Source organism: Pseudomonas sp. VEM90 (assembly GCF_054611535.1).
This window is the reverse complement of the sequence record NZ_JBTRAR010000025.1, coordinates 57,111-99,870: the sequence shown is the minus strand read 5'-3', so window position 1 is coordinate 99,870 and position 42,760 is coordinate 57,111. Positions and strand designations below refer to the sequence as shown.

The following is a 42,760-nucleotide window of genomic DNA, read 5'->3' as shown; positions in this document are numbered from 1 at the left end:
AAAGCTTCCTCGAATAGGCCTGATACATAGATGCAACCGGGTTCCTATGTTCAAAAAGCAGCTAGACAGTGTGGGCGAGTCCATACATAGGAGCGGGTTTACCCGCGAATACGGTGGCGGCGGCAACATTGAATGACCAGGGATACGGGCTAGCAGGGCCGGCCCTTTCGCGGGTAAACCCGCTCCTACAGGCTACCGCGCACAAGGCTGTTGCTTTCACCTTGCGCGCGTAAAAGGTCATCTGGCAGACAGCTCTTCGACACTGATCTCGCGCATCCGGAATTTCTGCACCTTGCCCGTAACCGTCATTGGGAACTCGTCGACAAAACGGAAGTACCGGGGCACCTTGAAGTGCGCAATCCTTGCCCTCGCCCACTCACGCAACTCTGCCTCGCTGGCAGCATGCCCCGGGTGCAGCCGCACCCAGGCCACGATCTCTTCACCGTACTTGCTGCACGGCACGCCAATCACCTGCACATCGGCCACCGCCGGGTGGGTGAAGAAGAACTCCTCCAGCTCGCGCGGGTAAATGTTCTCGCCGCCGCGAATGATCATGTCCTTGCTGCGCCCGACAATACACACATAGCCCTGCTCGTCCATCACCGCCAGGTCGCCGGTGTGCATCCAGCCGTCTGCGTCAATGCTCTCGGCGGTGGCTTTGGGGTTGTTCCAGTAACCCAGCATCACGCTGTAGCCGCGGGTGCACAGTTCGCCGATCTCGCCGCGCGGGACAGTGTTGCCTTCGGCGTCCACCACCTTGCTCTCCAGCCAGGGCTGGGTGCGACCGACGCTGGTCACGCGACGCTCCAGGTCGTCAGCGGCACCGGTCTGCAAGGACACCGGGCTGGTCTCGGTCATGCCATAGGCAATCTGCATTTCGGCCATGTGCATCTCGCCAATCACCCGGCGCATCACCTCGATCGGGCAGGTCGCGCCGGCCATGATCCCGGTGCGCAGGCTCGACAGGTCGAATTCACCACGCTGCGGATGGTCCAGCTCGGCAATGAACATGGTCGGCACGCCATACAACGCAGTGGCTTTTTCCTGCGCCACTGCGCGCAGCGTGGCCAGCGGGTCGAAGGCATCGCTGGGGTAAATCATTGCGCTGCCGTGGGTCATGCAGCCAAGGTTGGCCATGACCATGCCGAAGCAGTGGTAAAGCGGAACCGGCACCACCAGCCGATCGTGCTCGGTAAGGCCCAGGCTTTCACCGACCATGTACCCGTTGTTGAGGATATTGCTGTGGCTAAGGGTGGCTCCCTTGGGGAAACCGGTGGTGCCTGAGGTGTACTGGATGTTGATCGGGTCGTCACAACGCAGTTGTGCCTGGCGTTCGGCCAGGGCCTCGCCGCTGACAACCTCGGCAAGGGCCTGCAATGCGTGCCAGGCCATAAACCCTGGCGGTGGCGACAGCGCCAGGCTGACCACGCCACGCAGCTCAGGGAAGCGCTCGCAGATCAGTGCGCCCGGTTGGCCGCTGGCCAGGCCCGGGAGCAGGCCCTGCAGCATGGCGTGGTAATCGGAGGTCTTGAAGGCGTCGGCACAGATCACCCAGCGGCAGCCGGACTGGCCAAGGGCATAGTCCAGTTCGCTGGAGCGGTAGGCCGGGTTGATGTTGACCAGGATCGCGCCAACCTTGGCGCTGGCGAACTGGGTAATGCACCACTCGGCGCAATTGGGTGCCCAGATGCCAAGACGGTCACCGGGCTGCACGCCCAGGGCCATCAGCGCGCGGGCGTGCTGGTCGACGGCGTCGGCCAGTTGCCGCCACGTGTAGCGCAGGGCCTGATGGTGCACCACCAGCGCCTCACGGTCGGGGAAGCGGGCCACGGTGGCATCGAACGCGTCGCCGATGCATTGGGTCAGCAGGGGCTTGTCCTGGTTGCCCTGGGTGTAGCTTGGCTGGGGCATGGGCGTTCTCTTGTTGTTCTTGTGTTTTCTGTGCTGGCTTATTCGCGGGTGAACCCGCTCCTACACCGGACGGCACCACATTTGGGGCCTGCGGTGGTTTTTGCAGGAGCGGGTTTACCCGCGAAGAAGCCCACACCGTTTCAGCGAACGAACACCTGCGGCGTCGTGGTAGACATGTCCCCCCCCGGCAACTTGATGTTCTTCACCTTTTCCAGCGTATCCGGGTTGAACACCGCCAGGTCGTTGAAGGTGCCGCCCAGGTAAAGCTTGTCGCCCTTCTTGTCGAACGTCACGCAGTAGTAGGTGTGCTCCAGATTAGCCGCCTTGATCAGCTTTCGCTGTTTGATGTCGTACTTGGCCAGACGGTTGAGCACGCCGTAGATCTGGTTCGGGTCCTTGGGCGAGCGCAGGCCGGTGAAGTACAGCTCGGTCAGGTCGGCGAACTCCTGGGTGTGGGTCTTGCCGGTCTTCAGATCGATGCTCAGGTAGCCATACAGCGGTTCGGCGGTGGCCGGGTCCTGCTTGTCATCCTTGAACTTGGCAATGGTGTAGAGCATGGTGAACTCGTGGCGCGGGCTCTGGTGCGGCCAGAAGTACAGCACGTCCGGGGCGCTGTAGCCTTTGCGGTTCCAGTTGCGCAACGGCAGGGCCACCGTGTATTTGCCGGTCTTCACATCCATCTTGTAGATGTCCGGCCCGGCAACGTACAGGCTGCCATCGTCGGAGGCGCGCATCAGGTACACCTGGCGCGGCATCGGAAAGGTGCGTACGGGCTTGGCCTGAAGGCCATCAGCGGTGCTGAACACCTCCAGCCGCGGTGGTTTGACCACGTAATGGTCGTTCAGCCTCTGGGTCGGGTTGACCGTGGCGTACACCTCTTTGCCATCGGGGCTGATGGCGAACGAGTATATCGACCGGCCAACTTCACCGGCTACGCTGGACAGGTTGGCGTGGAAGGTGTTCTTGCAGGTGTCCAGGTCAATGCCGTAGATGTCGCCGTAATGGTTGTTGAGCACGTAGGCGGTGCGGTTGTCCGGCGCCATCATTGCGGTGCCAGGGCCAAACTTGTCGGGCATCCGGCAGCTTTTGAAGACCGTGTCACTGGCCACATCGACCACATGCAGGTTGTTCGGGTAGTTGGTCACGATCATGTATTCGTGGCCAGCCTTGAGTGCCGGGCCAGTGTCGTCGGCCTGTGCCAGCCCGGCGCAAGCCATGGCGGCGATGGTGAGCGCCAATGGCGCGCAGCGTCCAGCTTTCATGCGGTTTCCCCTTGTCATTCTTGTTGGGCCGTCACTTGTCTTTCGGGAACACGGTGCCGAGGTTGCGCCAGTCCTCTGCCGAGTTGGTCGCCTGGGCGTTCCAGTCCTGGTAGGTGCTCATCATGTCCGGCACCTGGGCCGGCCACCAGCAAGGGTCCGAACAACCATAGAGGTCGGCTTCCATCGGCTGGCACAGCGAGCTCACGCCGCCAAAGGCGTCCACCTCCCAGCCCGGGTCGGTAGTGGCCGTACAGCCTGCCACCGCGCTCATTGCCATCACTTCTTCGACACGGTCTTCGGCGGCGGCCTGCTCCAGGATGCGCGCCTTGTTGTTCAGGGGCTTCAAGTGCTTCATGTCAGTGCGCCTTCCGCGGGGTGATGTAGCGATCGATGAAGGCCGGGTTGGCGGCCATGATGCGGCTGTAGACTTCAATGCCGAAATCCACCCAGTCGCGCATCAGTTCGCAGTAGTGATAAGTCGGGTGCTGCGGGTCGCCGTAGCGCGCATAGCTCTCGTGATAGCAGCCGCCGGAGCACAGGTTGCGAATGCGGCAGCTTTCACAGCCGGTGTTGCTGCGGTCCAGGCGCTGCGACAGAAAGTCGTTGAGCTGCGCCTGCTTCACGCCCTGGTGCACGTTACCGAAGGTGGGCAGGCTGGAGCCGGTGAAGCGGTGGCACAGGTTCAGCTCACCTTCATGGTCCACCGCCAGCATCTTCAACCCGGCGCCACACGGCAGGGCCTTCTTGTGGCCTTCGTGGATGTCGGTGATCAACTGGTGCAGGTTGGAGAAGCCGATGTTGCGGTGCTCCAGTGCCGCCTCCAGGTAGCGCCGGCCGAGTGCCTTCATGTTGGCGAAGACCTGCACCAGCTCTTCGCCAGTGAGGTTGAAGTCGGCCATGTCACCGGAGGTAACCGGGGCAAAGCCAACCTCGGCAAAACCCATTTCGTTGAACAGGTGGTTCCAGATGGTTTCAACGTCGGTAATGCCACGGGTCAGCGTGACCCGCGCGCCCACCGGCCGGCTGGTGTAGCGGGACAGCAGCAGGTCGGCCTTGCGCCGCACCACGTCATAGGTGCCCTGCCCGCCCACGGTGATACGGTTGCGGTCGTGCACGGTCTTGGGGCCATCGATGCTGATCGACAGGCCAAAGCGGTGGGCGTTGAGCCAATCGATGATTTCTTCGGTCAGCAAGGTAGCGTTGGTGGTCATGATGAACTCCACCTGCTTGCCCGCCTCGGCGAACCGCCGCTCGCAGTAAGCCACCATGTGCTCGATCAACGGCCGGTTGGACAGCGGTTCGCCACCGAAGAACACCACGCTGTAGCGCTGCTCGTTGGGTGACTCCTTGAGCAGCATCTCCACCGAGGCTTCGGCGGTGGCGGTACTCATCTTCTTGCCGGCGGAAGGCTTGTCCAGGTCTTCCTTGTAGCAATAGGTGCAGCTGAGGTTGCAGCCGGTGTTGACGTTGAGCACCACGGTGTTGAGCGCGGTGCGCTCGACCTGCCTGAGGGCGATTTCCGGGGTCAGCGGCGAGCCGTCGCTGACCAGCTCCAGCGCGATCAGCTCGCGCAGGGTGTCCTGGATATCCTCGCCGGCAAACTGCTGGCCAAGGCGCTGCATCAGCTCCTCGGCCGAGCAGCCTTGCTGGCGCAAGGTGTCGATGATGCCGCCGGTCACCGCATCAGCGGTGAACAGCGAACTGCTGGGGATATGGAACAGCATGCGGTCGGCATCAACCTGTACTTCGTGCAGGTTGCGTTCGACCAGGTTCAGTAGTACGCCCATGGCGACCTCCCGATAATCGATTCGTTGGAAAACCGTTGCAGCCTGCCGTTATGGCAGCGGCGGGTTGTTCCAGCGCTGTACGGTGACGATCATGTGCCCTTCGCCGGTCTGGCCACCGTCGGCCAGCGTGGCGATGACCTTGAGGTTACCGGCGTTGTTGGTCATCATCTTGCGCTCCGGGTTGGGCCCGGCACCGCCAGGCACGAACACGCCGTCGGCCTGCATCTGCCCGGCGAACTTGACGTCTTCATCCTCGACAGCACGCTCGTTGAACGGCTCGACCCTCCAGCTGGCCGGCAGGTAGCCGATACGCAGCGGCTGGCCATCGGCATCCTTGCCCCAGGCTTCGGCCTCGAAACGCCCCTGCACTTTCGGCACGGAGGCGCCGTTCTCGCCAATGCGTGCGATGGAGAACGCCGGCACGACCTTCACTTCGTCGACCTTGTCGTAAACCGCCAGGTTCACGCCCTTGAGCGCACCTACCGCCACCTCGCGCAGGCCTGGCCTGGCATCGGATGCGGCGCGGGCCTTGACCCTTACCAAGGTCTGGGTCTGCTCCAGCACTTCGGTCACTTCCACCCCGGCGCCCAGGTCCGGCTTGCCAGTCAGGCCGCTGCCAACCAGGGTGATTTCGCTTTCGCCGCCGGCCTTGATGAACGCCGGTTGTACCGCCAGCAACTGCGCCTTGCCTTCCTTCACGGCGCTGAAGTCCAAGCCGCGCTCATCGTGATCGGCTTCGAACATACGGCCTTTCATTTCGCCATCGAGCGCGGCGAACACCTGGCGCAGGTTGGTATCGCCAACCTTCACATTGCCGCGCCATTCATAACCGTTGTACAGGATGGCCGAGCCGCTGCCGTTGAAGGGTGTACCGTCGGCGTAAGCACCCTTGACCTCGACCTTGAAGGAATCGCCCTCTCCGGCCGTGACGCTCATCACCCCACGTACATCGCCCTTGGCCAGCATATGGCCGCTGAATGCCCACTGCCCCGGCAGTACGTCCGCCTTGGGCTTGGCCTTCTGCCATTCGGCCCAGGCCGCGCTTTCCATCGGGTAACGCTTGGCAAGGTCCGGCACCACTTGCTGCAAGGCGATCGGCAACCAGTCGCGGTCACGCGCCTGGGCCTGGTATTCAAGGGACGGCCACTGGCCAAGGTGGAAGTTGACCAGGTGTTCCCACTCCTTGGCCGGGCGCCGTTGCAAGGCGACACGGGCACCCGAGTGGCAACGGCCACAGGTCTCACTGAGCTGGGTGTCGAAGTGCTCGACGGTATTGAGCCGGCGCTCCATGGCGTAACGCACGCCATCGGTTTCGCTGGGCGCCAGGCCCTGTTTGTCGGCCAGGTATTTGACCAGCGTGCGACGGTCGTCGTCGCTGATCTGAAGGCCATGCATCACCTGCATGCGGGCGATGCTCATCAGCCAGCCTTCCGGCGTCTTGCGCTGGTGGCTGATGCGGCTATAGGTGTCGTTGCCTTCGGGGATATGGCACCCCATGCACTTGTTCTGCAACAGGCTCGGGCCCTGCTCGGCCGCCATGGCCTGGGTGCTCAGCAGCGCGGCGGCGACCAGCGCCAGTTTGCCCGCATGCCGCCGGAGTCGAGTCGTCTTCAAGGTCAGACCTCCACGGTTGTTGTTCTTATCGTTTTCGCACGCTTTGGTACAGCAGGTGTGCATGTGACGGTTGTGATACAGGAACTGTGCCAGTTAGGGTAAAAGCGTTTCCTTTCAACCTATTAAGCGGTTTTCGGGGCTTGGCCAGGAGCCGGGATGGCCATTTGCAGCGTGCCATTTCGCGACAGGGTGTTTCATGTTGAGACAGGGCCCGCGAAGAGGCCGAACAGCCACTGTTTCACCACCGTCTCACACCGTCTCAATGTGCAACAGCGCAACCCGGCAATCGCAACCTTGCGCTCAGGCAAAACCCAACGCCCACAACGCTTTGCGGCCATCAGCCCAGGTTGGCACGGCCATTGCGCCAGTGCCCGTCACATCCAATGACAAGAGGCACAGCCCCATGCTTTCCGAACTGCCCATCCTGCCCACCACCCGCGCCTTTCTCGAACGCAAGCTGAAGATGCGCATCGGTGCCGACTGGCAGGACGCCGCCAGCGGTCGCACCCTGTCGTTCCGCAACCCGGCCACCGGCGAAGTGCTGGGTGAAGTGCCGGCCGCCGAGGCCGAAGATGTCGACCGCGCCGTGCGCGCTGCACGCCAGGCCTTCGACGACTCGCCCTGGAGCCGCATGCGCCCACGCGAGCGGCAGAACCTGCTGTGGCGCCTGGCCGACCTGATGGAGCGCGATGCGCCTCAGCTGGCCGAACTGGAATGCCTGAACAATGGCAAGAGCGCCGCCGTGGCCCAGGTGATGGACGTGCAACTGGCCATCGACTTCCTGCGCTATATGGCTGGCTGGGCTACCAAGATCGAGGGTAGCACCGTCGAAGCGTCCATGCCGTTGATGCCCAACGACCAGTTCCACGGCTTCGTGCGCCGCGAGGCAGTGGGCGTGGTTGGCGCCATCGTTGCCTGGAACTTCCCACTGCTGCTGGCCTGCTGGAAGCTCGGCCCGGCACTGGCCACCGGCTGCACCGTGGTGCTCAAGCCTGCCGATGAAACCCCACTGAGCGTGCTCAAGCTGGCCGAACTGGTCGACGAGGCCGGCTACCCGGCCGGTGTGTTCAACGTGGTTACCGGTACCGGCCTGAACGCCGGCGCCGCGCTCAGCCGCCACCCCGGCGTAGACAAACTGACCTTCACCGGCTCCACCGAGGTCGGCAAGCTGATCGGCAAGGCGGCCATGGACAACATGACCCGCGTAACCCTGGAACTGGGCGGTAAGTCGCCGACCATCGTCATGCCCGACGCCAACCTGCAGGAAGCCGCAGCCGGTGCAGCCACGGCGATCTTCTTCAACCAGGGCCAGGTGTGCTGCGCAGGCTCGCGACTGTATGTGCACCGCAAGCACTTCGACAACGTGGTGGCCGATATCGCCGGGATCGCCAATGCCATGAAGCTGGGCAACGGGCTGGACCCGGCGGTGCAGATGGGCCCGTTGATTTCAGCCAAGCAGCAAGACCGCGTCACTGGCTACATTGAGCTTGGCCGCGAACTGGGCGCCACCATCGCCTGCGGGGGTGAAGGTTTCGGGCCTGGTTACTTCGTCAAGCCGACGGTGATTGTCGATGTGGACCAACGTCACCGCCTGGTACAGGAAGAGATCTTCGGGCCGGTGCTGGTGGCGATGCCATTCGATGACATCGACGAAGTGATCGGCATGGCCAACGACAACCCCTATGGCCTGGGTGCAAGCATCTGGTCCAACGACCTGGCCGCGGTGCACCGCATGATCCCGCGCATCAAGTCCGGCTCGGTGTGGGTCAACTGCCACAGCGCGCTCGACCCGGCACTGCCGTTTGGTGGCTACAAGATGTCTGGCGTTGGTCGTGAGATGGGTTCAGCGGCCATCGAGCATTACACGGAGCTGAAATCGGTGTTGATCAAGCTCTGATCTTTTTTCCTGTACCGGCCTCTTCGCGGGTAAACCCGCTCCTACACCAGGTATCACATGCCCTGTAGGAGCGGGTTCACCCGCGAAGAGGCCGGCACAGGCAACAAAAAAACAACAATAAAAACCATGGAGCAAACCCATGAGGCACACACTCGCCTGCACATTGGCCCTGCTGTTAACCGCCCCCGCCACCCAAGCCTACGAGCTGTACAACCACGATGGCACCAGCCTCAACGCCGACCTCGAAGCCCTGTTCGGCGTCTTCCATAGCGACGAAAGCTTCAACCAGGCCGGCAACCGCCAACCCGGCAGCACCGCCTGGCAGGAAGGCTACGTAAAATACGGCCTCAGCGGCAGCCAGACCCTGGCCGATAGCGGCACCCTCTACGGCGCCTTCAGCCTGCTCAGTTCCGCCACCTGGGGCGATGGCGACGCCGCCGGCCTGACCTTGGGCGACGAACGCCGCACCGCCGTCGAAGACCTGTATTTGGGCTGGCGTTCGGCCAACCTGTTTCCGGCGCTGGGTGAAGATGGCGTCGACATTTCCGGTGGCCGCCAGGTCGTCACCCTGGGTGATGGTTTCCTGATCCAGGGTGACCCGGTCAACCTGGGCAAGGTCGACCTGGGGGCCAACTTCGACCGCGGCGGTGCCTACTACCTGGCCGCACGCAAGGCCTTCGACCGCACCGCCGTGCTGCGCCTGGGCGGCAACCAGGGCTGGCGCGGTGACCTGATGTGGTTGAAGTCCGACAACCATTACCAGGCCGACACTTCCCTGGCGGTCGCCAACCTGGAGCACGTCGCCGACACCGGTACCGTCGGCCTGAGCTGGATCCGCGGCCTCGACGTGGACCAGCGCTACGCGCAGATCATGGGCCTGGAACACCGCGACGGCATGGACACCGCCAGCCTGCGCGGGCGCGGCAACCTGGGCGTCAAAGACCTGGAGCTGGCCGCCGAGTACGTGACCCAGGACAAGACCGGCGGGCGCGAGAATGCCTGGTACCTGGAGGGCAACTGGACCTTCTCCCAATTGCCCTGGTCACCTACCGCCACCTATCGCTACAGCCGCTTCTCAGAAGGCTTCGACCCGCTGTTCTATGGCCTGAGCCGGGGCTACGGCACCTGGTTCCAGGGTGAAGTGGCAGCCAACTATGCCGGGCCGTTCAACAAGAACAGCCAAGTGCACCATGTAGCGCTGAAGGGCAAGCCACGGGACAACCTGACCGTCGGCGCACTGTACTTCGACTTCGACACGCTGGACACCGACCAGGGCAACCTTGGCGGGCGCGAGCTGGACCTGTATGTGGAATGGATGGTCAACGACCACCTGCTGATCAGCCCGGTGGTGGGGTTCTACAAGCCGGAGCGCAGTGCTGCCAATGGCGGTACGCAGCTGGGTGGGCGGGATACCGGGACTTACCTGCAATTAATTGTCGGGACCTTCTTCTGACCTGCAATAGCGGGGCGCGGCGCGCCCCTTCTGCACCACCGCGCTTGATCAAATTTAATCATCAAGCCTGCCAAGCTGCATGAATTCTCACCACCTTAACCCGCTCTAACCTGCGTAAATCAGGCCTTTCAGGGCTTGGCACAGGCTGTGCAAAAGATCCTCGCGAGCCAACGCTCGACCATAAAAACAACACATCGAGGCCTGTTCATGAACACCACCCTGAAGCCAAGCATTGTCCAACTGCCGCCTGAGCCCCATGCCGCCATCGTCGACCGCTATGGCCTGCATGGCGGGCACATCGGCACCGGCGAGGATGAATCACCTTGGGTCCCGTTCGGCGATTGCGCCGCCATACGCCACCTCAGCTTCGATGTACGAACCGGCAGCGTGTGCAACATTCTCTGGGTCAAGGGCGGCGGCCGCATCGGCACCCACCGGCACCGCGCAGCGGTGTCAGCAGTAACGCTGGAGGGCACCTGGGGATATTACGAGTACGACTGGGTCGCAAAGCCCGGCAGCTTTGTCTTCGAAACCCCAGGCACGGCGCACACCCTGTATTCCGATGACCCGCAAGGCATGAAGGCACTGTTCTGGATTCACGGGCCTATCGAGTTTTTCGACGAGCACGGCCAGCACACCGAAACCACCGATGTGTTCTGGTTCATCAATCATTACGTGAGCCATTGCGAGAAACACGGGCTGCCAATCAACCAGGCGTTGTTCCTGTGAGCGGGTGCAGCAGTCGACAGACAGGGAGGCGCAGATGAAGTACTGGGAACGATTTGCCGTCGAAGGCTTGACCTGTGTGGTCACCGGCGCCGCCAGCGGCATTGGTCTGGCCTATGCCGAAGTGATGGCCGAAGCAGGGGCGCAGGTCACCCTGCTTGACGTGGACGACGAACGCCTGCAAGAACACGTAGCGCGGTTGACCGCGCTGGGTTTCGCCGTGCACGGTGAAGTGGTGGACGCCACCGATCGCCAGGCGATGTATGCCTGTTTCGAACGCATCGGCGAGCGCTATGGCCGACTGGATGTTGTGTTCGCCAACGCCGGCATCGACGCTGGCCCCGGCTTTCTGGACAGCGAGGGCCAGCGCTGCGCTGAAGGCGCACTGGAGACGTTGGACGAAGCGCACTGGGACAAGGTGCTTGCAACCAACCTCACCTCGGTGTTCACCACCCTGCGTGCGGCAGTGTGCTTGATGAAACCGCGTGGTCAGGGCCGCATCATCGTCACAACCTCCAATGCCGCGATCATCAATGAAGCCATCGTCGGCACCCCCTACATGCCAGCCAAGGCCGGCGCTGCGTCACTCGTGCGGCAGGCCGCGATGGAACTGGCCCGCTACGGCATCAACGTAAACGCGATCGCGCCTGGCCCGTTCGTGACCAACATCGCCGGGGGCCGTTTGCGCAACCCGGCCGACCGTGCGGCCTTCGCTCAGCGAGTGCCGCAACATCGGATCGCCTCCACCGAGGAAATCAAGGGCCTGGCCTTGTTCCTGGCCTCGCCTGCCTCGGATTACGTCACGGGCGCGCAGATTGTCATAGACGGCGGGCAGATGCTCGGCCGGGTGGACTGAGGAGGCGATGATGCAAGCAATTCTGTTCAAGGGCCTGAACCAGCCCTTGCAATTGGGCACGGTTGCGATGCCTGTGCCCGCTGCCGACGAAGTTCTGATAGAGGTGTGTCGCTGCGGCATCTGCGGCAGTGACCTGCACATGACCCAGGACCCGGCTTTCAATATTGCCCCAGGCAGCGTGCTGGGCCATGAGTACAGCGGCCGTGTGGTTGAGTGTGGCAAGCAGGTAAACAACCTGAAAGTCGGCGATGCCGTGGCCGTGGCACCTTTGCGCGGTTGTGGGCAGTGCGCCAGTTGCCTGCGCGGTGAGCCTGCCTGGTGCCCCGCGTTCAGCTTGCAGGGGGGTGGTTTTGCGCAGTGGGCGACTGCCAAGGGCCACCAGTGCCGGGTTATTCCGAGCAGTGTCGGGCTCAAGGACAGCGCCCTCGCCGAGCCCCTTGCCGTGGCTTTGCACGGTGTGATGCGGGCAGGGCTCAAGCCTGGCGCGAAGGTACTGATTCTGGGCGCAGGGGCTATCGGCCTGGCAGTGGCCTACTGGGCCAGGCGCCTGGGTGCAGCCACCGTCGCCATAACCGACTTGGGCGATTGGCAGCGCGAGCGCGCGTTGCATCTTGGGGCGACGCACTTTCTGGTAGGCGACGGCGCACTGCCAGCGTGTATTGCGCAAAACCTGGGCAGCGCGGCCGACATCGTTTTCGAGTGTGTCGGCCGCCCAGGCCTGATTGCACAGGCTATCGACCATGTGCGCCCACGGGGCACGGTTGTGGTGCTTGGGCTGTGCACGGTCGCGGACAGGTTCATGCCGTTCCAGGCAGTGTCCAAGGAGGTGAACCTGATCATGTCGGCGTTTTTCAACATGGACGAGTTCTGCGCCGCTGTAGATGTGCTGGACGGCCCGGATGCCACCCCACTGACGATGGTCAGCGAAACGGTGTCGCTGGCCGAAATGCCCCTGGCATTCGAAGCCCTGCGCCAACGCCAGCATCAATGCAAGGTCATGGTTGCCCCCCAGCAGGCCTGATCCCTTCAGCCATCACCGGTAAAAACCTCCCGCTTCGGCGGGAGGTTTGCGTTCAGGGCCTACAACCCGAGCGCGGAACCGAGGTTGTACATGACCTCCAGGGCTATTACCGCACCGTCGCCACTCACTGGCGCGCTGGGGTTGTAGAAGTTGTCCGGGTTGAAGATGTACTGCACGCTGGGCTCCAGGGCGAGGTTGCGGGTGACTTGCCAGTGCGTGTTCAGCTCGATGCGTGACACACCTCGACGCGTACGCTCATCGCGGCCGGTGGCAAGCAGCCGCGCGTGCTCTTGCCAGGCTGCCTGGCGCGCACCCAGGCGCAGGTAGCTGGCCTTGAGGTTGAGCGTATCCTGCGGCCGACCGAACGGGCCAAGGCGGGTCACACCAACTTCGGCGAAATGGGAAAAAGGCTGCATGTCATCGGCGCTCCAGGACCAGGCGCCAAACACCTGCCAACCCCGCTCGGGCACGGCGGCCTCGCCTTCTCTGGCCAATGTCTGGCGGAACTTGAACAGCAGCCCATCGCTCCCCCTGCGCAAGCGGCCATCCATGGGGTCGATCTGTTCGCCGGTGTTATGAAAACCGTTCAGTTCGTAATGGTACGCATAAGGGTCCTGGGTAAAATCCGCTTTCGCCCCTACCCCGGCCAGCCAGGTGACACCGCTGGCGTCCCCCGGGTCCCAGTCAAATCCCTTGGTACGTTTGAAGTAGTGCTGGGGGTTGGATTCGAACACCCCGCTGTGCAGGTAGTAACCTGAATCGAAACGGTATCGGGTGTAGCCACCCCAACTGCCGTAGGGGTACGGCAGGATACCGGTGGAGTTATCGATGACCGGGTCGTTGCAGGTGATCACGTTTTCACAGTTGGCCATGTAGAAGTGCTGACGGGCATTGCTGCGGCCCACTGCCAGTTCCAGGCGGTCCTGCAACAGGCGCTGGTTCCAGGTAAAGCGAGCCAGGTAGCCGGTATCGATGTCGTTGTGCATCGGTGCCCCGGCAAAGAAACTCCCGGCCTTGCCCTGCCAACTGTCCTGGGCAGGCTGCCCCTCGCCACGCATGAACGGGAAGAACACGTACTGCAGGCTGAACGATGCCCCGGCGATGTTGGCCAATGCATCAAGGTCGCCCTCGACTCCGGCAAACACGTTGCCGCTGTTGGCATAGTGGTAAGGGTCAGGGCCGGTATCCAGGTTTTTCACCGACAGGTTCCACACTTGCAGGTCCAGCTTGATCGCCTCCTGTGCGTGGGCAGCACACGCAAAGGCGGTCAATGCAATGGACAAGGCGGTAACGCGAACGCCAGGCACCCAGGTGCCGCTCGGTTGAGCATTCATGATGCACTCTCTGTTTTTGTTGTTATGAAGTGCGACCTGAAACTACCGCTTCAGGAAGTCGCGCCTGGTGCATCGCAAGGGCTGTGCCAGCCCCCGGGACGCGGCGAAACGCCCTGTATCATGGGGTTGTGCCAACAGTATTCGTTGCCTGGCTTGATCAAATTGATCCGCTTTGATCAAGCTCGATCATCAATTCACCCCTGCCCATGGGCCTTCAGTCGGTAGGCCAGCTGCGGACGGCTGATACCCAGTTGCCGAGCTGCGGCAGACAGATTGCCATTACAGGCCTGCAACACCAGCCGATATTGCTCCAGTTGCTGGTTGTGAATGGCGTGCTTGAGTTCGGCCATGGGCGTGCCCTGCGGTTCCGGCTCGCTGGCCGCTTTGCACAGGCTGCCGTCACCGCCCACGCCCAACCCGGCGCGGGGCGCCTGCTCACCGCAGGGGAACAGGTGCTGGGTACGAATCGATGCTTGCCCGGGTGCCGCAATCACACCTCTCTCCACCAGATTTTGCAGCTCTCGCACGTTGCCGGGGTAGCTGTAGTTGAGCAGCGCTTCCACGGCCCGGGCACTGAACCCGGTGACCTGCTTGCCGTGCAGTTGGGTGAAGTGTTTGAAAAAGTGCTCCATCAGCAGCGGGATGTCATCCCGGCGCTCACGCAGCGGAGGCAGGTGAATGGGGAACACATTCAGCCTGAAGAACAGGTCTTCCCTGAAGGTGCCGCGAGCAATCGCTTCGCGCAAGTTGGCGTTGGTCGCAGCAATAACCCGCAAGTCCACCTTGATCGGCCTGTTGCCGCCCACCCGCTCGATTTCTCCCTCTTGCAAGGCGCGCAGCAGCTTGGTTTGGGCGCTCATGCTCAACGCCTGGACCTCATCCAGGAACAGCGTGCCGCCAGAGGCCCGTTCGAAACGACCTGTACGCGCCTGCGTTGCACCGGTGTAGGCGCCTTTTTCGGCACCGAACAGTTCAGCTTCCAGCAGGCTTTCTGGTAAAGCCGCACAGTTGACCGCCACCAACGGTTGTTGGGCGCGCGGGCTGAGCCGATGCAGCGCCTTGGCGAACACCTCTTTGCCAACGCCCGACTCACCGCTGAACAGCACCGTGGCTCGGGTGGGTGCCACTTGCGCAATTTGATGACGGGCAACGCTGAAAGCAGCAGAAATACCGACCATGTCGTCCTGCAGCGGCAAGCTGCTGGCCGTACAGGCAGGTTGTACCGCCTCGCCCTCGGAGGGCGACCAGATCGAGTTCATCTGAATGAAGTGCGCAGGGTCCCAGTAGCGCTGCTCGGCGCCGTGCTCATGATCTGGCAAGCGATCTGCCGTATCGCCGACAATCCGGCAGCAGCGGCCGCCAGCGGCCACGCACTCGACCTCACGGTACACCACCAGCTTGCCGATAAAGGCGCTGGCATAACCGGCGGCGTAGCCGAGGGTCATCCAGCACGCAGCCTCGTCGCCAACCCCGTAGTGGGCTATGTGCTCATGGGCTTCACGCGAGTCGTGCCACAGGTATTCCCCGTGGAAGTGGCCGCGTTCGATGTCCAGGTCAAGGTCGAGCGTTTCCACCCGCACCACACCCTGCAACGCATGCAGCCGGCCGCCGGCAATGAACGAGCTGCGCTCGTCCGATGCCGGCCAGCGCTTGCGTACCAGCGCGGCATCCTGGCTACCCGCCGAATAACCGATGCGCATCAGGATGCGCCGCGCGCCTTCGCGCCCGACGCTTTCGATCAACTCGCGGCGCAATGCACCCAGCGCGCTGGAATGCAGCATGACCATGCTCTGGTCGTCCAGCCAGATACGCGCATCCTCATCTGAAAACCGCAGGTAGCGACGCAGGTCGGCCGGGGTCGGGCTGCTGGTTTCATAGGCCTGAGGGGAACGCGACACAGCTTCGCGGGGTGCCGCGATGGATGAACGACTCATACCTTCTCCTATTGTTCTTGTTCTGCGCACGGGTGGTGTCACGCGATGGCCAGGCCGATATTTGATCATCAACTTTTGCCAGCTTGATCAACAAAGATCAAGGCTTGCGCCGCTCCAGCCCCGGCTCAAGGCCTTGTATGCAAGGGCCTGGGGCTGGCCTGCGCAATTGGCCTAGCGTTTGCTATCACCTGCAGGCGGACGCCTTTGAACGTCGCGTATTCCAATAACAATAATCATGCAGGAGATACACCATGCGCCGCTGGTTCTCTTCCTACGAAAACCGCTTGCTGTTCGTGCTCAGCCTCAGTTTCGGTTTTGTTTTCTTCGACCGTAATGCAATGAGTTTCCTGGCGCCCTTCGTGGCCGCCGACCTGTCCTTGAGCAACACCCAGATCGGCTTGCTGGTATCGGCCTTGTCATTGACCTGGGCACTGTCCGGGTACCTGCTTGGCGCCCGTTCCGACCGCAGCGGGCGCCGAAAGCCTTACCTGTTGGTGGCCGTGATCGTGTTTTCGGTGTGCTCGTTCTTCTCCGGGCTGGCCAGCACCTTCTTCATGCTGCTGGCTGCCCGCCTGCTGATGGGGGTGGCCGAAGGCCCGATACTGCCTATCTCGCAAACCCTGATGGCGATGAACTCCACGGCAAGCCGCCGCGGCCACAACATGGGCATCATGCAGAACTTTGGCAGCAACCTGCTGGGCTCATGCATCGCGCCCCTGCTCCTGGTGGCCCTGGCCAGCCACTACCACTGGCGCCTTGCATTCATCGTCGCGGGCATCCCCGGGTTGATTGCCGCGTGCATGATCTGGAAGTACGTACGCGAGCCCAGGGAGGTAGTCATTGCCCAGCCGACGACACCGTCCGCCTCGCAGCCCGTCGCAGCAGGTTCGTTGTTAGAACTGCTGCGTTATCGCAACGTCTGGTTGAGCATGCTCATCGCGTGTTTCTACGTGGCGTGGATGGTGCTGGGGTGGGCGTTCATGCCGGTGTACTACATGAACGAGCGGCAGTTCGGCTCTACCGAAATGGGTATCTTGATGAGCGTGCTGGGTGCCAGTGCCACGCTCTGCAGTTTCATCGTGCCTGCGCTTTCCGACCGCCTGGGCCGGCGCCTGGTAGTGGTGGTGTTCTCCCTGATCGGGGCGCTCACGCCGCTGGCAGCGCTGTATTTTCAAGGGCCGTTCTGGATGCTTTGCACGGTGTTGTTCATCACCTGGTCGGCCAGCGGAGTGGCGCCGATCTTCATGGCCACCATTCCATCAGAAACCGTACCGGTTCATCGCATTGCCGCCTGCGTCGGGCTGGTGATGGGCATGGGTGAAGTGGTCGGCGGCGTGCTCAGTCCGGTGCTGGGCGGCTGGCTGGCGGACATTCATGGTCTTGGCGCCCCGTTGCTGCTACAAGCAGGGTGCGCAATCGTTGTTGGAGTGCTGGGGTTGGGGCTGATTGAAACTGCCCCCCTGCGCGCAGTCGGGCGCAGCAACCTGACGGCGGTAAGCGAGTAGCGGTCCAGAGGCTCCGAGCCGGGATCCTGGGGACGCCATGCAGCCCCGGGGTTCAGGTATAGCCCTGTTCTGTGAGCCAACGTCGCACCATTTTCTGATGCTCAACCTGCTGTCCCTCAAGCACAGCACTGAGCGCCAGGCCAGCATGAAGCCCGCGAACTATCGGTGCCAGTTCTACACCTTGCAAATGCCAAACCCCCAGCGGCTGGTCCGCCGTCACCACGACCTCGGCTTCATCCACCAGCCCGTCACGCAACACTGGCTGGCGTGCCACTCGCACCGCTCGCCAGTCCGTGCTCAGATGCAGGGGTTGCGCATCCGGCCAACCCTGGCGCCGGGCCCAGAACGGTTGCCCCACCCGGCTTTGTTCCTGGGCATAGAAATCCCGGCCAATGCGGGCAAAACGCAAGAACAGCTGCTCGACCCGCTGCTGGTGAAACTGCCGCGCCAGCTCGGCCCGCTCAGGCCTGCGCAGCAACGTATTGATCACCACCGGCGCCTGCAATGCCGAAGAGAGCGACTGAAAAATCCCGTTGCCCGACAGCGGGTCAACGGCCATCGCCGCATCGCCCACCCGGATCCAGTCCTGCCCGACACATTCTCCTGCCAGAATGGCGGTACTGCTGCGTGCATGCACCTGTGCCGGTATCAATGCCTGATCGTCGAACAGTTCGGCGACCAATGCGCTGCGGCCCCGCAACATAACGCAGTACGCTGCCAACCCAGCCTTTCCCGGCAGCCCGGCAGCGTCCTGGGTGACTTGCCAGTAACAGCGGCCATCTTCCAGCCGTGCCATCCACGCCCAGCCATCCTCCAGGCTTTCCACCGCCGACGCAGGCGCACCCGGGCTACCTTGCCAGACATTGAGCAGGCTGACCGTTTCCGGCCCACGCAGGCGGTCTGCGGCCAGGGGTGCCTGGCGGCCTCGGGCCTCGACCAGGAAATCAGCGCTCAGCACCTGCCCATCGTCCAGGCGCACATGATGACCGCCCCCCTGCACGACCTCACGCACCCGCCCCTCGACCACACTCACGCCTGCGCGCTGAAGGTCTTCGCGCAGCGCTTGGTCAAAACGTTGCCGGTCGAGCAAAAACTCCTGGTTCATCTGCAGATGCTGGCCATTCCAGTGCACCTGGCGGGTGGCCGGCATGGCCGCCTGGCTCAAGGCCCCGCCCAGGCCTGCATGACGCAAGCCCTCCAGCACCCGCTGCGAAACGCCTTCTACGGCCGCGAAACGGCGCCACTCCGACACCACCGTCACGGTGTAACCCAGCCGCCGCAAGCCAATGGCCGTGGCGGCACCCGCAGGGCCGGCACCCAGCACCACAATGCGCGGCTCAACCATGGCTGGGCCCCCGACGCTCTGGGCCGATGAACGCCGCGTGATCGCGCAACCAGTCATGGACCTGCTGGCGATCCCTACCCGGCTCGTCACGCAGCAAAGCCGCAATCCTTCCGCTCAAAGCTGCACAGCCCAAGCTCGCACCCGCTCGGCCGCCCGCCCCCACATAACCGCCAAAGTCCGCCTGTCGGGTGCCAAGCCAGGACCACTGGCCGGGCGCACAACGCGCATCACCGGTCAATCGAAATACCCCAGGGTAGCTGGCCGGGTACACCGGCCCACCCTGCGCCGGGCTGGATGCACACAACAGCACGCCAGCTGCCAGCGCCTCGGCACAAGCCTGATGCAGCACGGGCCGGTCCTGCTGCAAGCCCAGGCTGAGATTGACCAGCGTGGCCCCCGATTCCACCAGCCACAGCAATGCGGCAGCCACCTGCAACGCACTGGTGCTGGCCTGGGCACTGAACACCTGGGCCACCAGCACCGACACCGGACCGGCCTCGTGTTGCAAGCTGGCGAGCACTGCACTGCCGTGCCCAAGCGGGTCGGGGAGCATTTCACCTTCGCGCAACTGGCCGTCTTCCAGCCAGAAACGGCGGGCGTCCAGCAAGCCGTTGGCCTGCTCCGGCGAGCAGCCGCTGTCGATGATGCCAACGCGCACGTCAGTGCCCATGATTGATCACCTCCTGCGCCAGTACCTGCAACTGGCCGTCATGCAGTTGCAGGTGCAGGTCGGCATCGGCCAAGGTCGAAGCCCGGTGGCTGATCAGGATGCGCGTGCGGCCGGAGAACAGTTGGTCGATGGCCGCGATCACTTCACGTTCGGTGGCTTCGTCCACCGCCGAAGTGGCCTCGTCCAGCACCAGAATCGCCGGGGCCTGCAACACTGCACGAGCAATGGCGATGCGTTGTTTCTGCCCCCCGGACAACTGCTGGCCGCGCTCGCCCAGCAAGCCATCCAGGCCCAACGGCAGGCTGTCGACCAGGCTGTCCAGCCGCGCCAGGCGCACCACCCGTTCCAGTTCATCACGGCTGACCTCGGGCACGCCATAAGCCAGGTTCTGCGCCAGGGTGCCACGGAACAGCACGATGTCCTGGCTGACCACGGCGATTCGCCTGCGCAGCGCAGCCAGATCAAGGTCGCGCAGATCGACGCCGTCCAGCAGGATGCGCCCGGCGTCCGGGTCGTAAAAGCGCTGCAACAGGTCGATCAGGGTTGACTTGCCCACCCCGGAGGCACCGCTGATGGCGACTTTCAGGCCACCCGGGATGCTCACCCGCACGTTGTCCAGTACCGCCCCCTGACGCCCCTCATGGGCAAAGCTCAGCGCCTCCAGGCGCAACTCGCCGGGGCCATCGGGGATGGGCTGCGGGTTGGCGGTCTGATGCACCGCTACCGCTTCCTGCTTCAGTTCCATCACCCTTCCCAGGCTGACAGCCATGCGCTGCACCGCCACGTACAAGCCCAACAGGCTCTGCACCGGCCCAACCGCCATGCCCATGTAAGTAGAAAAAGCGATCAACGCGCCCAGTTGCCAGGTGCCCTGGATCACCCACCAGCCACCGACCAGGAACGCACAGGCGCGGCACCACGAGGTGAGCGTGCCGGGGATGGCCTGGGTGAAGAATTCGGTCACCTGCACCTTCAGCAACTGGCGCATGTAACCTTGCCCAAGCTGGTCCAGGCGCCCTGCTTCCCGGCCTTGCTGGCCGGCCGCCTGAATGAACTTCATCGCCGGCAGGGTCTCGACCAGGAAAGACGACACGTCCGCCGAGCGCTCACGCAAGTTGCGCACTTCGCGCTCCACCTTGCGCCGCATCCAGCGCAGCCACAGCACTTCGATCGGCACCAGCAGCGCCAGCAACAGCGACAACTGCCACGACAGCATCAGCATCAACGTCACCGCGCCCACCAGGCCGATCACCGCCGACACCGCCGAGAACAGCGAGTCCACGGCAAAGCGCTGGATCTCTGCCACATCGCCATCCAGCCGCGAAAGAATGTCGCCGATACGCCGCCGCCCGTAAAAGGTCGGCGACAACTGCTGCAGATGGCGGTAAAGATCGTCGCGCAAGGCGAACAGGATGCGCCCCGACAAGCGCGTATGCAGGTAGCGGTTGACGCCGGCCAGCACCGTGCCCAGCAGGCCCGCGCCGATCATGATTGCCGCCATGTGCCAAAGCGTCTGGTAATCCTTGGCCAGCAGCCCTTCATCGATCAGGGTCTTGACCAGCCAGGGCTGCGCCAGCGCCAGCAGCGATGCACCCAGCGACAAGCTGAGCAACAGGCCGATGGCACGCCGATGGGGGCGCACGAAACCATACAGCCAGGCCAACGCCTGGCGCATGAGTACAGGGTCGCTGGAATCCACCAGCCTTGCGAACAGGCCGCCCACGTCAGCCGCGCAACTGCTTGAGCTTGCGGTACAGCGTCGCCCGGCTGATACCCAGTGCCGCGGCGGCGGCCGAGACGTTGCCCTGGTGGCGCGCCAGGGCACCGCGAATCTGTTCCAGTTCACTGTCCTTGAGGCTGCCGGAGGGCGCTGTGCTGCTGGCCAGTTCGTCCAGCAGGCAGTCGGTAAGGTGATCGAGGGTCAGCACCTGCTCGCCATCCTCGCGCATGGCCAGCGCGGTGCGCACCACCATTTCCAGCTGACGGATGTTGCCAGGCCAGTCGAAGCCTTCGAGCAACGCGGTCAACGCCGGGTCGAGGGTTACACCACGCGCATCGGCCTTGTCCAGCAGGCCCTGGATGATCGCCGCCAGGTCCTCACGTTCACGCAGGGCCGGCAGGCGCAGCGACACGCCGTTGACCCGGTAGAACAGGTCTTCACGGAAGTGTTGTTCCTGGACCAGGCGCTTGAGGTCGCGGTGGGTGGCGCAGATCAGCGCCACGTCGATGTCCTGCTCGTCACCCGCCCCCAAGGGTGCTACGCGGCGCTCCTGCAGTACCCGCAGCAGGCGTGCTTGCAGGGCGAGCGGCATGTCGCCGATTTCGTCGAGGAACAGCGTGCCACCATGGGCCTGCATCAGCCGCCCGACCATGCCACCGCGCCGCGAACCGGTGAAGGCGCCCTCACGGTAGCCGAACAGCTCGGACTCGATCAGCCCTTCGGGAATGGCCGCGCAGTTGACCGCCACGAACGGTTTGTCGGCACGCGGGCTGGCCTGGTGCAAGGCCCGAGCGACCACTTCCTTGCCGGTACCGGTTTCGCCCAGCAGCAGCACTGGCAAACCGTTGCCCAGCCCCTGGCGAGCCATGCGCAGGTTGCGCGCCAGGCGTTGATCACCACCGGCCAGAGCATCGAGTGCAGGCGACTGTTTGCTCAAGGCCGGCTTGCTGGATGGTGTGCTGGGGGTTACCCGGCCATGGCGCGGCAGCTGTAGGGCACGGAAATAGAACTCGCCCTTGGCCGTCTGCACGCTGCTGACCCCGCCCTGCCACAGGCGAGCGATAAAGGCCGGGGAACGTTCGCCCAGCAGGTCGGTGCTGCGCCGCCCAATCAGTTCGTGACGCGGCACCTGCAACAGCTGGCAGGCACTGTCGTTGGCAGCCAGCACTTCGCCGTCCAGGCTCAGGGCCAACAGGCCGTGCCAGGCACTGTTGAGGTACTGCGGGCGGCTGTGGAAGGCCAGCACCAGGTGCTCCGGATGGCACAGGCCAAACAGGCGGCTTTCAATGTTGCCGGCCGCCAGCATCAGGGTCGACAGGCTGTCCTGCGGTTGCGCCATCACCCCTTCGCGGGTGATGTCGAGCACGCCGATCACCTCGCCGCGCGGGTCGCGCAGCGGGACGGATGTGCAGGAGAACGGGCTGAGGCGGTCAAGGTAGTGTTCACCGCAGTTGATCAGCGTCGGCCGGCCTTCGACCACGGCCGTGCCGATGGCATTGGTGCCGCGCAGCGATTCGCTCCAGCAACTGCCCGGGTGCAGATCGCGCAGGCCTTCGCGTTGCAGCACGTGCTTCTGGCCTTCGATGGCCAGCACGTTGGCCTGGGCATCGCCGAGGATGACGATGCCAGCCTTGCCCTGGCGCGCGACCAGGTAGTCGAGTTCGGGGGCGACGGCATCGATCAGCAGGCGGTTGCGCTCCAGCAGCAGGCGCAGGTCATGGCCCTGTTCCAGGCCCAGGCCGACCTGTTCGCCCTGCAGACAGTCCAGGCCGTGGCCCAGGCTGCGGCGCCAGGAGGCGTCGATCTCGTCGCGCAGCATCCCTAGCGGTAGTTCGCCTTCGCTGGCCAGCTTCAGGCGGGCCTCGCGGGATTCGTGCAGCGGGTCGTGGGCGTTTGTTATTAGTTGTCGCGCCATTTTCTACTCCGGCTGTGCCCCGCAATGTGACGGGGTACGGGCTTGGGAATTTTCCGCAGTGTGCGGGAGAAATGGCTGGGCGTCATCTGGTAGTGGATGGATTGGGGTGTAGCTGGCCAGGTTACTTGAAGCTCGCGCAATCCCTGTGGAAGCTGGCTTGCCGGCGATCACCGGCGTTGCCGGTGCGATCCACCGCGTCGCCTGCTTCGCGGGCTTGCCCGCTCCCACAGGGTTCGCACCAAGCCTGAGGACTGCGCTGTACCTGTGGGAGCGGGCGAGCCCGCGAAGAGGCCCTCGAGGTCAATCAGGGATATCGATCGCTATCACCAATACCCAAGCCCCGTCAGGCACTCGACGCCGCCTTCCGCCCAGCCAGCTGCTGCCTCTCAACCCCATCCAGCAACGCCTCCACCACCGCCTTGGCCGAATCCAACCCATGGTCATTGCTCAACAGCAGATCACGGCAGGTGCCCTTGGCCAGTTCCAGCGCCTTGAGGTTGGTCGCAAACGCCCCTTTCAGCAGCGTGGACAGGTGCACCAGCGCATCTTCGTAATCCACGCCCGAACGAACCGCGAACAACGGTGGATGGCTGCATTCGCAGGTGGAAAAACTGGAGGCCGCCGTGGTGGCGCGTACAGGAGGATCAGGTAAGCCTTTTGTCATTGTGTCGCTCCTTGATTCACTGGAGTCGCCACACAACGTGACCAAACGAATGGGTGGCGACTGTACGCGGGTTGGTCAACCGGGAATCAAGGAAACCGGCGCGCACGGAGGCGCCCCACGCACAGCCGCCATAAAACGAAACAGCCGGGCACAAAAAAGCGCCAACTGTATCGCAGAGCGGGCGCTTGTGCGCCTTGATGATTGCGGGTGACCAAACCCGACTGCTGGATTGACAGCAGCGGGCAAAGACTACCGAGGTCAGGGAAGGGTTTCAAGCTGAGGGCATGCGCAGTAACACTTCTGTTGCCTGATCGCACTCCTGGCCGGCTGCTGCGGCCGATGTGGGAGCCTTGTGTCGCGATAGGGCTGCGATGGCGCACTCCTTTCAAGGTGATCGGTGAGGCCTGGACGAAAACGCCGGAGCGATTCCCTATCAATCCGCACCATCTCATTCGGGGACCGTCCCCCCTCGCGGGCCATACTTACCAGATCCTCTTTGAGCGCCGGAGGCGATATTAGGTAAAACTGTGAGAGCCACTGGCATGGATTAACCCGCCCCCACACCCCAACAGTATATGTCAACTGTTAAAAATAACGATTGCGGCCCGTTATTCACTAATCTATATATACCTACAATATTAAATAAACCAGGGGTAATGATCGATGCTACGCTATACCCCCTATGGTTGGCACATGGCGGCTAACCACTCAACCCTCGCATTCAACGATCAGCCGCTCGATAAAATATCCGATGGATATTTACTTGGGAATGGTCGGCGCGGATACAAGCCGTGCTTGATGCGCTTTTGTTCGCCGGACAATTTAAGTCCATTTCAATCAGGCGGCATCAACAGCTACGCCTACTGCCAAGGAGACCCGATCAACTTTGTTGATCCAAGTGGCCATTCCAGCGTTCTGCCACTACAAATTCTGGCCGCGCAAAAATTACCGCCTTCGTCAAGGCTAGGAAATTTAAGAGCATCCAACCTGCGGTCATCCCAATTAATGTATGATGATTACATAAAAATATTAAACAAAAAAAAGCCAAACCTCTATACCATGGAGAGTCTCGAAATATTCAAGGGACCACACACAGAAGTCATGATCAAAGCGTCGGCACGTGATGCTTACTTTTCGGTTAGAAGCAAAGATTTCAGCCGTCTGGTAATAAAGAAGCACCGAGACCGCTTAATATTAGCAGGTATCGACGAAGTTACACTAGAGCAACGAGACCAAGCTAGAGATGCGATATATCTTGGCAAGCCCCCGACAGACCCTGAAATCATACCACTATACCGTGGATTGCTTGAGATCAGTAACCTATATGCCCCCCCTACAGTGGGTTCCACTACTCTACTCAGCAGGCCAAGTGCGCTTCACGGGCGCAACTATCAGGAGCAGGTAAAAATACTAAGAAACAGAACGCACTCATCCCATTTCAACTTCTCACTAACTCAATGAAAGCCGATCGCCTAGCCGGTAGCTTGTACTATTGCCTGCATCGAACAAGCCAAAGTCTCGAAATGCTTTAGGGAAACTCCAATCAAGTTGCCCGAAACCTGAAATTCGCAATGTTTTCAAGCAAATTCAGCACAGGTCAGGCGGCCTGTGCTGACTTGATCAGAGCTTCCCTAACAGTCAATCACGGCTGCAGATTCTGGCTCAAGAACTTGTCCACCGTGGCCTTGCCATCAGCTGGATCCCCCGCCACCTGCCACAGCCGCCGCTCGATCCCCTGCGCCAGCAAGTGCCCCACCGCCGCTTCGATCGCCGACAGCACGCACAGCTGCGCCGGTTCATTGGTGGTATACCCCACCTCGGCTTCCAGCAGCTTCTTGAACTCGATGAACTTGAACACCCCGGCACTGCGCCCTACCGAATAGATGGTCTTGCTGGTCATCACGTTGGCCAGCACCTGCCCGGTGCGCACGTCCACGGCGCGCAGGTTGACGGTGACCTGGTCCACCCGGTACTCGCGGGAGATGTCGATCCCCAGGTAGCGGGCACCTTCGCCACCGCTGCGCACGTTGGTGTCGTAGGCGATGATGCCGCCTTCGAGCATCAGGTTGGCGGCCTGCAACGGTGGCAGCTCGCCCATGATGTTTTCCGCCACATCCGGCTTTTTCTGCGATGCACGGATGATCTTGCGCTCGGTCAGCAGGTTCTGCAGCCCTTCACGCTCCAGCACCACGAACCAGCCGCTGGCACTCAGGGCATCCATCAACATGCTGGCCGCGCCCTGGGTGACGCTGGTGGAGAACGAGCTGGCCGGGTTGGGCTTGTACTGCCCGGTCTGGTCGCGGAAGCCGTACACCACGGCCATCAGCCGGCCTTTGGGGCGTGGCATGTTGATCAGGTCGTAGTAGGTCGAGGCCCTTGGGGTCAGGGTCGGGGTTTCCGAGTCCTGTTCAGCGGGCATCGGTACGCGCAGGCCACAACCTTGCAGGCCCAGGGCGGTGAGGATCAGCAGCGTGCTCAGCAGACGTTTCATGGTGTTCTCTCCCCAACATAAAAGCCCTTCCCTCTCAGGGGTTCAGGCCGCTGACCTCAATGATCGAAATTTCTCCTGTGGCACGATCGGTGACCTTGATGCTCAAGGCCCCGGAATCGTCGATGACGTCAATGAGAAACGCATCGGTCGCCATGCTGCCGGTGTTGCCGTTGCTGATGTTGTCCAGCAACTGCGACAACATCCGCGACTCCAGCTGGTTGCTGAAGCGCTCAAGGGCTGTGATGCCGGTAAAGGCCGAGGCACGGTCCTTGAGGTCCGGGTCGTCGTAGTCGTTCTGCGCCTGGGCGTTGTTCAACAGCCAAGTGCCGTTCAACGGGTTACCGCCAAAGGCCGGGTTGACCGGGGTGTACACCAGCTCGGTGGCCTGGGCAGCACAGGCGCTGGCCAGCAGGCAGGCGGCAATGCAACGTGGAATGCGGTGGTTCATAGCTCGTCCCTCTCCAAGTCGGTGGTGTCCTGTAGCAGGCGCTGCAGCTTGCGTTGAATGATCTGCTGCTTGACCAGGTCGGCGGCGGCGACGGCCTCGTCTTTGAGCTCGGTGGTGTTCGGTGGCAGGAACCGGCGATACACCACTTCACGCTCGAACTCCACCGTCACCAGGCTGCCCCAGCGGGCATCGGGGCGTTCGCGTACCACCAGGTTGAAGTCGAGACGGCTGGTGGCGCGCAGGCGGTCGGCGAAGTAGTAGTAAAACTCGTGGCCGATGTGCGAGATGGTGTTATCGACGATAAAGCCCTGCATCTCGTCTTCGGCACCCGCCTTGGCGCAGGTGGCCACCCCTGCCATCAGCAGCAGGCTCAGGCACAGCGCAGCCAGGCGCTTCATGGCGTGTCTCCCGGGCCCGCATTCGTCTGCACACCGCGTGCACTTTCGGTAAAGGCCTGCTCGGCGACGAACTGCCAGTCGCTGTAGTGTTCCAGCCCCTCGAAACCGCTCCATTCGGCGCTGAAGCCACTGCGCTTGAAAGGGGTAGCGTCCGAGCGGCTGTAGACGCCAGTGATACGGCCGTCGATCGAGCGCAGCAGGCCCCACTCGTCGCTGTTGCTGATCGGGTCAGGGTAGAGCCTGCGGATGTGCCGTTTGGCCTGCGGGAAGCGGTTGTCCTGCAGCAAGTCGGCCAGATCCTGGGGGTACTGGGCCAGCCCTGGCGAGGCGCGGTAGTAGCTGCGCAAGGCCTGGGCATACTGGCCGCCGACCCACAGCAACTGGCGTTCGCGGTCGCGCTGGGCGGCGCTCGCCCAGATCGTGCCGGTGGCGGCCAGGGCCACGCTGCTGACCGCAATCAGCAGCAGCACACCGAGGTAGGTGAAGCCGTCATTGGCCTTACCATTCAGCGAAGAGGCTGCCATCACGCGCCCTCCCTGTGGCACCGCTCTTGATATCGGCCACACCGCCGGCCACGCCCTCGGGCGGTGGCACCAACTGCCAGGCATCGCTGCGCTCGGTGATCGGGTCGACCGGCGTGTTGCGCAGGTAACGTTGTTCCACCAGTTGTTCCAGTGAATCGGGGTAGTGGCCGGTATCACCGTAGTAGTGGTCCAGCGCCTCGCGCAGCACTGCCAGGCTTTGACGCAGGGTGGCCTCGCGCGAGCTTTCCAGGCTGTTGAAGTAGCGCGGCATGGCGATGGTCATCAGCGTGGCGATGATCGCCATCACCACCAGCAGTTCGATCAGGGTGAAGCCTTTGCTGCGTTTCATGGCTGTCACCATTGGCCGTAAGGGATGTTGTTCAGGCCTTTGCCGCGGGCCCTGGAATACACGTCGAACACGTCTTCGCCTTCGCGCGGGTTGTCTGGGCTGCTGTCGTAGGCGCGCAGGCCCCAGCCGCCTTCGTCTTCATCCTTTGCCGCCACCAGCGGGTCGTGCGGGATGCGCCGCAGGAAGTAGAACTTGGCGCCCTTGGCACTGCGCACATCACGCACGCCCTCTACCAGCACCTGCAGGTTCGGCGGATAGCCGCTGGCATCCAGGCGTTTCTCGATGTAGCCGGCGTCAAAGGCACGCTTGTAGGCATCGATGGCGTCGCGAATCTGATACAGCGCCTCGCGCAGTTGCTGCTCCTTGCCGCGGCGTACCACGGTTTCGGTCAGCGGCGCGGCCATGCTGGCGAGCAGCCCGAGCAGTGCCAGGGTCAGCACCACCTCGATCAGGCTGAAGCCGTGCATGCGGCGCCGGGTGTTCATGGCCGTGGGCTCACGTTGGTCGGGACGACCGCCATCTGGCTGTCCACGACCGGTGCATCAGTGGCCGGCGCGTTACCGGGCATGTCCATCGGCGGCAGTGGCGCCATCTGGCGCACCTGCATGGCCGACTCGGTGCCCGTGGAGAACTCCATTTCCGACGGGCTCTGGTACGGCAGGTTGCGCACGATGCGCGGGGTGATCGCCAGCACCAGCTCACTCTTGCTCATGTCGTCCTTGTTGCTGCCGAACAGCCGGCCCAGGCCCGGGATGTCGCCAAGGCCGGGGATCTTGTTGCCGCTGGCGTTGTGGTCGTTGCGCACCAGGCCGGCCAGCACCTGGGTTTCGCCATCATGCAGGCGCAGGCTGGTCTGCGCGTTGCGGGTGTCGACCTGAACCGGAATGGTGCCCTGGCGCGTGGCTTCCAGTGGCGTGGCATTACTCACCTCAAGCGCCACCTTGATCGCCACTTCGTTGTTCAGGTGCACGGTGGGCTGCACTTCAAGCTTCAGACCGACGTCCAGATAGGTGACGCTCTCGGTAATGACCGGGCCTTGGGTTGACGGCACCGAGGTGGCGCTGATGATCGGTACCCGCTGGCCGATGTGGATGCGCGCCTGTTCGCGGTTGCTGACGCGGATCACCGGGCTGGCCAGGGTGTTGATGTCTTTGTCCTGGGCGTTGATCTTGGCCTGCGGCGACGGCGAAATGCTGATGCGGCCGGAGTCGATGCCCCTCAGTTGGTCAAGCACACTGACCGGTTTGCCGTCGTTGCTCAGCACGCCGAAGGTGTTGGGCCATTGCAGGCCGAGGTCAAGGATGCGCGAGGTGGCGACTTCCATCACCTCCACCTCCAGCACCACCTCGGGGTTGGACTGGTCCTGCGATTGCAGCAGCTTCTCGGCCATGCGCACGGCGTCCGGGGTGTCACGCATGGTCAGGGTGTTGAGGCGCTCGTCAACGAACACGTCGCGGGTCTTGAGCATGGTCTTGACCATGTTCAGCGCGGTGTTGGCATCGATGCTGGTCAGGTAGAAGGTGCGCATGACCAGTTCCTGGTAGTCCTTGGTCTTCTGCGGCGAGTCGGGGTAGACCATCACGGTGTTGTCGTTGACGATCTTCTGGCGCAGCTGGTTTTGTTCCAGCAGCAGCGCTATCGCGTCCTCGATGCGCACCTCGCGCACGAAGATGGTGGCCTTCATGTCCGGGCGCAGGTCCTTGTCGAAGATGAAGTTGATGCCGGCCACCTGCGACAGCACTTCGAAGATGGTCTTCAGGTTGGCATCGCGAAACTCCAGGGTGACCGGCCGCTCGAGCTTGCTGCGCAATTGCGGGTACGGCTGCGCAGTGCGTGCCTGCACGTTTTCGATGTCGCTGCGCAGGGTCATGCCCTTCTGGTTCTGCGGGTCCAGACGCAAGACTTCGCGCATGTAGCGTTCGGCACCGAACAGGTCGCCCTGGCGCAGTGCCGCCTGGCCAAGCGCGACGCGTTCGTCCAGGGTGCGGATCAGCTCCAGTTGGCGAATGCCTTCCTGGGCACGGCGGTTGTTCGGCTCCAGGGTGAGCACCCGGCCATAGCCCATGCGGGCGTTGGCGAAGTCGTGGCGGACACGGTCGCTGTCGGCCTGGGTAATCAGGGCCTCGACAGCCGCCTGGCGGCTGTGGGCCAGGGCGATGTTCAGCTCTGTGTCACGCGGGTCGTCGCGCAACGCCTCTTCCAGGCGGGCGATGCCGGCTTCGTACTGGCCCTCCTTCATCAATTGATCGCTGTCCTTGCGTACCGCGCTGGAGCCGCAACCGGCAATGGCCACGCACAGCGCAACGAGCAGAAACGGAGCAGGCTTGCACAGCTTTGACGACTTCATGGTGCGCTCCCGACAGACAAGGTCTGCGACTGGTGCAAAGGCAGGTAGACCAGGTTCAGCTCGCTGGCCGATACCCGATCGAGGCGATAGGTGTCTTCGATCACGTCGCCTTGGCGCACGACGTAGAGTTTTTCGCCGCTCTGCAGGAAGACCTGCAGGTCGTCGCGGTCACCCATGCGGCCGATGAATTCAAATGGCAAGGCTGGGGCGGTCGGAGCGGGTGCCAGTACTGGCGCGGCGACCACGGGCTGTTCGATGACCGTGGCCAGGGCTTTGGGTTGGGTCCATTGCTGGGTTGGGAACAGGTCGCGGGAGGCCTGCTCCGGCCCTTTCGCGGGCAAGCCCGCCCCTACGATGGGCGCAGCGCTTTCTGTTGCAGGAGCGGGTTTACCCGCGAAGGCCGCGACGCCATCGTCCTGGCCAAACCAATGGTCCGGCGCCCAGGCCAGTGCCGCGCTAACGCCGAGGAAGCCGGCCCAGATGACTGCACGTTGTGTGTTCATCACGACCTCGACAGGTAAAGGGTCATGCGCAGGCGGGCATTGAGCTCGCTGTCGCCGATGCGTTTGCGTTGCAGCTCAAGGTCTTCCAGCACCAGGGTCGGCAGTTGCTTGAGCAGGCCTTTGATAAAGCCGCGAATCTGCGGGTAGCTGCCGCGCACAGGCAGCACGATCTGGTAGCGGGCCAGCTCGGTCTTGGGGTCGATGCCCAACGCGTATTCACCACGGGCCAAGCTGATGCGCTCGGCGCTGGCCAGGCGGTACAGACGCTCGATCAGTTCGCTGGCCTGGGGCTGCCCGGGCAGTTGCTGTCGCAGGCTGTCGAGGGCCTGCTGCTCGGGCTGGGTCGCAATCTTCAGCTCACCCCGCTTGACACGCCCTACCTGTACGCTGGCCTGCGCTTCGGTGGCGCGTAGTTCGCGTACGCTTTGCCATTGCGGCAGCACGCCGGCACACCCCACGCCAATGGCGAGCAGGCCTACGGCTACGGCAGCCAGGCCTACCGGGCCGACAATGCGCAGGCGCTCCTGGAGGATCAGGCTGCTGAACGATTCAAGGGCGCGCATGGCCGGTCTCCCAGGTGGCGGTGAGGGTGAAGCGCACCGGGTGCTCGGGCCGCGCAGCGAGCACCTCGTGGTTGAGCAGCGACACGTCGCTGAGCTCGTGGCTGGCTTCCAGCCGCTGGTGGTACTGCAGCATCGCCTCGAGGTTGCGCGCCTCGGCAGTGATGCGCACCTGGCCCTTGCGTGCATCCGGCGTCAGACCGAGCAGCGCGACGTCGTCCTGCGGCATGGCTTCAAGCATGGCGAACAGCTGCTGCCAGGGGCGTTGCAGTTGCTGCGACACACTGCGCATTTGTGCCAGGCGCTCAGCCTGCTCCCGGCTGGCGGCGCTGTTCCTGGGTTCGGTGCTGGCCGGGCGGCGGCCCAGTTGCAGTTCCAGGCTATGGACGCTGGCTTCCAGCGCCACTTGCTCGGTCTGCAAGCGTTGCTGCAGCAGCACCAGGCCGGCGACCATGGCGCTGGCAAGGACGAGCAGCGACCAAACCAGCGGGCCGCTGCGTCGTGGCTGAAATTCCAGGTCGAGGCGGCGCATGTCAGGCCACCGCCCGCCACATGGCGCACAGCGGGTCGGCTTCGCCGGCCGGCTGGCACAGTTGCACGGCCGCCAGTTGCGGCACGTCGCAGCGGCCCGGGGCATGCAGGTACACCCGTGGCAGGTGCTCGCCGTACAGCTCACAGGTACGCTCGATCAATGCTTGCAAGGCCTGGTCGCTGTCAGCGCAGCCTTGTGCCAGCACTTGCTGCCAGGCACCGCCGGCGGCCAGCAGCAATACACTGCGGCGCGGCTCGGCCAGCACGAACAGGAAGTCACCCTGCTCCAGCTGTGACCAGCAGCGGTTGTAGGCAGCCATCAGGTATGGTTGCACCGAGCGCAGGCTCAGGCGGCTTTCCTGGCCCAGTGCCTGCAGCCGCTGCAGCAAGGCTTCGGGCAGCGCCGTGGCGATGCGGGCGGCACCGGCAGGCTCCGGTGACAGCACGATGCGCCAGTCGTCCAACGGCTGCCCGTAGAGGTTTTCGAAGCAAGCGCGGGCATAGGCGTCCAGCTCGCGAGGGTGGCCGATGGCGTCACTCCAGGGCACCAGGCAGAAACGGCTGTAGCGGGCGGACAGCAGCACCCGCAACTGCGCACCCCGCACCGCATGCTCGGCCAGCAGCGCGGCCAGCCCATCGACGGCAGCATCCCAGGCCGGTTGGGTGGCGTCGCTGCTGAACGCGCGGCTGCCCAGCCATTGGTGGTGGTTCTTGTGCCAGCGACCCAGGCCGACACCCTCGGCGCCCAATACGGCGCAGTAACGGTCAGATGAATGTGACACGGTTGATCTCCTCAAGGGTGGTGCGGCCATCGCGGACCAGGTCCAGGGCCGAGGCCCGCAGCAGGCGCAGGCCGCGCTGACAGGCAAGCGTCTTGATCTGCGCCAGCGGGCGGCGCTCCACGATCATTTGCCGCAGGTCATCATCCAGGTGCAGCAGTTCGGCAATCGCACTGCGGCCGCGGTAACCACTGCCACGGCAATGGCCGCAGCCCTTGACGCGGACGAACGTCCAGCCGGCCACCCCCTCGCGGGTCAGGCCTGAGCCATACAGGGTGTCGTCATCGTGTTCACAGGGCGTGGCGCAGTGCGGGCAGGCCAGGCGAATCAGGCGCTGGGCCAGCACCGCGTTGAGCGCGGAAACGAAGCTGTAGGGGTCGACCTGCATCTGGCTGAAGCGGCCAATCACGTCGAACACGTTGTTGGCGTGGATGGTGGTGAACACCAGGTGGCCAGTGAGCGCAGATTGCACGGCAATCTGGGCGGTGTCAGGGTCACGGATTTCGCCGACCAGGATCTTGTCCGGGTCGTGACGCAGGATCGAGCGCAGGCCGCGGGCGAAGGTCAGGCCCTTCTTCTCGTTGACCGGGATCTGCAGGACGCCGGGCAGTTGATACTCGACCGGGTCCTCGATGGTGATGATCTTGTCCATGCCATGGTTGATCTCGCTGATCATGGCGTACAGGGTGGTGGTCTTGCCGCTGCCTGTAGGGCCGGTGACCAGGATCATGCCGTAGGGTTCTGCCGCCAACCGACGCAGGGCGCGCAAGGTCTCGTCGGCAAAGCCCAAGGCTTGCAGTTGCACGCCACTGACCCGGTCGGACAAGTCCTGCTTGTCGAGCACCCGCAGCACGGCATCTTCACCGAAGATGCTAGGCATGATCGACACCCGGAAGTCGATTTGACGGTCGCCCACGGCCACCTTGAAGCGGCCGTCCTGGGGCACGCGTTTTTCGCCGATGTCCAGCTCGGCCATGACCTTGATGCGTGAGATCACCTGGTCGGCGAAGGCGCTGCCACTGGCCTTGCCTGCACCGTTGAGCACGCCGTCGATGCGGTACTTGATGGTCAGGCCCTGGCCGGTCATGCCCAGGTGGATGTCGCTGGCGTGCAGCTTGAGGGCGTCGTACAGGGTGGAGTTGACCAGCTTGACCACGCGGCTCTGATCTTCGCTGATACTGGCCAGCGACAGGCGTTGCAGCGGGTCGCTTTCGCTGCTGGCTTCAGCGTCGTGGTCAAGGGCATCGACAGCGTGGAAGCTTTCTTCATGACGGGCCAGGAAGGTGGCCAGGTCGGCGGCGTGGGCCAGGTAAAGCGGCGCGCCTTGCAGTACGTCGTCGATCCAGGCCAGGCGAGCGGGATCGAAGGGGTCGGCGAACACGCCCAGCAACTGGCCGCCCTCTTCGATCAGCACACATTCGCGCTTGAGGCACTGGGCCAAGGCCACCTTGTCGAAGCGTGGGGTGCTGGCCAGCAGGCTGTGGCTGTCGAGTACCGGGTAATGCAGGGTCAGGCCAAGGCGCCGGGTGAAGGTGTCGGGGGTGTCGCAGGCCAGGCGTTCCAGGCAGTCGAGCAGGCGCTCGTCAGTGGCTTGCAGACGGGCCTGGGCCAGCAGTTCGCGGGGGTAGGCGGAAATTTTTGCTGGGTTCTTCGCGGGCATGCCCGCTCCCACAGGTACATCACAGGTCTGTGGGCTGCATACATCCTGTGGGAGCGGGCATGCCCGCGAAGACATCGGTGCAGGCTTTGCAGATTCCGGGGTTGCATCGAATGCTTCTGGCATGGCCTGCGACTCCGCTCAGGGGCGCGTCGCAGGCTGGCTCGGCCAGGGGTGCGGGCGCCGCTATTCCCCTGTGAGCAGTTGATCGTCGTCGGGCTCCGGTGGCTTGGCGCCATTACGGCGGCGGTCGGCCAGCACCCAGCTTCCATCGTACAACTGCAGGGGGAACGATTCGTTCCTGTTCTGGCGTCGTTCGACGAACCCTTCGGCCGGATTGTCCGTAGCCCTGCGCCGGCGCTCGATGCCCAGTAGGTCGAAGATCGCACGCGCCAGTTCCATCAGTGGGAACGGCTTGAACAGGACGTGACTCACACCGAGTTCGGCGGCCCGCTCACGCACCTCGACGGTGGGGTGGGCGGTGATCAGCACGAAGTGGCATTGCCTGTTCTTGCGTACAGCCTCCAGCACCTGAAAACCTTCCATGTCGGGCAGGCGGTAATCCAGCACAACTACTTGCGGTGCCAGGCTTTCAGCCTGTTCGATACCACTGGCACCGTCGTGGGCAACATGAACTTCCAGGCCTTGCGCCTGCAGATACGCTTGCAGGTTCTGCGCAAGAGTCTGTTCGTCATCGACTACCAATACTCTGTTCACCAAGGTCGACTCCCAAATACTGCCCGGTTCCCCGGTCTGCGAAGTACGCCCTTGTAAAGACTTGAGCAGGCTTCGTGCCAGGCGTGAATAGTCATGTTGCACCACTGTAAGCAACTGATTTTACTAGGGTGCCGGCCAGTAACCGGCATACGCTGAGCAGGCGCACCGCACCCGTTCCCCACAAGCGGGGAAAATGATGGCATATTGCCAAACCTTAATTCCCCAGCATTGGGGCAAGCGCCATCAACGGGCTCAGTCGGCGATTTCCACTTTAGCGGACTCGCGCAAACGTTGGCGCACGGATTGGCGCGCCTGCGCCTCCCGCTGACCGATGAGCGTTGCCCTGGCCAAGGCCAGGCCTTGCTCGCGTATGACCGATGGATTATCACTTTGGTTCTGCGCTCCTTGCAGTCTCTCCTGATTGGCATCATAAAATGCCTCCACTTCGCCCTGGCTCGGCGCGTCGACTGCGCTGAGCAGGGCGTACACTTGCTGTGCCGCCATCTCATGCCGGGTGTATTCAGTGTACTGCGCCCTGTCGAAGCCCGCCTCTGCCAGCCGCCTTTCGAATAGCGCCGGGCTGCCAAATGCCGCTTCGATCTCGCCAACCTGCGCCGACACTTGTTCATCGCTGACAGCAATGCCTTGGCGTTGCGCTTCCTGCCACAACAGCTCCTTGTCGATCAGCTCGTCCAACACTTGGTCGCGCAGGCGTTTGTACAGGCCTGGGTTGCGGATGCTGGTCACCGCCCGACCCTGGGCGTCCAGGTACTCGCTGAAGTAGCGCTCCAGGCGCATCAGCCCGATCTCGACACCATTGACCCGCGCCGCCGGCACATCGGCCCAGCTCGCCCTGGTCAGCACCAGCAACAGGCACAACCATACGATACGCATGACAACCTCCGCTCAAGGGCTGACCGGCACTGGCCGGTAGGGGGTGACCGCAGTAAAGCGCGGCCCGGGCAGGGTCACAGCCACCACGTGGGCACCTGCCATGCCCTGGCGGCGACCAGGGCCAAAGCCCAGTGCCGGGGTCAGGCCGGTGGGCACATCGTGCAGGCCTTCGAGCGCAGCAATCAGTTGCTCGCGGCTGGCATCACGACCAATCTGCTTCAGCGCTTCGCTCAGCAGGCGCAACGCGCACAGCGTATTGACCTGCAATGACGCCTGGCGCGGGTCCAGGCCCTGACGCTGCTGCAGCCCGGTCAGCGCAGCCAGGCCTTGCTCGGTCCAGTCCTCTGGCACGTAGGGATAGGCCAGAAACAGCCGTTGCGACCACTGCGCCGGCAAACGCGCCACAGCGCCGGCTACCTGACTGGAGGCGGCAAACAGGTAAGGCTCGCGGCCGGCCACCTGCAACGCCGTCGCCAACTCGGCAAAGGCCTGGGCGCGGCCAAGAAAGACGATGCCCTGCCCGTCCACGGCCTGGCCGTCGAAAGCCTGGATAGCGGGTGGCGCCCAGCCCTGCTGACGTAAACGCTCGCGTACCTGCTCGGCCAAGGCTGCGTGTTCGTTACCGGCAAACACTACACGTAACTCATCCGGGGCCAGGCCCAGCGCTCCACGGGCATGCTCTGCCAGGCTCAGCAACTGCTCGGGCAAGCCAGGTAGCGGGTCGAAGATCTGTTCGCTACCGCCGCTGCGCGGGGTGCTGCCGACCATCGGCACGTTCTGTGGCGCCAACAAGGTCGTCAGGCGCAGGTCCAGCATGGGCGCCAATGGCGCGATCAGGGCGAACACCCGCTTTTGCTCGAGCAACTGTTGCAGGGCGCGTTCGGCATTGACCGGGTCGGAACCTGGGTCTAGTACGACCAGCTCCAGGCGCCGCCCGTGAATGCCGCCTTGCTGATTGAGTTGATCCACGCCGTCTTCCAGCACGGCACGCACTACCTGCCCGGCTTCGGCCAGCGGACCGCTCGCGGGCAGCAGGGTGCCAAGGCGCAGCACGCCCTCCTCCACACCAGGGTCGCGTTCTTGGGCCAGGCGTTTGAGATAGGCGGTGAGGTTGCGCTGGTCGGCCAAGGTCAGTTCGAAGCGTGGCATGGCCGGGTCCAGGCGATTGCCAGCCGGGTCAATACCCTGCTGGATGGCCCGCGCCAGGCTGCTGTCGGTATAGGCCGGGTAGCGACGGCCGTTGGCCTCGCGCAGGCCCTGGCCGAGTGCCAGGCGTTGCCAGTCGAGGCCGGGGGGGCGCACACCGCCTTCGGCACGGCCACGGCCATCGTTGCCGTGGCAACTGGCGCAGGGCAGCACGCTGGCGGGGACTGTGATGTCGCTGGCGCCCACCCGGGCTTGCAATTGAGCATCGCTACTGGAAACGCCCTCGCGGTAAAGGCGTTTGCCGGCTTGTTCGTGGTCGGTCAGGTTCAGGGCCAAGGCTGAGGTCGAAGATGCCATGCCAAGCGCGCATGTGAGCCAAATCGCAAGCCCTGTGGGAGCGGCCTTGCGTCGCGAAAGGGCTGCGCAGCAGCCCCGGCAGTGGTAGCTCAAGCGCAGAAAGAGGGGAGCGCTGCGCGCTACTTTCGCGACGCAAGGCCGCTCCCACAACAGCTGATGCCACAGACGCCAATTCCCCAGGCGGCCCATGATACTCACCGACCAGCCAGTGGCTGGGTCAGCAGCTGCATGCGCTGGGCAATGGCCGCTGGCGGTGCATCCGGGCGAATCTTGCTCCAGCGTTTACCTGCAACATCACCGGCAATCAGCTGCGTCGAATGCTGCTCGGGACTCGGCAGGAACTGCCCTATACGGCCAAGCACCAAGTCGACGTTGGCCTTGTCGCCGGTCAGGAACAACCAGTTCGGCCCCTCCACCCCCTGCTTGGCGGCGAACGCCTTCAGCACCTCGGGGGTGTCGTTCAGCGGGTCACTGCTGATCGACACGAAGGTCACCTGGCCGGCCAGCGCTGGCCCCATGGCCTCACGCACCTCGCGCAGCTTGCGGGTAATCAGCGGGCAGGCATCGGTGCAGTGGGTGAAGATCACGTTGAGCATCACCACCTTGTCCTTGAGCACGTCACTGTAAAAGCGCAGCTCGCGGCCATTCTGGTCCTTCAACACGGTGTCGGTGAACCACGTCTTGGCGTCGCGGGTACCGCCACCACTGGCCATCGCCTGCGGTGCCGGCTGCGGCTCCGGGGGTTGCGGCGCATGGCCTTCGTGGGCGAACGCCACCGACGTGAGGATCCACAGGCAGCTACCCAGCACCAGCCAGTCGAAAGCACGCATGCCAGCGCGGTGGGCGGTTGCAGTGCTCATGGTTGCACCTCGTGATGGTCGGCGATGGCGGTGCTCTTGGCATGTACCCGGCGCGCACTGAGGCGGTTGATCTCCTCGATCAATACAGCCGGGTCGGTGAAGCCGTAGTAACGCGTCCAGTGCCCGCTACGCCCGTCACCCACCAGTATCAGCGGCGGGTGCTGGCTAAGGTCGGCGTTGAAGCTGCCCAGCCCTTTCAGGGTTTCGGTGATGGCGTACGGGGTACCGGTCAGCCAGCTCCAGCCCGGTCCTTTCTGGAATGCCTTGGCATAATTTTGCAGGCGCTTGGCGTCGTCACGCTGAGGGTCAACACTGATCGACACCATGCGAATCTCCTCGCCTACCCGGCCGCCCAGTTGCTGCTGGACCTTGCCCATGATCGACGACACCACCGGGCATACCGTGGTGCAACTGGTGTAAATGAAGCCCATGACCACCAGATGGTCATTCACCAGGTCTTTCTCCAGGCGTACCGGCATGCCGTCCTGGTTCAGCAGGGAAACATCGGCAAAGCGCACGCTGGTCTTTTCCTGATGCGCCGCCGGCGGTTGCCCGGCGTGGCCGTCATGGTCGTGACCGGCGTGGGCCATTACCAGGTTGCTGGCAAATGCCAGACTCAAAGCCAACAGTGTGCATGCATGCTTGGCGTTCATCGCACATTCCTCACGTCAGTCTGGGAAGCATTGGTTGCAGCAGCCGGCAGGACGCGCAGGCTGGTGTAGTTTTCTTCGGCAAACTTGCGCCCCAACGAGGGCGACTGCACATGCAGGTACCAGGCACCGGCCTCAGGCAAGTTCAGCGCCGCCTGGTAGACCCCCTCACCCACCTCTTGCAGCTGCAGGTTGCGCGGCATCGACGATGGCGCCAGGAAGTAGCGCAGGCTCAGGTCGTTCAGGCCCAGGCGCGGCTGCCCGTCGTCACCGACAATCCGTACTCGCGCGGTGAAGTCGCTGTGCTGCGGCAGCGGCTGGTCGAGGCCGATGAACTCGGCACGCGCGCCTTTGCGTTCGCTGGTATTGGCCCCTGCGGCCACCTCGGTGCTGAAGCAATGAATGATTTGCGGCTGGTTGAGCAGGAAGGCAACGTCGAACTTGCCGGCAGCGGGCAGCTTCACCGTCGAGCCATACACTCCAGGTGCCACTTCGCGCAGGCTGCGGTCAACGACGAGGGCGGCGCGGGCCTGGTGGCCGCGGTTGTTGTAGCCGGACATCGGCGCATTCATGCCTTCGGTGTAGAAGTAGGTGTTGTTGTCCACCGGGTTGACCACGAACACCGAATTGTCATCACGCGATACCGACAGCCCCTGGGCCAGTGGCAGGTCACCGGCCTGGCGCGGCGCTGCCGGGCCGGCCTCGAAGCTTTGCACGATTGGCGAGCGCCCCTCTCCCAGGCTGGCCAGATTGATCATGCTCACTCTCGGTGAGGCCAGGCCCCGCACATAGGCATAGCCTTTGGTGAACGTCAGCTGGTACGGTTCGGCCGCCACCGGAACGTGGTGGATCAGTTTGTCGGTACTGGCGTCTATGACCAGGGCCTGGTTCTCCGCCGTATTGAGCACGATGCCGTAGCGGCCATCCTGACTGAAGCGCATCGGCCCCAGGCCTTGCTCGGCCTGGACCGTGTGGCGCAACTGGTGGCTGCGGGCATCGAACACCCTTACGCTGCCCTCCTCGCCATCGACCACGTACACGGCCTGGGACAGCGCCGAATAGCTGACCGACAGCGGGTGCGGGCCCACCTTGATGGTCTTGGCCAGGCGCATTTCCGGGATGTCGATGACGCTCAGGGTACCGCTGTCGCGATTGCTGACGTAGGCATAGCGCGAGTCGGCGCTGAAGGCGATTTCGTGGTGCCCGGTACCGGTGTTGAAGTGTTTCAGGACGCTGCGCCCCGGCACGTCGATCACTGTTACCCCGCCTTTGGCCGGGTCGCTGCTGTTGTTGCCGACCCACAGCCGAAGCTGGTCCGGTTGCAGGGCCACGCGCAGCGGCTGGTCACCGGCATCCAGGTCGGCCACGCGGGTGAAGGTCTCGGTATCGATCACCGAAACCTTGCCCCGCTCTGGTATCGACACGAAAACCTGCTTGTCATCGCTGATGGCCGCCCAGTCCATGGGCCGGCCTGGCAGCTCGATGCGGGCCATGGTGCTGGTCACGCCGCCCACCGACACCGTCGGGTCGATCACGGTGAGGCTGGCGTCATTGTTCAACATCAGCAAGAAGTAGCTGTTCAGGTCGAGCAGCGGCCGGGCCCCGATGCTGCTCTTGAGAAACAGCGCAACCCGCGCCTTGCAGCTCTGCTCGCGGTCCCCCGCCGGGGCCGACTGCACAGGGTCGATCCAGGCCCCCGGGGCCATGCCCGACAGCGGTTGACCACTGGTCTGGTCGCTGAGCTTGAAGCGGATGTTGGCGAAATCGCCCTCCTTCAGTTCCCCTCCGGCCAATGGCCGGGCCTCGAACTCCACGGTCACGCCGTCCCGGCTGAGCCGGTGCAAGGCCTGCGGATTGGCCCGTTCCTGCAACAGCTCGCGCGGGTCGCACCATAGCTTTTCGTACGCCACGCCCAGGCCGATCAGCGCTACCCCCAACACTACCCCCAGGTAAGCAGGGCGAGTCTTTTTGTTCATGCTCGCGTTCCCCTTCCGTCACTGCGCCGGGGCCGTTGCCGGCGGCGCTTCGTTGGTCACCCGCAAGATCCCCCACAGCCCCGAAAGGTTGCCGTAGGCGGCATAGTCGCGGAACAGGTAGTCACCCGCCACCGCGTTGGCACCGCCGGCACTCGGCAGCATGAAGCTGAAGTGCGCCGCTGGCAGTACGCTTTCCTGCGCGCCGATGTACATGGCCATCGGGTTGTAGCCAAAGCGCACCGAACCGATACCAGGCATGCTCATCGGGTAACCGTCCGCATCGCTCTTCTCGGCCTGGTAGTTGTGCAGCGGCCATACGTGCCCGTCCAGTTGGTAGACCATGCCGCGGCTGCCACCACTGGGCATCACGATATGGTTGCGCACCGGTTGCCCTGGCTTGGCGTACAGCACCGGGGTTTGCGGGTCGCCACCGACCAGGGCGTTGGCGTAGGCCATGTGGGCGTTGGGTACATCACCAAAGCCCAGGCCATTGGCGCGGCCGAATGGCGAGTCGGGCGCCATGCCGAAGCGCAGCCACAACGGTTCGGTCTTGTAGTTGACAGCCATGTTGCCGTTGTCTTGCGGGTCACCGGCAGCGCCGTTGCCTTCAACATTGATACCTTCTACCGGACGACCGTCGGCCCAGCGCATGTTCAGTGCGCGCTGCCACACCGTGACGAAGTCGCGGTAGTCCGGCTGGCCACTGACCTTCACCGTGGCCTGGGTACGGGTAGCAGTATCCTCGGTCCAGGTGGCGGTTTGCGGCAGGATGCTCATGGCACCCACCAGACCTTTCTGCGGCTGTTTGATGAAGTCTGACGGGGTCAGGTTGAGGCCACCGAACTCGATAGGCGTGGTCTTGATGTTGTCCACTGTGCGGCCCAGTTGCGACACCGGTTTGCCTTCACGCTCCAGGTGGCCGGCGTAGTACTGGTACTCCTTGGTAGGGTAAGCGCCGCTGGTGCCGGCACGCGGAGGCACGGTCTGCACCGGGTTCAGGCCAACGTTGGCACCGTCGGACTTGGTGATGTCGTAGGCCAGCAGCTGCGCATGCAGGCCCACGTGGCTGGACGGCCGCATCAGGTTGTTGGCAAACGCGGTGGAGCCTTCGCTGTCGAAGCGGTCACGCTTGACCACGTTGTGCATCACTGCAGTGCTCGACAGGTCTGGCATCACCAGTGGCAAGCGGTTCTCCAGGGTGATGCTGATGCAGTCGCCGGCATTGGCGCGCAGTACCAGGGGCTCTACCGGGACACCCGGCTTGAGCTTGCCGGTGGTGGCATCGAGGTCAGCCTTGCGCACGTACAGGATCGCGGTCGGGTCATGCAGCGGCGCACTGTGACCACCGATGGTGAAGGTCGCCCCATCTTCAGGGTCTACCCCACTGACCAGCGGGATGGCGGTTTTGCGGCTATTGAACACCAGGGTGCCACCGTCGGCCTTGAGCGCGCCTCCGACATGCTGGCCGATGCCCGCCGGGTCATTGATGCTGACGCCGTTACGGTTTTCAAGGATGTCGTTGGCCAGCGCCGCGACGATCTCGTAGTTGCGCTTGACCGTGGTGCGGGTGCCGATGCCGTTGGGGTTGGCCGTGGTTTTCGGGCAGATGCCGTTGAAGTTCACGGTGTTGCGCATGGCCACCGGCTGCGGGTTGTTGGGCAGCGGGAACAGGTCGGCACGCTGCGCGGTGTAGTTGCGCATGATGCCCCAGATACCGTTCCAGTAGCCTTCCAGGGCGGCGTCCAGCGAGTACAGGTAGTCGCCGTTGGTGGCTGCCGAACTGGAGATCATCGACACCGGCGCCATGAAGCCCAACTGCTCGGAGATGCCGATCATTTGCGACGATTTCCAGCCCGAGTTGGAGCTGTTGCCAAAGCCAGAGCCATTCTGCAGCCATTTCACGCCGTGCAGGGTGACGTTGTGCTCCTCTTCGTGGCCACCGGCGTGCATGCGCAGGCG

38 protein-coding genes (1 of these 38 running past the window's edge) are annotated in these 42,760 nt (G+C 63.4%); 7 read left to right on the top strand and 31 right to left on the bottom strand.

What is annotated here, in order from left to right:
- Window positions 1-237 precede the first annotated feature (237 nt).
- The 5 genes from ACYCCG_RS21600 to peaA form a co-directional block, all read right to left on the bottom strand.
- Window positions 238-1,911 carry a fatty acid CoA ligase family protein gene (locus ACYCCG_RS21600; protein WP_459671718.1) on the bottom strand — a complete coding sequence of 558 codons (1,674 nt, stop codon included), beginning with the start codon at window positions 1,909-1,911 and terminating at the stop codon, window positions 238-240.
- Between the two features lie 140 nt (window positions 1,912-2,051).
- Window positions 2,052-3,173 (bottom strand): quinohemoprotein amine dehydrogenase subunit beta, encoded by a 1,122-nt coding sequence (gene peaD, locus ACYCCG_RS21595; RefSeq protein ID WP_339443857.1) that lies wholly within the window; start codon window positions 3,171-3,173, stop codon window positions 2,052-2,054.
- A gap of 31 nt (window positions 3,174-3,204) precedes the next feature.
- Window positions 3,205-3,528, bottom strand: coding sequence for a quinohemoprotein amine dehydrogenase subunit gamma (gene qhpC, locus ACYCCG_RS21590; RefSeq protein ID WP_014590799.1), 324 nt, complete (start codon window positions 3,526-3,528; stop codon window positions 3,205-3,207).
- Window position 3,529: 1 nt separating this feature from the next.
- The gene (peaB, locus tag ACYCCG_RS21585; RefSeq protein ID WP_064492342.1) at window positions 3,530-4,960 is read right to left on the bottom strand and encodes a quinohemoprotein amine dehydrogenase maturation protein; all 1,431 of its coding nucleotides are present in this window, start codon (window positions 4,958-4,960) and stop codon (window positions 3,530-3,532) included.
- A gap of 48 nt (window positions 4,961-5,008) precedes the next feature.
- Window positions 5,009-6,574 (bottom strand): quinohemoprotein amine dehydrogenase subunit alpha, encoded by a 1,566-nt coding sequence (peaA, locus tag ACYCCG_RS21580; protein ID WP_209965559.1) that lies wholly within the window; start codon window positions 6,572-6,574, stop codon window positions 5,009-5,011.
- A gap of 403 nt (window positions 6,575-6,977) precedes the next feature.
- On the opposite strand from peaA, the gene ACYCCG_RS21575 reads away from it, so the two are divergent.
- The 5 genes from ACYCCG_RS21575 (at window position 6,978) to ACYCCG_RS21555 (ending at window position 12,527) form a co-directional block, all read left to right on the top strand.
- Complete coding sequence (locus ACYCCG_RS21575) at window positions 6,978-8,471, top strand: aldehyde dehydrogenase family protein (protein WP_459671714.1); 1,494 nt, start codon at window positions 6,978-6,980, stop codon at window positions 8,469-8,471.
- Between the two features lie 139 nt (window positions 8,472-8,610).
- Window positions 8,611-9,924, top strand: a complete 1,314-nt coding sequence (locus ACYCCG_RS21570; protein ID WP_404700918.1) for an alginate export family protein — start codon at window positions 8,611-8,613, stop codon at window positions 9,922-9,924.
- Between the two features lie 207 nt (window positions 9,925-10,131).
- Entirely contained in the window at window positions 10,132-10,653 is a 522-nt protein-coding gene (locus tag ACYCCG_RS21565) for a 2,4'-dihydroxyacetophenone dioxygenase family protein (protein WP_021782944.1), read from the top strand.
- A 34-nt stretch (window positions 10,654-10,687) separates the two neighbouring features.
- Window positions 10,688-11,506: an SDR family NAD(P)-dependent oxidoreductase gene (locus ACYCCG_RS21560; protein ID WP_021782943.1), complete on the top strand. Its 819-nt coding sequence runs from the start codon at window positions 10,688-10,690 to the stop codon at window positions 11,504-11,506.
- 10 nt (window positions 11,507-11,516) lie between these two features.
- Window positions 11,517-12,527 carry an alcohol dehydrogenase catalytic domain-containing protein gene (locus ACYCCG_RS21555; RefSeq protein ID WP_252459527.1) on the top strand — a complete coding sequence of 337 codons (1,011 nt, stop codon included), beginning with the start codon at window positions 11,517-11,519 and terminating at the stop codon, window positions 12,525-12,527.
- Window positions 12,528-12,586: 59 nt separating this feature from the next.
- Here the strand turns inward: ACYCCG_RS21555 and ACYCCG_RS21550 are convergent, their stop codons facing one another.
- Window positions 12,587-13,861: a carbohydrate porin gene (locus ACYCCG_RS21550; RefSeq protein WP_129932241.1), complete on the bottom strand. Its 1,275-nt coding sequence runs from the start codon at window positions 13,859-13,861 to the stop codon at window positions 12,587-12,589.
- 194 nt (window positions 13,862-14,055) lie between these two features.
- Window positions 14,056-15,795 (bottom strand): sigma 54-interacting transcriptional regulator, encoded by a 1,740-nt coding sequence (locus tag ACYCCG_RS21545; RefSeq protein WP_459671710.1) that lies wholly within the window; start codon window positions 15,793-15,795, stop codon window positions 14,056-14,058.
- A 251-nt stretch (window positions 15,796-16,046) separates the two neighbouring features.
- Between ACYCCG_RS21545 and ACYCCG_RS21540 the strand changes: the two genes are divergently transcribed.
- The gene (locus ACYCCG_RS21540) at window positions 16,047-17,300 is read left to right on the top strand and encodes an MFS transporter (RefSeq protein WP_129932243.1); all 1,254 of its coding nucleotides are present in this window, start codon (window positions 16,047-16,049) and stop codon (window positions 17,298-17,300) included.
- A 52-nt stretch (window positions 17,301-17,352) separates the two neighbouring features.
- On the opposite strand, the gene qhpG is transcribed toward ACYCCG_RS21540, so the two are convergent.
- The 5 genes from qhpG to ACYCCG_RS21515 form a co-directional block, all read right to left on the bottom strand.
- On the bottom strand, window positions 17,353-18,645 hold the full coding sequence (gene qhpG, locus ACYCCG_RS21535; protein ID WP_459671708.1) for a flavin-dependent monooxygenase QhpG: 1,293 nt from the start codon (window positions 18,643-18,645) through the stop codon (window positions 17,353-17,355).
- Complete coding sequence (gene qhpE / locus ACYCCG_RS21530) at window positions 18,638-19,315, bottom strand: subtilisin-like serine protease QhpE (protein WP_209965549.1); 678 nt, start codon at window positions 19,313-19,315, stop codon at window positions 18,638-18,640. Before qhpE ends, qhpG begins: the two co-directional genes overlap by 8 nt.
- Complete coding sequence (locus ACYCCG_RS21525; protein ID WP_339533509.1) at window positions 19,305-21,038, bottom strand: ABC transporter ATP-binding protein; 1,734 nt, start codon at window positions 21,036-21,038, stop codon at window positions 19,305-19,307. The genes qhpE and ACYCCG_RS21525 overlap by 11 nt, the downstream gene beginning before the upstream one ends.
- 1 nt (window position 21,039) lies before the next feature.
- Window positions 21,040-22,950 carry a sigma-54-dependent Fis family transcriptional regulator gene (locus ACYCCG_RS21520; RefSeq protein WP_176683372.1) on the bottom strand — a complete coding sequence of 637 codons (1,911 nt, stop codon included), beginning with the start codon at window positions 22,948-22,950 and terminating at the stop codon, window positions 21,040-21,042.
- A gap of 343 nt (window positions 22,951-23,293) precedes the next feature.
- Window positions 23,294-23,530 carry a hypothetical protein gene (locus tag ACYCCG_RS21515; protein WP_029380666.1) on the bottom strand — a complete coding sequence of 79 codons (237 nt, stop codon included), beginning with the start codon at window positions 23,528-23,530 and terminating at the stop codon, window positions 23,294-23,296.
- Between the two features lie 747 nt (window positions 23,531-24,277).
- Here ACYCCG_RS21515 and ACYCCG_RS21510 point away from each other — a divergent pair.
- Window positions 24,278-25,075: an RHS repeat-associated core domain-containing protein gene (locus ACYCCG_RS21510; RefSeq protein WP_209965545.1), complete on the top strand. Its 798-nt coding sequence runs from the start codon at window positions 24,278-24,280 to the stop codon at window positions 25,073-25,075.
- 181 nt (window positions 25,076-25,256) lie between these two features.
- On the opposite strand, the gene ACYCCG_RS21505 is transcribed toward ACYCCG_RS21510, so the two are convergent.
- From ACYCCG_RS21505 to mnxG, 19 genes are all read right to left on the bottom strand, one after another.
- The gene (locus ACYCCG_RS21505; RefSeq protein WP_339443862.1) at window positions 25,257-26,105 is read right to left on the bottom strand and encodes a CsgG/HfaB family protein; all 849 of its coding nucleotides are present in this window, start codon (window positions 26,103-26,105) and stop codon (window positions 25,257-25,259) included.
- Window positions 26,106-26,139: 34 nt separating this feature from the next.
- A complete protein-coding gene (locus ACYCCG_RS21500; protein ID WP_459671706.1) occupies window positions 26,140-26,553 on the bottom strand; it encodes a curli assembly protein CsgF in 414 nt (137 codons plus the stop codon).
- Entirely contained in the window at window positions 26,550-26,951 is a 402-nt protein-coding gene (gene csgE / locus ACYCCG_RS21495; protein WP_209965542.1) for a curli production assembly/transport protein CsgE, read from the bottom strand. The genes ACYCCG_RS21500 and csgE overlap by 4 nt, the downstream gene beginning before the upstream one ends.
- Complete coding sequence (locus ACYCCG_RS21490; protein WP_176683368.1) at window positions 26,948-27,475, bottom strand: type II secretion system protein; 528 nt, start codon at window positions 27,473-27,475, stop codon at window positions 26,948-26,950. Before ACYCCG_RS21490 ends, csgE begins: the two co-directional genes overlap by 4 nt.
- Window positions 27,450-27,824, bottom strand: a complete 375-nt coding sequence (locus tag ACYCCG_RS21485) for a type II secretion system protein (protein ID WP_003247965.1) — start codon at window positions 27,822-27,824, stop codon at window positions 27,450-27,452. Before ACYCCG_RS21485 ends, ACYCCG_RS21490 begins: the two co-directional genes overlap by 26 nt.
- A gap of 5 nt (window positions 27,825-27,829) precedes the next feature.
- A complete protein-coding gene (locus ACYCCG_RS21480) occupies window positions 27,830-28,309 on the bottom strand; it encodes a type II secretion system protein (protein ID WP_176683367.1) in 480 nt (159 codons plus the stop codon).
- On the bottom strand, window positions 28,306-30,171 hold the full coding sequence (locus ACYCCG_RS21475; RefSeq protein ID WP_339443864.1) for a secretin N-terminal domain-containing protein: 1,866 nt from the start codon (window positions 30,169-30,171) through the stop codon (window positions 28,306-28,308). Before ACYCCG_RS21475 ends, ACYCCG_RS21480 begins: the two co-directional genes overlap by 4 nt.
- Window positions 30,168-30,674, bottom strand: coding sequence for a hypothetical protein (locus ACYCCG_RS21470; protein WP_176683365.1), 507 nt, complete (start codon window positions 30,672-30,674; stop codon window positions 30,168-30,170). Before ACYCCG_RS21470 ends, ACYCCG_RS21475 begins: the two co-directional genes overlap by 4 nt.
- On the bottom strand, window positions 30,674-31,237 hold the full coding sequence (gene pilO / locus ACYCCG_RS21465; protein WP_176683364.1) for a type 4a pilus biogenesis protein PilO: 564 nt from the start codon (window positions 31,235-31,237) through the stop codon (window positions 30,674-30,676). The genes ACYCCG_RS21470 and pilO overlap by 1 nt, the downstream gene beginning before the upstream one ends.
- The gene (locus ACYCCG_RS21460) at window positions 31,224-31,766 is read right to left on the bottom strand and encodes a pilus assembly protein (protein WP_209965536.1); all 543 of its coding nucleotides are present in this window, start codon (window positions 31,764-31,766) and stop codon (window positions 31,224-31,226) included. Before ACYCCG_RS21460 ends, pilO begins: the two co-directional genes overlap by 14 nt.
- A gap of 1 nt (window position 31,767) precedes the next feature.
- Window positions 31,768-32,547, bottom strand: a complete 780-nt coding sequence (locus tag ACYCCG_RS21455) for a hypothetical protein (protein ID WP_209965533.1) — start codon at window positions 32,545-32,547, stop codon at window positions 31,768-31,770.
- The gene (locus ACYCCG_RS21450; RefSeq protein ID WP_176683361.1) at window positions 32,531-34,204 is read right to left on the bottom strand and encodes a GspE/PulE family protein; all 1,674 of its coding nucleotides are present in this window, start codon (window positions 34,202-34,204) and stop codon (window positions 32,531-32,533) included. Before ACYCCG_RS21450 ends, ACYCCG_RS21455 begins: the two co-directional genes overlap by 17 nt.
- A 183-nt stretch (window positions 34,205-34,387) precedes the next feature.
- Entirely contained in the window at window positions 34,388-34,921 is a 534-nt protein-coding gene (locus tag ACYCCG_RS21445; protein ID WP_021785608.1) for a response regulator, read from the bottom strand.
- 249 nt (window positions 34,922-35,170) lie between these two features.
- Window positions 35,171-35,812: a SurA N-terminal domain-containing protein gene (locus tag ACYCCG_RS21440; RefSeq protein ID WP_459671701.1), complete on the bottom strand. Its 642-nt coding sequence runs from the start codon at window positions 35,810-35,812 to the stop codon at window positions 35,171-35,173.
- Window positions 35,813-35,824: 12 nt separating this feature from the next.
- Window positions 35,825-37,315 (bottom strand): ABC transporter substrate-binding protein, encoded by a 1,491-nt coding sequence (locus tag ACYCCG_RS21435; RefSeq protein WP_459671699.1) that lies wholly within the window; start codon window positions 37,313-37,315, stop codon window positions 35,825-35,827.
- Between the two features lie 194 nt (window positions 37,316-37,509).
- The gene (locus ACYCCG_RS21430) at window positions 37,510-38,175 is read right to left on the bottom strand and encodes an SCO family protein (protein WP_176683357.1); all 666 of its coding nucleotides are present in this window, start codon (window positions 38,173-38,175) and stop codon (window positions 37,510-37,512) included.
- Entirely contained in the window at window positions 38,172-38,828 is a 657-nt protein-coding gene (locus ACYCCG_RS21425; protein WP_459671697.1) for an SCO family protein, read from the bottom strand. The genes ACYCCG_RS21430 and ACYCCG_RS21425 overlap by 4 nt, the downstream gene beginning before the upstream one ends.
- Complete coding sequence (locus ACYCCG_RS21420; RefSeq protein ID WP_459671695.1) at window positions 38,825-40,801, bottom strand: cytochrome D1 domain-containing protein; 1,977 nt, start codon at window positions 40,799-40,801, stop codon at window positions 38,825-38,827. The genes ACYCCG_RS21425 and ACYCCG_RS21420 overlap by 4 nt, the downstream gene beginning before the upstream one ends.
- An 18-nt stretch (window positions 40,802-40,819) precedes the next feature.
- Window positions 40,820-42,760, bottom strand: partial view of a manganese-oxidizing multicopper oxidase MnxG gene (gene mnxG / locus ACYCCG_RS21415; RefSeq protein ID WP_459671693.1) — the 3' portion only. The gene runs 3,903 nt beyond the window's last position; the window shows 1,941 of its 5,844 coding nt (coding positions 3,904-5,844); its start codon lies beyond the right edge, outside the window — the gene reads right to left on this strand; the stop codon is at window positions 40,820-40,822.

Excerpts from the sequence above, each read along its gene's own strand:
- ACYCCG_RS21600 (WP_459671718.1), bottom strand. The coding sequence starts at position 1,911 with ATGCCCCAGCCAAGCTACACCCAGGGCAACCAGGACAAGCCCCTGCTG.
- peaD (WP_339443857.1), bottom strand. The coding sequence starts at position 3,173 with ATGAAAGCTGGACGCTGCGCGCCATTGGCGCTCACCATCGCCGCCATG.
- qhpC (WP_014590799.1), bottom strand. The coding sequence starts at position 3,528 with ATGAAGCACTTGAAGCCCCTGAACAACAAGGCGCGCATCCTGGAGCAG.
- peaB (WP_064492342.1), bottom strand. The coding sequence starts at position 4,960 with ATGGGCGTACTACTGAACCTGGTCGAACGCAACCTGCACGAAGTACAG.
- ACYCCG_RS21575 (WP_459671714.1), top strand. The coding sequence starts at position 6,978 with ATGCTTTCCGAACTGCCCATCCTGCCCACCACCCGCGCCTTTCTCGAA.
- ACYCCG_RS21570 (WP_404700918.1), top strand. The coding sequence starts at position 8,611 with ATGAGGCACACACTCGCCTGCACATTGGCCCTGCTGTTAACCGCCCCC.
- ACYCCG_RS21565 (WP_021782944.1), top strand. The coding sequence starts at position 10,132 with ATGAACACCACCCTGAAGCCAAGCATTGTCCAACTGCCGCCTGAGCCC.
- ACYCCG_RS21560 (WP_021782943.1), top strand. The coding sequence starts at position 10,688 with ATGAAGTACTGGGAACGATTTGCCGTCGAAGGCTTGACCTGTGTGGTC.
- ACYCCG_RS21555 (WP_252459527.1), top strand. The coding sequence starts at position 11,517 with ATGCAAGCAATTCTGTTCAAGGGCCTGAACCAGCCCTTGCAATTGGGC.
- ACYCCG_RS21550 (WP_129932241.1), bottom strand. The coding sequence starts at position 13,861 with ATGAATGCTCAACCGAGCGGCACCTGGGTGCCTGGCGTTCGCGTTACC.
- ACYCCG_RS21545 (WP_459671710.1), bottom strand. The coding sequence starts at position 15,795 with ATGAGTCGTTCATCCATCGCGGCACCCCGCGAAGCTGTGTCGCGTTCC.
- ACYCCG_RS21540 (WP_129932243.1), top strand. The coding sequence starts at position 16,047 with ATGCGCCGCTGGTTCTCTTCCTACGAAAACCGCTTGCTGTTCGTGCTC.
- qhpG (WP_459671708.1), bottom strand. The coding sequence starts at position 18,645 with ATGGTTGAGCCGCGCATTGTGGTGCTGGGTGCCGGCCCTGCGGGTGCC.
- qhpE (WP_209965549.1), bottom strand. The coding sequence starts at position 19,315 with ATGGGCACTGACGTGCGCGTTGGCATCATCGACAGCGGCTGCTCGCCG.
- ACYCCG_RS21520 (WP_176683372.1), bottom strand. The coding sequence starts at position 22,950 with ATGGCGCGACAACTAATAACAAACGCCCACGACCCGCTGCACGAATCC.
- ACYCCG_RS21510 (WP_209965545.1), top strand. The coding sequence starts at position 24,278 with ATGCTACGCTATACCCCCTATGGTTGGCACATGGCGGCTAACCACTCA.
- ACYCCG_RS21505 (WP_339443862.1), bottom strand. The coding sequence starts at position 26,105 with ATGAAACGTCTGCTGAGCACGCTGCTGATCCTCACCGCCCTGGGCCTG.
- ACYCCG_RS21500 (WP_459671706.1), bottom strand. The coding sequence starts at position 26,553 with ATGAACCACCGCATTCCACGTTGCATTGCCGCCTGCCTGCTGGCCAGC.
- csgE (WP_209965542.1), bottom strand. The coding sequence starts at position 26,951 with ATGAAGCGCCTGGCTGCGCTGTGCCTGAGCCTGCTGCTGATGGCAGGG.
- ACYCCG_RS21490 (WP_176683368.1), bottom strand. The coding sequence starts at position 27,475 with ATGGCAGCCTCTTCGCTGAATGGTAAGGCCAATGACGGCTTCACCTAC.
- ACYCCG_RS21485 (WP_003247965.1), bottom strand. The coding sequence starts at position 27,824 with ATGAAACGCAGCAAAGGCTTCACCCTGATCGAACTGCTGGTGGTGATG.
- ACYCCG_RS21480 (WP_176683367.1), bottom strand. The coding sequence starts at position 28,309 with ATGAACACCCGGCGCCGCATGCACGGCTTCAGCCTGATCGAGGTGGTG.
- ACYCCG_RS21475 (WP_339443864.1), bottom strand. The coding sequence starts at position 30,171 with ATGAAGTCGTCAAAGCTGTGCAAGCCTGCTCCGTTTCTGCTCGTTGCG.
- ACYCCG_RS21470 (WP_176683365.1), bottom strand. The coding sequence starts at position 30,674 with ATGAACACACAACGTGCAGTCATCTGGGCCGGCTTCCTCGGCGTTAGC.
- pilO (WP_176683364.1), bottom strand. The coding sequence starts at position 31,237 with ATGCGCGCCCTTGAATCGTTCAGCAGCCTGATCCTCCAGGAGCGCCTG.
- ACYCCG_RS21460 (WP_209965536.1), bottom strand. The coding sequence starts at position 31,766 with ATGCGCCGCCTCGACCTGGAATTTCAGCCACGACGCAGCGGCCCGCTG.
- ACYCCG_RS21450 (WP_176683361.1), bottom strand. The coding sequence starts at position 34,204 with ATGCCCGCGAAGAACCCAGCAAAAATTTCCGCCTACCCCCGCGAACTG.
- ACYCCG_RS21440 (WP_459671701.1), bottom strand. The coding sequence starts at position 35,812 with ATGCGTATCGTATGGTTGTGCCTGTTGCTGGTGCTGACCAGGGCGAGC.
- ACYCCG_RS21435 (WP_459671699.1), bottom strand. The coding sequence starts at position 37,315 with ATGGCATCTTCGACCTCAGCCTTGGCCCTGAACCTGACCGACCACGAA.
- ACYCCG_RS21430 (WP_176683357.1), bottom strand. The coding sequence starts at position 38,175 with ATGAGCACTGCAACCGCCCACCGCGCTGGCATGCGTGCTTTCGACTGG.
- ACYCCG_RS21425 (WP_459671697.1), bottom strand. The coding sequence starts at position 38,828 with ATGAACGCCAAGCATGCATGCACACTGTTGGCTTTGAGTCTGGCATTT.
- ACYCCG_RS21420 (WP_459671695.1), bottom strand. The coding sequence starts at position 40,801 with ATGAACAAAAAGACTCGCCCTGCTTACCTGGGGGTAGTGTTGGGGGTA.